We start from the raw sequence: 56453 nt of genomic DNA, 5'->3' as shown, positions 1-56453 counted from the left end.
TCGTCCAGCAGGCTGTCCAGGCCAACGTGACCCTCCATGACCTTGGGTGGCTGGAGGAAAAACTGCTCGGCGATTTTCAGCACCGGTTTGATCTGCGATTCGATGCCGGCTTCGCGGGCCACCTCGTTGGCTGCGTCCAGCAGGTCGGGCACTTGCTCGATATACGCGGTGACAAAGCGGGTCATCACGCCCTTGGCGTCGATGTCCGGCAGTTGGATCGCGGCGTGCAGGTTCGGCAGCTGGGCTTCCAGCTGACGCGTCAGTTGGCCGGTCTCGGCCTCATGTTGTTGGGCTTTTTGGATCTGCTCGCGCAATGCGGCGGTGTTCATGACAACTCCAGGGAACAAGGCAATGAAATAAGGAAGACATAACTTAGCTGGCGCAAAAACACTCCTAAGACCTATTTTTCATAAACCTACTCATCCTTGATACGTCGCAGTTATATCGGTTTGCCATCACTCAGGTTCGCATCCTTCTCCATTCGTGGGCTCTAGCGCAAGCCCTGCCTGTTTCAAACGATTTACGCCATCGCGTTGCGAGGTTGCAGTCGCTGTCTATACTCGGTTTGGAATGGAGTTAGCTGATGACACCCGATTGCATGTGCAGCAAGGCGCGGCGAGTCAAGTTGGTAGTCTGAAGTAGCCGATCCCTTGCCGCTGGCGTTACGCCGACGGGATAACAAGAACGATAAGGGGAACCCGCAATGACGCGACATCCACACGTATGGATGGGCCTCCTGTTGTGGTCGATTTTCAGCCAGGCGCAAGCGGCCTGGACTGTGAATATGGCGCCTGGAGCGACACAGATCAGCAATGCAGTGTTCGACCTGCACATGACCATCTTCTGGATCTGTGTAGTGATCGGCATCATCGTCTTCGGCGCCATGTTCTGGTCGATGATGATGCACCGCCGCTCAACCGGCCAGAACGCGGCCAATTTCCACGAAAACACCCGCGTCGAAATCCTCTGGACCATCGTGCCTTTCCTGATCCTGGTTGCCATGGCGGTTCCCGCCACCGCGACCCTGATCAAGATGTACGACTCCAGCGAGTCGGACATCGATATCCAGGTCACCGGCTATCAGTGGAAGTGGCACTACAAGTACCTGGGGCAGGACGTCGAGTTCTTCAGCAACCTGGCCACCCCCGCCGAACAAATCAATAACCAGAGCGCCAAGGGCGAACATTACCTGCTGGAAGTCGACAAGCCGCTGGTGCTGCCGGTCGATGCCAAGGTGCGCTTTCTGGTCACCTCCGCCGACGTGATCCACTCCTGGTGGGTGCCAGCGTTCGCGGTCAAACGCGATGCGATTCCCGGCTTCGTCAACGAAGCCTGGACCCGCGTCGACAAGCCCGGCCTGTATCGCGGCCAATGCGCCGAACTGTGCGGCAAGGACCACGGGTTCATGCCCATCGTTGTCGAGGTCAAGAGCAAGCCCGACTACGAAGCATGGCTGGCCGAGCGCAAGGCCGAAGCGGCGCAACTCAAAGAGCTGACCAGCAAGGAATGGACCCTGCAAGAGCTCATCGAACGTGGCGACAAGGTCTATCACACCACCTGCGTGGCCTGTCACCAGGCCGAAGGCCAGGGCCTGCCGCCGATGTTCCCGGCGCTCAAGGGCTCGAAAATCGCCACTGGCCCTGTGGCTGATCACCTGAACATTGTCTTCCACGGCAAACCGGGCACCTCCATGGCGGCGTTCGGCAAACAGTTGTCGGAAGTCGATATCGCGGCGGTCGTGACCTATGAACGTAACGCCTGGGGCAACAACAAGGGCGACATGGTTACGCCTAAACAAGTGCTGGAACTCAAACAGGCAGAAAGCCAATGAGCCGGCCTGACGTTTGTTCCCGCAACCGGTCGCAGCTCATCGCCGCGCGCCGCCCAGCCCACTCGTTCGAAGGAGACAGGACATGAGTGCTGTGATCGATGACCACGGTCATGCCGACCACGCCCACGGCCCCGCCAAAGGGCTGATGCGCTGGGTACTGACCACCAACCACAAGGATATCGGCACGCTGTACCTGTGGTTCGCCTTCTCCATGTTCCTGCTGGGCGGCTCGTTCGCCATGGTGATCCGTGCCGAGCTGTTCCAGCCCGGCCTGCAGATCGTGCAGCCGGAGTTCTTCAACCAGATGACCACCATGCATGGCCTGGTGATGGTCTTCGGCGCGGTGATGCCGGCCTTCGTCGGCCTGGCCAACTGGATGATCCCACTGATGATCGGGGCGCCGGACATGGCCCTGCCACGGATGAACAACTTCAGTTTCTGGTTGTTGCCGGCGGCGTTCCTGATGCTGGTGTCGACCCTGTTCACCCCCGGCGGCGGGCCGAACTTCGGCTGGACTTTCTACGCACCGCTGTCCACCACCTATGCGCCGGAAAGCGTGACGTTCTTTATCTTTGCCATCCACCTGATGGGCATCAGCTCGATCATGGGCGCGATCAACGTGGTCGCCACCATCCTCAACCTGCGCGCCCCCGGCATGACGTTGATGAAAATGCCGCTGTTCGTCTGGACCTGGCTGATCACCGCGTTCCTGCTGATCGCGGTGATGCCGGTGCTGGCCGGCTGCGTGACGATGATGCTGATGGACATCCACTTCGGCACCAGCTTCTTCAGTGCTGCCGGCGGCGGTGACCCGGTACTGTTCCAGCACGTGTTCTGGTTCTTCGGCCATCCCGAGGTGTACATCATGATCCTGCCGGCCTTCGGTGCCGTCAGCTCGATCATCCCGGCCTTCTCCCGCAAACCGTTGTTTGGCTACACCTCCATGGTTTATGCCACAGCGGCCATTGCGTTCCTGTCGTTCATCGTCTGGGCGCACCACATGTTCGTGGTGGGCATTCCGCTGGTGGGCGAGCTGTTCTTCATGTACGCCACCCTGCTGATCGCCGTGCCCACCGGGGTAAAGGTGTTCAACTGGGCCAGCACTATGTGGCAAGGCTCGCTGACCTTCGAGACGCCGATGCTGTTTGCCGTGGCGTTCGTGATCCTGTTTTCCATCGGCGGCTTCTCCGGGCTGATGCTGGCCATCGCCCCGGCGGACTTCCAGTACCAGGACACCTACTTCGTGGTCGCGCACTTCCACTATGTGCTGGTGCCCGGCGCGATCTTCGGGATCTTCGCCTCGGCCTACTACTGGCTGCCGAAATGGACCGGCCACATGTACGACGAAACCCTCGGCAAGCTGCACTTCTGGCTGTCGTTCGTCGGCATGAACCTGGCGTTCTTCCCGATGCACTTCGTAGGCCTGGCGGGCATGCCCCGGCGGATCCCGGACTACAACCTGCAGTTCGCCGACTTCAACATGGTCTCGTCCATCGGCGCGTTCATGTTCGGCACCACGCAGTTGTTCTTCCTGTTCATCGTGATCAAGACCATCCGTGGCGGCGAACCGGCTCCGGCCAAACCGTGGGATGGGGCTGAGGGGTTGGAGTGGAGCGTGCCTTCACCGGCGCCGTATCACACCTTCACTACGCCGCCGGAAGTGAAATAGATGACACCGGGGCCCTATGTGGGAGCGAGCTTGCTCGCGATAGCGGTGTGTCTGACACACCGCGTCGCCGCCATCGCGAGCAAGCTCGCTCCCACAGGGTTCTCGGTAGGGACTGGAAATCATGGCTGATTCGATTTCGCTGAAGAAACTGGTCACGCGCCTGCTAGTGGTAGTGGTGGCCATGTTTGCCTTCGGGTTTGCCCTGGTGCCGATCTACGACGTGATGTGCCGGGTATTCGGCATCAACGGCAAAACCGCAGGGCAGTACGAAGGTGAACAAATCGTCGATCAATCGCGCCAGGTTCGCGTGCAGTTCCTGTCGACCAACTCCGTGGACATGGTCTGGGATTTCTATCCTAAAGCCGACCAATTGGTGGTTCAGCCCGGGGCCGTGAACGAGATGGTGTTCATTGCCCACAACCCCACCGATCGGCCGATGAGCGCCCAGGCAGTCCCCAGCATCGCGCCGAGCAACGCGGCGGCCTATTTCCACAAGACCGAATGCTTTTGTTTTACCCAGCAAGTGCTGCAACCCGGCGAACGTATCGAAATGCCCATGCGCTTCATCGTTGACCGGGACATGCCCAAGGAAGTGAAGCACCTGACGCTGTCCTACACGCTGTTCGATATCACCGCTCGTCATCCACCGGTGGCTGTAAACACTGACCGATAGCGTGCCCGATAAGGAGAACAATAAATGGCAACTCACGAACACTATTACGTTCCGGCCCAGAGTAAATGGCCGATCATCGCCACCGTCGGGATGTTCGTCACGGTGTACGGCCTGGCGACCTGGTTCAACGACCTGAAGGCTGACCGGCCCGACTCCAACGGCCCGCTGATCTTTTTTGTCGGCGGCCTGTTGCTGGCCTACATGCTGTTCGGCTGGTTCGGCGCGGTCATCAAGGAAAGTCGCGCCGGGCTCTACAGTGCGCAGCTCGACCGCTCGTTTCGCTGGGGCATGAGCTGGTTCATCTTCTCTGAAGTGATGTTTTTCATCGCCTTCTTCGGCGCGCTGTTCTATGTGCGCATGATCTCGGCGCCTGGCTTAGCCGGTGAAGGCAGCAAGGGCCTGTCGGAGATGCTTTGGCCGAACTTCGAATACGTCTGGCCGTTGCTGAACAACCCCGACCCTAAGCTTTTCCCTCCGCCCAAGGATGTGATCAGCCCTTGGGGCTTGCCGCTGCTCAACACCATCCTGCTGGTCAGTTCCAGCGTCACCGTGACCATCGCCCACCATGCCCTGAAAAAAGGCCATCGCGGTGCGCTGAAAATCTGGCTGGCTATCACCGTGCTGCTGGGTTGCGCCTTCCTGGGCTTCCAGGCCGAGGAATACATCCACGCCTATAAAGAGCTGGGCCTGACGCTGGGCTCGGGCATCTATGGCGCAACGTTCTTCATGCTCACCGGTTTCCACGGCGCTCACGTCACCATCGGCACGATCATTTTGTTCGTAATGCTGATGCGCATCATGCGCGGGCATTTCGACAACGAGCATCAGTTCGGCTTCGAGGCCGCGAGCTGGTACTGGCACTTCGTCGATGTGGTGTGGATCGGCTTGTTCTTCTTCGTCTACATCCTCTGAGGCAGCCGTTACCAAGGCGGCTCTTTACCAAGGAGCATGCGACACCAACTGGCCGCTGAAAAAACCCCAGGCAATCAAGCCGACGGTGGCGGCGGCCAGACTGACCCGAATCGCCAGGGCGATGACCAGGCGATTGGAACTGCTGTCGTCCTTGACCAGAAAAAACAGGCCGCTGAACAGGCTCGCAATCGTGGCAATCAGCATCAGGACGATGGCTGCTTTTAGCATTAGGGACACTCCGGGGGGACGCGATGCACGTGAGTATAGCTATCTCGTTCGACAGCTTTGGAACGGCGCCATGAAAGGCTTCCGGCCAGGCATCGTGCCGTCACTGGTGGTAGCCGTGCTGTTGCCGGTGATGGTGTGCCTGGGGTTCTGGCAATTGAGCCGGGGCGAACAAAAGCGCGTGCTCATGGACAGTTACGCCGAACGCCGCGTGGCGCAGCCGATGGCAAGCGTGGAGCTGCAACACACGGCGGACCCGGCCTTTCGACCGGTCAGCCTGCGGGGCCAGTTCGACGCCGAACACAGCATCCTGCTGGATAACCGCCAGCACGACGGCAAGGTCGGCGTGGAGTTGCTACAACCCTTTCTAGACCAGGCGACCGGGCTCTGGCTGCTGGTCAATCGTGGCTGGTTGCCCTGGCCTGACCGGCGCACTCCGCCGGCCTTCAGCACCCCCGAACAAGCGGTGAACCTTCAAGCCTGGGTCTACGTTGCTCCGGGCACCACGTTCCAGCTCCACGCCGACCCAGCCGACGCCCCGTGGCCGCGACTGGTGACCGCGGTCGAGCCGGACAAGCTCTGGGCCGAACTGGGCCGCAACGGTTTCGCCTACCAATTACGCCAACAAAGCGGCCCCGGCGCCTATCGGACCGATTGGCCGGTAGTGGCCATGGGGCCGGAAAAACACCTCGGCTATGCCGTGCAGTGGTTCGCCATGGCGGCGGCGCTGTTCGGCCTCTTTCTTTATCTCGGATGGCACAACGCAGGGAGACAGCATGGGAACCACCATGAATCCAACCAACACGTCTGAGGCACCTACGGCGCGCAACCGTCGCAAGGGGCGCCTGCAACTGCTGCTGATCGTGCTCGGGGTGATCGGCCCGATGATCCTGGCCACCGGCATGTACAAATTCCAGTTCTGGGTCCCGGAAAGCCGCAGCTACCACGGCGAACTGATCGGCAACGGCCAGACCCGCGCCGAGATCGGCGTACAAGCCGATGAGCGGCGCTGGCAGATCCTGGTCACGGCGCCGCAGGAATGTTCGGCTGATTGCCGGCAACTGGTCTACCTGGCCCGTCAGGTGCAGATCGGCCTGGGTCGCGACGCCTCCCGCGCCAGCCATGCCCTGGCCATCGCCCAGCCGCTGGACGCGCAATACGACGCCCAACTGCAACGCGAATACCCCCAACTGCAACGCTACCCGCTGGACCTGCCGGCCTATCAGAAAGGCGCCCAAGGCAGCGGCGAAGCGCAGCTGTGGATCATCGATCCCCATAGCAACCTGGTGCTGCGCTATGACGCCCGGGTCAAGGGCAAGGCACTGCTCAACGACCTGCGACATCTGTTGAAACTGTCGAACATCGGATGAGGGCAACGACATGGCCAAACCTGGATTTCGCCTCGCGCTGTTTGCCACGTTGCTGGCACTGATCGTCGTACTGCTGGGCGCCTACACCCGGCTCACCCACGCCGGCCTCGGCTGCCCGGACTGGCCCGGTTGCTACGGCTTCATCAGCGTACCCAAGAGCGAAGCCCAGCTGGCACATGCCGAACTGCACTTTCCCGACGCCCCGGTGGAAGCCCACAAGGGCTGGAACGAGATGGTCCATCGCTACTTCGCCGGCCTGCTGGGGCTGATGATTACCGTGCTGGCTGCCCGGGCCTGGATGAACCGGCGTCACCCAGGCCTGCCCTTGAAGCTGCCCCTGTTTCTGCTGGCGGTGGTCTTTGCCCAGGCGGCGTTCGGCATGTGGACCGTGACCCTCAAGCTGTGGCCGCAAGTGGTGACCGGGCATTTGCTGGGCGGGTTCGCGACCCTCAGCCTGCTGTTTCTGCTTACGTTGAGATTGTCTGGTGTGTTGCCGGCGCTGACCGTGCCCAAGCGTCTGCAACATTGGGCCACCGCCGGGTTACTGCTGGTGATCGGCCAGATCGCCCTCGGCGGTTGGGTCAGCTCCAATTACGCCGCCGTAGCCTGCATCGATTTCCCGACCTGCCACGGCCAATGGCTACCACCGGCGGATTTTGCCAACGGCTTTCATCTGACCCAGCACATCGGCCCCAACTACCTGGGTGGCCAACTCGACAGCGATGCGCGCACCGCCATTCACTTGACCCACCGTATCGGCGCGTTGCTGGTGACGGTGGTGCTGTTGGGGCTGGCTTGGCAGTTGAAGACCGTCGGCATGACACGCCTGGCCGGGCTGGTGTTGATAGCCCTGGCGGCCCAGATCAGCCTGGGCATCAGCAACGTGCTGTTCCACCTGCCGCTGCCGGTCGCCGTGGCCCACAACGCCGGAGGCGCCGCGCTGTTGTTGAGCCTGGTGTTGGTCAATTATCACGCCCGTACCAGCCTGGTCCGGGTCAAGCATCAAGTCCCGCTGCGCTGGCGCTTCAACCCGCATAAACACGGCCCCAGCCCCATAACAATAAAAGGAGAGATGCCATGGCAACCTTGACCGGTGAACGCCACAGCCAAGCGATCTGGCGCGATTATCTGGAGCTGACCAAGCCCAAAGTGGTGGTGCTGATGCTGATCACCTCGCTGGTGGGCATGTTCCTCGCCACCCGCGCCGGGGTGCCGTGGACGGTGCTGGTGTTCGGCAACCTGGGCATCGCCCTGTGTGCCGGCGGCGCGGCGGCGGTCAACCATGTGGTGGACCGGCGCATCGATGCGGTGATGGCCCGTACCCATAAACGCCCGCTGGCCGAAGGCCGAGTCTCACCGGCCGCCGCACTGACCTTCGCCCTCGCACTGGCTGTGGCCGGCCAAGCGCTGTTGCTGGCGTTCACCAACCCGCTGACCGCCTGGCTGACCCTGGCCTCCTTGCTCGGTTATGCGGTGATCTACACCGGTTTCCTCAAACGGGCGACGCCGCAGAACATCGTCATCGGCGGCCTGGCCGGCGCGGCACCACCGTTGCTGGGCTGGGTGGCCGCCACCGGTCATGTCAGCGCCGAACCGCTGCTGCTGGTGCTGATCATCTTCGCCTGGACCCCGCCGCATTTCTGGGCCCTGGCGATTCATCGCAAGGAGGAATACGCCAAGGCCGATATCCCGATGCTGCCGGTGACCCATGGCGAGCACTACACCAAAATCCATATCCTGCTGTACACCCTGGCGCTGCTGGCGGTGAGCCTGATGCCCTTTGTGATCCAGATGAGCGGCTTGCTGTATCTGGTTTGCGCCCTCGTGCTGGGCGCCCGGTTTCTGCAATGGGCCGTGGTGTTGTACCGTGGCAGTCGGCCGCACGCGGCGATCAACACGTTCAAGTACTCTATCTGGTACTTGTTCCTGCTGTTCATCGCCCTGCTTGTAGATCACTACTTACTGTTGAGCCTATGACTCGAACCCAGAAAACCGTCTTCATTCTCGTGGCCGTGATCGCGCTGATCCTCGGCCTTACCATCAATAAAGTGCTGACCGGCAAAGGCGAAGGCGACCCCACGGCGCTGATCGACGCCGGCATCATCCTGCTGCCTCAAAGCCGCAACCTGCCGGACGTGAAAATGACCGACCAGGACGGTCAGCCAGTGACGATGGACGGGTTGAAAGACAAATGGAGCCTGCTGTTCTTCGGCTACACCTTCTGCCCGGACATATGCCCGACCACCCTCGCCCAACTGCGCCAGATCAAAAGCGAACTGCCGCCCGAGGCTGTGGATAAATTGCAGATCGTGCTGGTAAGCGTCGACCCGAACCGCGACACGCCCAAGCAACTCAAGCAGTACCTGGGCTACTTCGACCCGCAGTTCATCGGCCTGACCCCGTCATCGATCGAAGACCTGCAGAAACTCGCCAACGCGGTGAGCATTCCGTTCATCCCGGCGGACACCAGCAAACCCAACTACACGGTTGATCACAGCGGTAACCTCGCAGTCATCGGACCGGACGGTACTCAACGCGGGTTTATTCGTGCGCCGTTGAACAACCAGAAGCTAGTGGCGCAGTTGCCAGAGATGCTGAAACGCAAATAAGGCCATCACAGAACGCTCGCTCCCACCGCCATTCACCTGTGGGAGCGAGCCTGCTCGCGATGAAATCGACTCGGTTCCAGACCAAAACAAGTCACCCGCATCGCCGGCAAACCCCGCTCCTACAGAACCTGCCTACACACCTCATCAAGCCACGCATCCTTGCGCCTTTGCCTACAACTACGCCAGAATCCGCCCGCTTGTGCGCCTTTTCCCTGGGCTCTATTGTCTTTCCTGCCACTGCCCATCAGTGGTCGGGTTTAGTAGCCCGGGTCCCACTTCGGTTGTACAAGTCTCATCAGTCAGGCATTTGCCTGTTCTCGATGGTGGCTGTGCGCATGGCGCCCTTGGGCGCGCCGGGTTTGGTGTGGGTTACCGGTCTACTAACTTGCGCACAGCCGCCACCCTTTCGTTTAGTAGCGAGATGGTGCGGCCTAATATGAGGCCCACACCTATGTTCAAAATAACCCCGAATCCGCCAGAGGCAGATTCCACTTCTACATCCGCAAAATCGAAAGCCAAGCAGCAAGACGAAACCACCAAACGCGTGCTGGATCACTACTTGCTGCCGAAATCTGAAAAGTCTCAAGACGACCCCAAACCGGGGCAGCTATACACCGTCGTGAAAGGTCTCGATAACGAATGCTTGCTTGCCAACCTCGGCGAAACCCTGGCTTCGGCTGATGCCATGGTGAGTGATCTGGCGTTTGATCTGGATGGATCGAGGCGCCATGTGGCGCAGGGGATTCAGCAGTTGATTGAGCTGAGTTCGTTGTTGGCGAATCGGGTGTTGGATAACGTGGAGCCACGTTAACCGCAACACCATCAAGCTGTGTGGCGAGGAGATATTCCCCTCGCCACACATTGCAGGCCCTCATTCCTGGCGACGCATGAACTCTGCGAAAAGAGGAACTGTAAAATTCAGATATCCGTGATCTGTGCTGTAGATCATTCCCTTGGAAATGATGTTGGCCCGAGTCGGACCAAGCGATGATTGAGGACGCCCCATAACCTTCGCAACATCAGCGATGGCATAGGGGCCATCGCCAAGGGTGGACATGGCTTTTACAAACTGAACCTCCGAAGGTGTAAGCCGATCGATACGGACCCTGAAGAAGCCCGCATCGAGAGAGGCCAATGTCTCCGAATAAGAATGCTCGACATCGTCAGCGGTAATTTCAGGTCCCTCGGCGTTGTTCCATGCCGTGGATGCCCACTCTTGAAGAAAGAAAGGATAGCCCTGCGTCCGATCAACAATGCTGTCCAGAGCTGCAGTGTCGATAGAGGCTTGCTCCTCTAGGATCGGCTTTTGAACGGCTTGAGCCGCAGACGGTTGATCAAGCGCCCCCACCTCCGGGTAAAGGAAAAGCCGCTCGGCATATGACTTCGCCTCACCCGCCAACCGAGCAACTTGCGGAAGACCTGCACCGACCAGCAGCACCGGAAGCCCTTCTTGCGACATGCGATGGATAGAGACAATCAGTGCCGATAGATCTGCTTCGGTGAGGTATTGGACTTCATCAATGAGAAGAATCCAGCCTTTACCGGCGGCCTGTGCGGCTTCACCTATTACAGTAAAAAGATCGGGAAGGTCGTATTGAAGATTTCCGCTATCCGCGAGTCCAGGCTCAGGCTCAACACCAATCTCAATACCGCCAATATCAATCTTGAAGATTGATGCAAAGCTGCGAAGTCCTTTTAGCCCACGATTAGCAATTTGCTTGGCGACCTCAACGCTGGAAAGCGCGCGCATGACCTTTCGCATTTCAGGATAAAGAAGACGTGCAAGGCTTTCACGTTCTGGCGCCTCCACTTTGGAGACGAAAAGACCTTCCTCCTTTGCAATCTTTCCTATCTCATTCAACAGGACCGTCTTACCCGTGCCTCTTAAGCCAAGGAGCATGATGGAACGAGCACTTCGCCCATTGACGGCTCGCCCACAGGCAATTCTTGCCGCCTCAAGAATCAGGTCGCGCCCCGCCAGTTCAGGGGGCCTGCTGCCCGCCCCGGGCGCAAACGGATTACGGTAGGGATCCATGTCGACCTCACGAAATAGCAAAATCTATAGAAAGATAGCTTAAGCTAGCTGAAATACCTAGTTTTTGCTATGCATTGCTATCATTCAATAGAAGCGGATTTATTTCTGATGTTTTCTATGAGTGCTGCGCACTCAAGCGGGGGCAAGCGCCCTCGTCACGGTAGATCGAGTCGCCGGGGGGTATCAGGGGTGGCGGTCCAGTTTCTTGAGAAACTCGGTCATTTCCTTTTCCGCCTGCGGAAACGGGGACATGGGCAAACGCGCGGAAACGGGGAAGGAAACAGGACAGACCACGATTATGAGACGGTCCGATTACAGGTGAGCGCAAAATCGTGATCTGTCCCCAGTTCCCGCAACAACTCAGATTTTCAGCTCGATCACACGCCCCTAAAAATCGCCGTGATCCATGAAATCATTGGTGTTACGGACGGTGCCGCGTTGTTGAGCAGATTTGAAAACGAGGCCAAATTCATTCTTCAGTATCCGTCCGAAAAGATTCAACCGACGCGCAACGGATGCCGTGCAGTGCCTTTATTTAACGAACCTCAGGCATGCGAACCCAGTCTTGATTTGCAGCTGTTGAATGGGTTCGACGCTCTCCTGATCGCCGACTTTCTTGATCACGCCTACCCCGCAGAAGTATTCGTCGCGGTTGAAGATTGGGAGAATGCCCACCTTGGGCTTGCTCCAGGAGCCTTGGATCAAGGTGTAGGTGGCGCCGTTCTGTGGCGTGAAGGAGAACGGTATTTGACACACGCTGCTTCCTGCGACCTGCCCATAGGTCAGGATCAGCTCCTTGTTCACGGCAACCCGGGATTCGATGTAGTCGCCGTTAGAGGGCAGGATTGTGTAACCCGCATAGCATCCATTATCGCTGAAGGTCATGGCATCCAGTCTCGCACCATTTCCAGCCTTGAGGCGAACCGTTGCGGAGGGTTCATTGGGGCCGGGAACGACATACTGCTTGCCCTGCAAAAAAGAAGTGCAACCGCTAATTACCAGCGCACCGGCCAACAAGATACAGCGGCCGGACTTTTGATTGAGGTACATCCATCTCTCCCTGATTTCCATTGGGTGCCCTGACCTTTCCGGGGCTTGGGGCTGCCGAATCGCGGGCTGATGATAATGGATTCGGTGGTGTATCAACCAGATTCGGGACAACAGCTCCCTAGCCACTCACTGAAACGGCGACAGCCCACGATGATGAGACGGTCCGGTTACAGGTGAACGCAAAATCATGGTCTCTTTCCGAAGTAGCGCCAAGGACGTAAACCCACCTTGCAGTTGACGGAGACGCGCATCGACGTAAAATCGCGCCCCCAAAATCAGCATGCATAGCGAAAAGGAGCTTCGATGCAACGGGTGATGATTGTTGGTCAGCCTGGGTCTGGAAAGAGCACCTTGGCACGTAAGCTTGGCGAGCATACGGGCTTGCCTGTCGTTCATATCGACACTATTCACTGGCTGCCAGGATGGGTCGAACGAACCTGTGACGAAAAAACGCGCCTCTGTCGCGAGGTCGAGGCCCGTGATCGCTGGATATTCGAAGGAGGCCATTCAGCCACTTGGGACAACCGATTGAGCCGCGCAGATCTTTTGATATGGATTGATCGATCGGCGACGCTTAGATTCTGGCGCGTACTGCTCAGAACGCTGCTTAAGCACGGTCGATCTCGGCCTGACTTGCCGGAGAACTGCCCCGAGCGACTGGCTAATCTGCCGGAGTTTTTCAGGTTCATGTGGCGGACGAAAAAATCAGCACGAGCGAAGATGGAACAACTTGTGGCGACTGCGCCATCGGCATGCCGCGTAGTCTGTCTGCGGTCTAATCGGGACACCAGGATTTTTCTCGCGAACATTGGAAATGTCGACTGACTAGGCCACATCACGGTTCTCCTTGGACAAAGGGATTCATTTTCAGAAGATCTCTCTTTCCCCTTGTCAGTCTCCCTTTTTCAGTCGTCCCCTTTTCAGTCAAGGCAGGACGCACCGACCGCTGTCGCCCGGCGTAACTGCGACATGACGTTCCCCGCCGTAATCGCCGTCGTAGGCGACATTGGGCAACCGCTCGCGGTCAGCGCCTCTGCGACCCAGGTATTGCAGGTATAAAACAGCGAATAGCGACCCTCGGCCTGGTAGAACCGGCTCTCTCCATACAAGCCAGGCCCGAGCACCACCAAGGTGCCCGTCGCTGAGTGAGTGAAGGTCCCGGCCACGAACGCGAGCAGTCGTCGGTAACCGTCCTCCGTCACCCGCACCTCGATGACCTCGCTTGTGGCGAAACGCCGCCTGGGATCCCCGTCAATCTTGACCGCATGCAGCACGGTTGCCTTCGACCCGAACAAGGCTCGCAGGGCGAGGCTCAAGGTGGCCTGTGGGGCTCGGTAAAAATCCTCGTCACCCCAACCGAACTCCACGAAGTCGCCGTCGCTGAACGCTTCGGCCAGTGTGGGAAGCACCTGAAGCAGATCGGGGCGCGCAATGACCAACCCGGTATGCAGGCCATGATTCACTACATAGAAGGACCGCCAATCGCCACCCGCACTCCTCGGCGGGTCCGACGCGGTAGCGCAGCCGAACAGCGTGAGGACCAGGGCCAGCACTACAACGCTGCTGTTCGAATGCAGGTCTATGCCACAGAATTTCATCACAGCCTCCTCAGCAGAAGTCTAAGTTCGCACCTTGAATTTTGCGCCACCTCTGTGAGGGGGAAGGCCGGCCAGATGATTCTCAGATTTATTTTGTCTAGTCCTGAATAAGGTTTACACCTGTTTCAGGACTAGACACTTCCGTGTCGAGAGTTGGATTCATCTACTGCCGTCTAAGGTTTGACGCGAAGGGAATGCACAAACGCGGCTGCGGGGGACGTTGTTTAGGTGCCTGATCAATCTTGAGACCGTTTTATTGCGTAGGCGAGCTGCTCGGCGTTGTTGCGCAATTCAATGAATTTTTCGTTTAGCTCGACATGACCTGGATTCCAGGAAAGGACGCCACCGACATAGCTTTGACCAAGAATGAGATCATTTAATGAGCCCATTCCGCCATAGGCTGACAGTAGATACTCAATCCCAGAGTAATCAGAATCCAGCAATAGTGCCCTTGCCTTACGCATCCAGAAACTCCAGTGGGTGTCTCCGCCGCTTTCAAGCACTATTGCAAGCTGATCAAGAATGCAGATCAGCTCTTCAGTTTTCGGTCCCATTTCTCGACATAGTCCAAGTGAAGTGCGGCATGAGGAGGATGATTCGCTATTGAGTATTTCTCGCCTACTAGCTAAAAAAGCTACTGTTTCGCCATCAGGATGTCCAGGGGCCGCTCTCTGCCGGTGACGACAGTCGAGAATCGGCCACAGCGGGCGCCTAGACATCAATCTCACATATTGCTTCCTCCGCCTGTATCCGTAACGTCAGCCCTGACGCAAAGCACACAACTAAGTGCTGGTCTGCCGGAATGTTATCCGCCAGGTAAAAATTTTTCGTCTCAGCACCAGACTCCACAGTTCCAATCGCATGAAGTACACAATCATCCTCGGCCAAATCCGGATCGCGCCCCTCGGCACGAAAGTAGCTCACCTCACGGAATTTCACGGTGATCTGTCTCGCTTCCTCTGGTGGCACCCAGTCTTCGGTGCGCCGAGTAAACCTGAGAATGAGTGTGCGCTCTAGCGCTGCATAGTGAATGGCGCTGGCCGCATAGAAGTTATGTAGGTCGTGGGCTCGTCCTTCGGCCTCGACCTCAATGTGGCCAAACGTAAAACCTCGAAATTGCATCAACGGCTCCTCATCGCGACGGGTGCATAAAAAGAGCGAAAGGCGAAGAATACATTTTCAGAAGAACTCTCCCCTTTACCATTCAGCCAACCTCCTCAAACCGCCGCCGCTTCATGAACAACCCCATCCCTATCGCCACGGCAAAAACCGACAGCAACCCCAGATCAAACCCCAACAAGCGGGTCTGACCGGCCAAAACGCAGCCAACCGCACCCGCCACCACCAACACCACGCCTAGCCACTTGCGTAGCAGATAGGGTTTGAGGAATCGATCGAGCAGAAAGGACAACACCAAGGCAATGACCAATTGAGTAATTACGGACATGTACGTCTCCAGTCAGGCCTTGATGATCAATGTCGAGAGGGTGCGTTGCGGGCCGATGCCGCCGTTGACCTGCGCTTCTATGCTGACCAGTACGTCGCCCGCATGGTAGGTGGGCAGGATTTCATTGGCATACGTGCGCACACCGGCCCCTACAGATGCCGCCACGTAAGAGGGGGCCACAGCCTTGGCGGCGGCAGTGAAGGCCGCGGCTGCAAGGGTGGCGATCGTGGTGCGCTGGGTATTGAGGGCATCGCCCTGTTGCCGGGTCAGCGGCTTGGAGATGCCGATCATCATCACGCACGGCAGGTTTTTGGCCAGCATCTTGTCGTACACCTCGACGACCTTGCTGTTGACCTCATAGTGGGCACTTTTCGCTTCGCCAAAATGCAGCTCGCGCAAGCGCCCACGTTCGCTGTCGGTGAGGGTGATCTGCGAGACGTTGAAGACGATCCCGTGATTGCCCATGTATTGGAAAGTCCCTTCGAACTTCATCGCCCATATCCTTTTGGGGTAAAGGTGGCGATTCTCTACAAGGAGCGGATTGGATTCAAATCATTTCGCCTTGCCGGCAGGGTGTGTTGGTCATGCGCAGGAGTCGCAGTGTGTCAGGCTGATTCCGTTGGCTTTTTTGGGTCTGCTTCGCAGCCCAGCGGGGATAAATCCCCTCGCCACAGGGTTTTGTGTGTTGGCTGTTTGGCGGGCTGTTATTGAAGACGTGGTCGGCTTTTTTATGAGTGCTGCGCACTCAAGCGGGAGCAAGCTCCCTCGCCACAGAAGCGGTCCTATGCGAAGTCAGGAGTGGCGATCTGAACTGGTCAAGTTTGTGTTTTACACCCAGAAGTCGTTAGCCACTCCAATCAATTGAATAGCCTCCTCATCCAAGGGCTCGGCGAAGATGATGTTCAAGTCGCGGTAACCGGAATGGTCCCCCACCAAGCTCAACTCGAATCGAGCCCCGGACGCGTCGGCTTCGTAGCTCTTCAAGTAAGTCAGGTTCTTGGCTTCATTGAAAATTACGTCCAACGTGCCGTCGTAACCATTCCCCAGTCGGGTAAAGCCCAAAGCGGACAAGTCGATCGTGTCTTCACCCACGGTATAGTCCATCAGGCGATCCGTATGGTTTTCGGTGGCGGTACGGTAGCTGTCGTTCAGTCCGTCGAAGCGGAACACATCGTTGTTACCGCCACCCACCAATAGGTCCCGGCCCTCTCCGCCAACCAACACATCATTCCCTAGCGCTCCATAAAGACGATCATCGCCCGCGGCCCCTTCGATGACTTCGCTTCGAGCGTTGCCTTGTAAACGATCGTCCCCTTCGATGCCCATCAACCTGGCTTGCTGAAACAGGAGATTGGTTTCATTCAGCGTTTGGCCCAAGTTACCGTCGAAGACCACTTCGAAGCGTTCCCCATCGGCGTTGGCCTCGAAACTCTTGAGGTAGGTCCGCGTCCCGCTTTCATTGACGCGTATCGCCAGCGTTCCGTCATGGCCATTGCCAAGCCCGAGGAAGCCCAGGGAGGAGAGGTCGAGGGTATCGCTGCTGGGGTCGAAGTCGGTGATGCGGTCGCTATGGGCCGCGGTTGCGGTGCGGTAGCTGTCTGTGACTGACTGGTAACGGAACGTGTCGGCCCCGGCACCGCCCGTGAGCAGGTCACGACCTTGCTGGCCATCGAGCAGATCGTTACCGGCTCCGCCAAAGATTGCATCGTCGAACGAGGCGGTACCGAGCAAGAAGTCATCGTCGCGGCCACCGTCAAGGTGGTAATAGCCGTCGTCTGGATTGCCAAAGCTGTGGTCCAAGCGACCGTCGGGGTTCAGCTGGACCAAGGCGGCCAGATAGCCGTCCGCGCTCGTCCCTTGGCTTCCGCCAATCAATAGCTTGCCGTCGGCCAGCACGATCATGTCGGCGACTGCGAAAGGAGCGCTTTCCGAGCCCCAACTTACCCGACCTTGTTCACCGAAACCGGTGTCGAGTGAGCCGTCGGCATTGAGTCGGATGACGGTCGCCACGCCGCCCGAGGCGCCCGCCAGCAGGATTTTGCCGTCATCCTGGATGACCAGGGCGTCTGCGTGGACATCCAGGGCCAGGCTGCCGCCGTTCGCAAAGCTGCTATCCAGCGTACCGTCCGGGTTGAGGCGGGTCAGGGTGTCTTGCCCCGTGACCAATACCTTCCCGTCTCCCTGCAATGAAACGTCGAACGTGCCGCTGGGGTGAATGCCGACGGACGCGGGTAGGTGCAGGATCCCAGCCTCTCCAAAGGAGGAGACCAAGGCCCCCGTCGCGTCGAAGCGGGCGATATAGATCTCTCCAGAGGGATACCCAGCGCTTGCGAAGAAGCTGCCGTCGCGTTGCACGGAGAACGACGCTTGCTGGCCTAGATCTTCATTCCAATAGAAAGGCACTGTCACGGTGCCGCCGTTCCCGAAACTCGTATCGAGGCTGCCGTCCGCCAAGTTACGACTGATGCCCGACACCCAGGCGTCGCCTACTTTCACGTAGCGCGCCACCAGGTAGCCTCCGCCCGGCTGCACGGCGGCATTACCGCCGTCCTCGATGTCGAGCGACACCGGGAGAAGGGATTTACCGTCGCCGCTGAAGTCGCGGTCCAGGCTACCGTTAGCATTGAACCGGACCAGGCTGCCGGTGAAGCCTGAATCCTCTTCACCTCCCAGCCCCAGGCGGCTATAAGCGCCAAGCCAGATCGCACCGTCCGGATCGACCGTGATACCTGCGATTTTGTCCGAGCCCCATAAGGTCGTGGCGACCATGCCTGTTTTTTGCACAGTTGAAGCGGCGGGCGAAATGCTCTGGCTCATGTCCATGCCTCCGGTAGCTATCTAGCGCCAAAGACTATAGGCAGGGGTCAGTCAGGTTGCCACTTTACGAGACGAAGGGAGATTCTTGGGCGACCTTCTGCTATCGATGCAACCGGTCTCCGGCAACTGCCCAAGATAACGCTAGGCTGGTTGAAGTTGCGGGCCAATACCACTGTTGACCTACGCCGCGATGCTGACCAGTACATCGCCAGCATGGTAGGTCGGTGGGATTTCATTAACGAGCGTATTGGATTCAAATGATTCGCCTTGCCGGCAGTAACCTGAAACGCTAGTGATGAGGGACGGAACTTTTAATACCATAAAACTGTAGCTGATAATAAATATAAAAATAGGAAGCCGTTAAAAATACCAAGAAGGTTGGCAGATGGTTGGGGTGTAACCAGTAGATTAGGTTATCCAGCAATAGGACTGCCGTTACGATTGTGGCGAGGATGCTTGCGGATTTTGCAAGAAGGGAGCGGGGCATGTTGCTTGATTTTCTTAATCGATAAGGTCGCTGCAGCATTAGAACTAGCAGTGATAGGAGCAACGTGCCAATAATTGCTGCGAATGGGATAGCTATAGTCTCATGTTCGGCCGAATACAAGTTATTCTCGAAATTAGAGTACAAATTGTAGCCACCGATTATTGGAGTAGCCGAGAGACTTGCCAAATAAAAAAACAAAGAATGCCTTATTTTCATATTTTTTGTCCTTGTGCCATGACAACAGTGTTACCCCTTGCCATGGCACTACTGTTTAAAAGTTAGGAGTCTGAAAGCCTTTTCCTATCAAGTGAATTTTATGCTCGCCCGAGATGTTTATTTTGTACCCTTTTCCTGGTAGGGCTCTGCCAGCTGTAGTTAGTTGCTCAAGCGCGAGCGGTCTATCGCTTTTATTGAAGTCATAGAAGTCATGGTAGGCTTTGACCGTTCCCAGAAACTGCCAAGATGTATCTTGGTTGCGAGTGAAATCACCCTCAACGTGATTCGCCCAAGGTAAGCACCACTGATAAGACTGTCTTTGCCGGTGTCATATGCCACCTTTGGGTCTACCAGATGATATGTGCCCGGTGATTTAGTGCTCTCGATAGTCTGCTTCAATAATGAGAGCTTGTGCTCTCTTATTTGTAAACCAATAGTATTGATATCGACCTCAAGCTTCTCTCCCTTTCCCCATAAATAATGCGCCAATGCTTTAACCGGGCTGAATGTGCCTCCCGATAATTTTGGTGTTTCTAATTTGAATGTTGTACTGCGGGCGTATTTTGAGTGGGCGATGGCTATAATAGCTTCCCTCGACGTAAAACCGCTTCTCTCAAGCGCATCAGCCAAGCTAAAGCAGATAGCTTTATTTTTGAAGAATACGTCATTTATACGCCAGTAAGGCGCTACCCAGCCGCGTTCCCGCTCGACAATTTGCCATATATCTTTTATTGCACCATAAGCGTTTTTATGATTTATAGCCTTGTCGAGAATTTTAAGGTTGAAAGTGAAGTCGTCCAGCCCGGTTTGAGTTTTTATAAGATCAGTTATGTAAAAATCATCATCTTCTGTTAGTACGTCTGGCTGAGGCGGTGGAAATATATAAGTACCATCAATTATGATACCGTCCGTGGACCAATATCCTCCTGCAGAGCCACGCCACGTACCATTTACCTGAGTCGGGGGTAAATCAATTCCGTTCTGCTTCATGAGCTCAAGTCCTTTTGATCGTAAAGTTAAATGTGCTGTGGCCAGAACCGCTTGTCTGGATTTCTAATTAAGCACGGAGATGTAGGGGTCTCAATACCTCAATGACAGCTTAGGAGATGGACTACAGGGCTTTCGGAATAAGGGGACGAATTTATCTATGATATTAAATACGTTCCGTTTCCCGTTCAGCTAATTTGCTCAAACCGCCACCGTTTCAGGAACAATCCCAAGGGCAATGATCACTTGGGTAATTCGGACATGCGCGTCTCCAGTCAAGTCTTGATGACTAGGGTCGAGAGGGTGCGTTGGGGACCAATGCTGGAGCGGTGAATATTTGTCAGTTAAGCCGCCAGATAAACCGCGCTGGCTGTTTGGGGCTGCTGCGCAGCCCAGCGGGGATAAATCCCCTCGCCACAGGGTTCGGGGTGTGCTGGCTGCTTGGTTGATTGGCATTGGGGTACTGTGGGCTTTTTTATGAGTGCTGCGCACTCACGCGGGAGCAAGCTCCCTCGCCACAAAAGCGGTTTTGTGTGAATTCAGGAGTGGCGATCCAGTTTTTTCAGGAACACGGTCATTTCTTTTTCGGCTTGTTTGTCGCCGTGGGCGCGGGCGGCTTCAAGGCCTTGTTCCCAGGCTTGGCGGGCTGCCGGTAGGTCGCCTTGGCCTTGGTGTGCTTTGCCTAAGAGTTTCCATGCTGCTGAGTATTTTGGGTCGAGTTCGACGCAGCGTTGGAAGTGTTCGGCGGCCCGGGCGAATTCGCCGAGGTCCAGATAGCCCTTGCCCAGGCCGAAGCGCAGCAATGAGTTATCCACACCCTTGGCGAGCATTTTTTCCAGGGAGTCGAGCATGGCGGCGTCCTTATCGGTTGTGTCAGGGGTTGATCCGCTGGCTGCTAGATAGCTATCGCGAGCAGGCTCGCTCCCACAGGGGTTGGGGTTGCCCACGATATTTGTGAGCAATGGAGATCCTCTGTGGGAGCGAGCCTGCTCGCGATGAGGCCCGGTCCATCACCGCAAATTCTGGATCAGAAGAAACTCAACCCCACATGGAACAGCTTCTCCACATCACGAATATGCTTTTTATCCACCAGGAACAGGATCACATGGTCGCCGGTCTGGATCATGGTGTCGTCATGGGCGATGAGCACTTGTTCGTCGCGGATGATCGCGCCGATGGTGGTGCCTGGCGGCAGGCCGAGGTCGCGGATGGCCTTGCCGATGACTTTGCTGGACTTGGCATCGCCATGGGCAATCGCCTCGATGGCTTCGGCCGCGCCACGGCGCAGGGAGTGCACGCTGACGATGTCGCCGCGCCGCACGTGGGCCAGCAAGGTGCCGATGGTTGCCAGTTGCGGGCTGATGGCGATGTCGATCTCGCCACCCTGGATCAGGTCGACGTAGGCCGGGTTGTTGATGATGGTCATCACCTTCTTCGCCCCCAGGCGCTTGGCCAGCAGCGACGACATGATGTTGGCTTCGTCGTCGTTGGTCAGGGCCAGGAAGATGTCGGCGTCGGCGATGTTTTCTTCCAGGAGCAAGTCACGGTCCGAGGCGCTGCCCTGCAACACCACGGTGCTGTCGAGGTTATCCGAGAGGTAACGGCAGCGCGCCGGGTTCATCTCGATGATCTTGACCTGATAGCGGCTTTCGATGGCTTCGGCCAGACGCTCGCCGATCTGCCCGCCGCCGGCAATCACGATGCGCTTGTTGTTTTCGTCGAGACGGCGCATTTCGCTCATTACCGCGCGAATATTGGCCTTGGCGGCGATGAAAAATACCTCATCGTCCGCTTCGATCACGGTATCGCCCTGGGGCAGGATCGGCCGATCACGTCGGAAAATCGCCGCGACCCGCGTCTCCACATTCGGCATGTGCTCGCGCAGCTGGCGCAGTTGCTGGCCCACCAGCGGTCCGCCGTAGTAGGCCTTGACCGCGACCAATTGCGCCTTGCCTTCGGCAAAGTCGATCACCTGCAAAGCGCCCGGGTGTTCGATCAGGCGCTTGATGTAGTTGGTCACTACTTGCTCGGGGCTGATCAGTACATCCACCGGGATCGCTTCGTTGTCGAACAGGTCGGCGCGGGTCAGGTAGGCCGCCTCGCGCACCCGGGCGATCTTGGTCGGGGTGTGGAACAGCGTGTGAGCGACCTGGCAGGCCACCATGTTGGTTTCATCGCTGTTGGTGACAGCCACCAGCATGTCGGCATCGTCGGCACCGGCCTGACGCAGCACCGTAGGCAATGAGCCACGGCCCTGTACGGTACGGATGTCGAGGCGGTCACCGAGATCGCGCAGGCGGTCACCGTCGGTGTCGACCACGGTGATGTCGTTGGCTTCACTGGCCAGATGTTCAGCCAGCGAACCGCCGACCTGCCCTGCGCCGAGGATGATGATTTTCATCCGGTCACTCCTATCGAATCGGTTTTAACCGCGTGCGGCGGCGATCTTGATCAGTTTGGCGTAGTAGAACCCGTCGTGGCCGCCCTCTTGGGCCAGCAACTGCCGACCATGGGGCTGCTTCACCCCGGCCTGGCTGGCAATGTCCAGCTCCCGGGCACCGGGGGTACGGGCGAGGAATGCTTCGATCACTTCGGTGTTCTCGGTCGGCAACGTCGAACACGTGGCATACAGCAGCATGCCGCCCACTTCCAGGGTTATCCACAACGCGTCGAGCAATTGCCCCTGCAACACCGCCAGTGCGGCGATATCATCCGGCTGGCGGGTGAGCTTGATGTCGGGATGACGGCGGATCACGCCGGTGGCCGAACACGGTGCGTCCAGCAGGATGCGTTGAAATGGCTTGCCATCCCACCAACTGGCGGTGTCGCGGCCATCGGCGGCAATCAGTTCGGCGTCCAGGCCAAGGCGTTCGAGGTTTTCCTTCACGCGCACCAGGCGCTTGGCTTCCAGGTCCACCGCCACCACGCCGGCCAGTTTCGGCTCGGCCTCGAGGATGTGGCAGGTCTTGCCACCCGGTGCGCAGCAGGCATCCAGCACGCGTTGGCCGGGCGCCAGCTCCAGCAGGTCGGCAGCCAGTTGCGCGGCTTCGTCCTGGACGCTGATCCAACCGTCGGCAAAGCCCGGCAGCGTGCGTACATCGCCGGGGGTTTCCAGCACGATACCGTCGCGGCTGTACTGGCACGGGATGGCCGGGATACCAGCCTCGCCCAGTAACGCCAGGTAGGCATCGCGCGTATGGTGGCGACGGTTGACCCGCAGGATCATCGGCGGATGGGCATTGTTGGCCGCGCAGATGGCCTCCCACTGCTCGGGCCAGAAGGCTTTCAGGGATTTTTGCAGCCAGCGCGGGTGGGCAGTGCGCACCACCGGGTCGTGTTCCAGCTCGGCCAGCAGGGCTTCGCTTTCCCGTTGGGCGCGGCGCAGCACGGCATTGAGCAGGGCCTTGGCCCACGGCTTTTTCAGTTTGTCGGCGCAGCCCACGGTTTCACCGATGGCGGCGTGGGCAGGCACGCGGGTGTAGAGCAATTGATAGAGCCCCACCAGCAGCAGCGCTTCGACGTCGGCATCGGCGGCCTTGAACGGTTTCTGCAGCAGCTTCGCCGCCAGGGCCGACAGCCGTGGCTGCCAACGGGCGGTGCCGAACGCCAGGTCCTGGGTGAAGCCGCGATCACGGTCTTCAACCTTGTCCAGTTGGGTCGGCAGGGAACTGTTGAGTGAGGCTTTTCCGCTCAGGACCGCAGCAAGCGCCTTGGCGGCGGCCAGACGCGGGTTCATGAAGCGTCCGCCGCTTGGCCCAGCACCGTGCCGACGGCAAATTTCTCACGACGGCTGTTGTACAAATCGCTGAAGTTCAGCGCCTTGCCACCGGGTAATTGCAGACGTGTCAGACACAGGGCCTGCTCGCCACAGGCGACAACGAGGCCGTCCTTGCTGGCACCAAGGATTTCACCCGGCGCGCCCTGCCCCTCGGCGTGGCTTGCCGCCAGCACTTTCAGGGCCTCGCCGTTCAAGGTGCTGTGGCAGATCGGCCACGGGTTGAAGGCACGCACCAGACGCTCCAGCTCGATGGCCGGGCGGCTCCAGTCGATGCGTGCTTCGTCCTTGTTCAGTTTGTGGGCGTAGGTGGCGAGGCTGTCATCCTGCACTTCGCCTTCCAGCGTGCCGGCGGCGAGGCCGGCGATGGCCTGGACCACGGCCGGCGGGCCGATCAGTGCGAGGCGGTCATGCAGGCTGCCGCCGGTGTCTTCGGCGCTGATGGGCGTGCTGACCTTGAGCAGCATCGGCCCGGTGTCCAGGCCGGCTTCCATGCGCATCACGGTGACGCCGCTCTCGGCATCGCCGGCTTGCACGGCGCGCTGGATCGGCGCCGCACCGCGCCAGCGTGGCAGCAGCGAGGCGTGGCTGTTGATGCAACCCAGGCGCGGAATATCCAGCACCACTTGGGGCAGGATCAGGCCGTAGGCGACCACCACCATCAAGTCGGGTTTGAGTGCGGCCAAGTCGGCCTGGGCCTGAGCGTCGCGCAAGGTCGGCGGCTGCAAGACCTGCAAACCGCTCTCCAGGGCCAGTTGCTTGACTGGGCTGGGCATCAGTTTTTGCCCGCGACCGGCCGGCCGATCCGGCTGGGTGTAGACCGCGATGATTTCATGGGGGCTGGCCAGCAGGGCCTTGAGGTGGTCGGCGGCGAACTCGGGAGTGCCGGCAAAGACGATGCGCAGTGGCTCAGTCATGGGAAGCTCTCATTTACAAAGCAGTCGCAAAAGAAAAAGGCTTGCCGCGGCAAGCCTTTGAAGGGGGCGTCAAGCATTCTGGCGATGAAGTTTTTCCAGTTTTTTCTTGATCCGGTCACGCTTGAGGGTAGACAGGTAGTCCACGAACAGCTTGCCGTTGAGGTGATCGCACTCATGCTGGATGCACACCGCCAGCAACCCTTCGGCGATCAGCTCGTAAGGCTGGCCGTCACGGTCCAGGGCTTTGATCTTGACCTTCTGCGGGCGGTCGACGTTTTCGTAGAAGCCGGGCACCGAGAGACAGCCTTCCTGGTATTGGTCCATCTCGTCGGTCAGGGTTTCGAACTCGGGATTGATGAACACCCGGGGCTCGCTGCGGTCTTCGGAAAGGTCCATCACGACGATACGCTTGTGCACGTTGACCTGGGTCGCGGCGAGGCCGATGCCTGGCGCCTCATACATTGTTTCAAACATGTCATCGACCAACTGACGCACTTCGTCGTCCACTACGGCCACCGGTTTGGCGATAGTGCGCAGGCGCGGGTCCGGAAATTCGAGAATGTTCAAAATGGCCATAAGCTTGATAAATGCACGTGTGAAGTAAAGTCGGGTGGCTGGCCTGGCGTGTCTTGGGATGCAGGCTACCGTTGTAAAACGTTGCTCCTCAATCACGGAGCGAGCCACGGGGGCTCTGGCGTTTTACGCGAACGCACATAATAAAGGGATTCACCGCATGAGGAAATCACTACTCGCCCTGCTGCTTCTGGCCTCGGCCGGTATCGCGCACGGGCAAGTGCAACTTCGGGAAGGTTTTCCCCAGCAATACACAGTGGTGACGGGGGACACGCTGTGGGACATCTCCGGCAAATACTTGCGTGAACCGTGGAAATGGCCCGAACTCTGGCAAGCCAACCCACAGATCGAGAACCCCAACCTGATTTATCCCGGCGACACCCTGTCGCTGGTCTACGTCAACGGTCAACCGCGCCTGACCCTCAATCGCGGCGCTTCGCGGGGCACCATCAAGCTGTCACCGCGCATTCGCAGCTCGCCGGTGGCCGACGCGATCCCGAGCATCCCGCTGCAGGCCATCAACAGCTTTTTGCTGAGCAACCGCATCGTCGACACGGCCGAGGATTTCGACAAGGCGCCCTACATCGTTGCCGGCGATGCCGAACGGGTCCTCAGCGGCACGGGAGACCGGATCTTTGCCCGCGGCCCCTTCGACGCAAACCAGTCGGCGTATGGCATCTTCCGGCAGGGCAAGGTCTACACCGATCCCGAAACCAAGGAGTTCCTGGGCATCAACGCCGATGACATCGGCAGCGGTGAAGTCGTGGCGAGCGAAGGCGACATCACAACCCTGGCCCTGCAACGCACGACCCAGGAGGTGCGCCTCGGCGATCGCCTGTTCAGTGGCGAAGAACGCTCGATCAACTCGACGTTCATGCCCAGCGCACCGAAATCGGAGATCAACGGGCTGATCCTCGATGTACCCCGCGGCGTCACCCAGATCGGCGCCCTGGATGTGGTAACCCTGAACAAGGGCCGTCGCGACGGGCTGGCCGAAGGCAATGTGCTGGCGGTGATGAAGACCGGCGAGACCGTGCGTGACCGCATCACCGGCGAGCAGGTGAAAATTCCCGATGAACGTGCTGGCCTGCTGATGGTTTTTCGCACCTACGACAAGCTCAGCTATGGCTTGGTGCTATACGCCTCGCGCTCGCTGGCGGTACTCGACAAAGTGCGCAATCCATAACGGGTCTCACAAGTTACCAACAGAGTTATCCACAGCTTGTTCCCGTTTCGACGGGGCTTATAACGATCAAGGATGATCCATGTCATTGCCTGAATCTGCTTCGGTTTCCCCTGCGGAACTGGAGGCCCGTCTGCGCCTGCACCGCTTGCCGGAACTGGGCCCCAAACGTTTCATGACCCTGATGGAGGCCTTTGGCTCGGCCTCCAAAGCCATCAGCGCACCGGCCAGCGCCTGGCGAGCGCTGAGGTTGCCCGCGGCGTGTGCCGAGGCTCGGCGCAACCCGGATGTGCGTGACGGCGCCGCCCATGCATTGGCCTGGCTGGAGGGTTCGGCCCAGCGTTTACTGATGTGGGACCAGCCTGACTACCCCGCGCTGCTGGCGCAGATCAGCGATGCGCCACCGCTGTTGTTCGTCGCCGGGGACGCGACCATTCTGGAAAAACCACAGCTGGCGATGGTCGGCAGCCGCCGGGCATCGCGACCGGGCATGGACACCGCCGCGGCGTTTTCCCGAAGCCTGGCCGGTGCCGGTTTTGTCATCACCAGCGGCCTGGCCCTGGGCATCGACGCGGCGGCCCATCAAGCAGCGCTGGATGTGGGTGGGCAAACAATTGGCGTGCTGGGCACAGGGCTGGAAAATTTTTATCCACAGCGCAATCGTCGGCTGGCGGACGCGATGATCGCCCAAGGCAGCGCGGTGCTGTCGGAGTTCCCGCTGGACGCGCCGCCCCACGCCAGCAACTTTCCTCGTCGCAACCGGATCATCAGCGGTCTGTCCCTCGGTGTACTGGTGGTGGAGGCCAGTGTCGCCAGCGGTTCGCTGATCACCGCACGCTTGGCGGCCGAACAAGGGCGCGAGGTGTACGCCATTCCGGGGTCGATCCACCACCCCGGCGCGAAGGGCTGCCATCAGTTGATCCGCGACGGCGCGGCGCTGGTGGAAACCGTCGAGCACATCCTTGAAGCATTGCGGGGCTGGCAGCAGTTGCCGCTGTCCATGGAACCGGCGCCCGTCACCCATCCGCTGTTGCGCTTGCTCCATGCCGCGCCGCTTGGCAGCGAAGCGCTGGCCGCCGCCAGCGGCTGGAGCTTGCCCAAAGTACTGGCGGCGCTGACTGAGCTGGAAATGGAGGGACGGGCGGTCTGTGACAACGGGCGCTGGTTTGCGCGCTAGGTTTTATGGGGAAGATCGGTAAACTGCGCACAGCCTTATTTGCGTTGTGGAGAGTCTTTCATGGTCAACAGTTGGCGTGTGCAACAAGCCGCGCGAGAAATTCGCGCCGGGGCGGTGATTGCCTATCCAACCGAAGCGGTCTGGGGCCTGGGCTGCGACCCGTGGAACGAAGACGCGGTGGAGCGCCTGCTGGCGATCAAGTCGCGGCTGCCCGATAAGGGTTTGATCCTGGTGGCTGACAACATCCACCAGTTCGACTTTCTGTTCGAAGATTTCCCTGAAACCTGGATGGATCGAATGGCCAGCACCTGGCCTGGGCCTAATACCTGGCTGGTGCCGCACCAGAATCTGCTGCCGCAATGGATTACCGGTGTGCACGACACGGTTGCGCTGCGGGTCAGCGATCACCCCACCGTGCGCGACTTGTGCTCACTGGTGGGGCCGCTGGTGTCCACCTCGGCCAACCCTCAGGGCCGCCCGGCGGCGCGCACGCGAATTCGCGTCGAGCAATATTTCCGTGGGCAGATCGACCTTGTGCTGGGCGGTAACCTGGGTGGGCGCAAGAACCCCAGCGTGATTCGCGACCTGGCGACCGGCAACGTGGTGCGGCCGGACTGAGCCCGAACACACCTTCTGCATCTTGCACAAAACCAGTGTGGGAGCGAGCTTGCTCGCGATAGCATCAGGTCAGTTAGCATTGATGTTGGCTGACATACCGCTATCGCGAGCAAGCTCGCTCCCACAGGTTCTTTAGCAACCTTTAAATCAGGGCAGGAGAATCGTCGAGCCAGTTGTGCGCCGCGCCGACAACTCCGCCTGGGCCTTGGCCGCTTCGGCCAGTGGATAACGCTGGTTGATATCCACTTTGATCTTGCCACTGCTGATCATGCCGAACAGCTCATCGGCCATGCGCTGCAGGTTCTCGGCGTTATTGGCGTAAGTGGCCAGGGTCGGACGGGTGACGTACAGCGAGCCTTTGGCCGCGAGTATCCCCAGGTTCACGCCGTCCACCGCACCGGAAGCATTGCCGAAACTCACCAGCAGGCCACGGGGCGCTACGCAGTCCAGGGAGGTCAGCCAGGTGTCCTTGCCGACACCGTCATAGACCACCGGGACTTTCTTGCCGTCGGTCAGCTCCAGCACCCGCTGTACGACGTTTTCCTTGCTGTAGTCGATGGTTTCCCAAGCGCCGTGGGATTTAGCGATTGCGGCTTTTTCCGCTGAGCTGACGGTGCCGATCAATCGCACGCCCAGGGCCTTGGCCCACTGGCAGGCCAAAGAGCCCACGCCACCAGCAGCGGCATGGAACAGGATGGTTTCCCCCCCTTTGAGCTCGTAGGTCTGACGCAGCAGGTATTGCACGGTCAGGCCCTTGAGCATCACGCCGGCCGCCTGTTCGAAACTGATGGACTCGGGCAAATGCACCAGATTGGCCTCGGGCAACACATGCACGTCGCTGTAGGCCCCCAGCGGACCGCTGCCATAAGCTACCCGGTCACCGACCTTGAACCGCGTGACGTCTGAACCGACGGCCTCGACCACACCTGCCCCCTCGGCCCCCAAGCCCGATGGCAAGGCCGGTGGCGGGTAAAGACCGCTGCGGTAATAGGTATCGATGAAGTTCAGGCCGATCGCCTTGTTGCTGACCCGCACCTGCTGCGGGCCCGGCTCGGCAGGCTGGTAGCCCACGTACTCGAGCACTTCGGGGCCGCCGTGGGAACTGAACTGAATACGTTTGGCCATCTTCACTTTCTCCTTGTCGTGGACTTTTTACCAAGCCTGCTATCGGACTCCTAAGCTTGACCTTCGTCAACTGTGGCGTAGGCAAGTGCGGTGGTATCCTGTGCGCCCATTTGCCACCGGCCCGCTGCAAGCCGCGTAGCGTAGCCCTGATCAAGGTGATGTCATGACCACTCGCACCGAGGCCGTGAAAGCCTACCTGCTCGACCTGCAAGACCGCATCTGTGCGGCCCTGGAAACCGAAGACGGCGGCACTCGTTTCGTCGAAGATGCCTGGACCCGCCCCGCCGGTGGTGGCGGTCGCACGCGAGTGATTGAAAACGGTACGCTGATCGAAAAGGGCGGCGTCAACTTTTCCCACGTCTTCGGCAGCGGTCTCCCCCCCTCGGCCAGCGCCCATCGGCCGGAACTGGCCGGGCGCGGCTTCGAAGCGCTGGGCGTGTCATTGGTCATCCATCCCCACAACCCTCATGTGCCTACGTCCCACGCCAATGTGCGTTTTTTCATCGCTGAAAAGGAAGGCGAAGAGCCGGTCTGGTGGTTCGGCGGCGGCTTCGACCTGACACCGTACTACGGCGTGGCAGAAGACTGCGTGCATTGGCACCGCGTTGCCCAACAGGCCTGTGCCCCGTTCGGCCCCGACGTGTATTCGCGCTACAAAGCCTGGTGCGATAGCTATTTCCATATCAAGCATCGCAACGAGCCCCGTGGCATTGGCGGCCTGTTTTTCGACGACCTGAACGAGTGGGATTTCGACACCAGCTTCGCCTTCATGCGCGCCATCGGCGATGCCTACATCGAGGCTTACCTGCCTATCGTGCGCCGCCGCAAGCAGGACCCGTTTACCGCCAAACAAAGGGAATTCCAGGAGTTTCGCCGCGGACGCTACGTGGAGTTCAACCTGGTCTACGACCGCGGCACCCTGTTCGGGCTGCAATCTGGCGGGCGTACCGAGTCGATCCTGATGTCCCTGCCGCCGCAAGTGCGCTGGAGCTATGACTGGAAAGCCGAACCGGGCAGCGAAGAGGCGCGGCTGACCGAGTATTTCCTGCAGGATCGCGATTGGCTGGCGACGGCCTGAACGAGGATTATCCATGGACCGCTACGTTGTAATGGGTAACCCGATCGGCCACAGCAAATCGCCGCTGATCCACCGTCTCTTCGCCGAGCAGACCGGGCAAACACTGGACTACAGCACGCTGCTCGCGCCCCTGGACGATTTCGCCGGCTGCGTGCGGGAATTCTTCCGCGAGGGGCGTGGGGCGAATGTCACCGTGCCGTTCAAGGAAGACGCCTTCCGCCTGGCCGACAGCCTGACCGAGCGGGCCCAGCGGGCCGGGGCGGTGAACACTTTGAGCAAGCTGGCCGATGGCCGTCTGTTGGGTGACAACACCGATGGTGCCGGACTGGTTCGAGACCTGACCGTCAACGCAGGTTTAAACCTCAAGGGCAAACGCATCCTGCTGCTGGGCGCCGGCGGTGCTGTGCGCGGTGCTCTGGAACCGCTGCTGGCCGAAGCGCCGGCCTCGGTGATCATCGCCAACCGCACGGTGGAAAAAGCCGAATTGCTGGCCGAGTTGTTCGCGGACCTGGGCCCGGTCTCAGCCAGCGGTTTCGACTGGCTGCAAGAGCCGGTGGACCTGATTATCAACGCCACATCGGCGAGCCTGTCCGGTGATGTACCGCCGATTGCCGCAAGTTTGATCGAGCCCGGCAAGACGTTCTGCTACGACATGATGTATGGCAAGGAGCCCACTTCGTTCTGTCGCTGGGCCAGCGAACAAGGCGCGGCGGTGGCGATGGATGGCTTGGGCATGCTCGCCGAGCAGGCGGGCGAAGCGTTCTACCTGTGGCGCGGGGTACGCCCGGACACCGCGCCAGTGCTGGCCGAATTGCGGCGCCAGCTCGCACTGTAGGCTACAGACTGTTGTGGCGAGGGGATTTATCCCCGTTGGACTGCGAAGCCGTCCCAAAAAACCAGGGCCGCTGCGCGCCCCAGCGGGGATAAATCCCCTCGCCACAGGGTGCGTCTACCTTAAGCCCTAGTCTTCGAAATGGATCGGACAGTGCTCCGGCCCTTCCAGCTTCTTCAACTCTTCCACCACATGGGGCCTGGCCCTGCGCAACGTCAGGCTGCGCCCTTGGGTGCGCAAGCGCCGGGCTTCCTGGTGCAGCATTTCCACGCCGGAGTAGTCGATGAAGTTGATCTGCTGGGCATCGATCACCACCCGTCGTGCCTGCAACCGTTGCAGACGCACTTGCAGGTAATGGCTGGCACCAAAAAAGATCGAACCGCCTACACGCAGGATGTCAGCTTCACCCTCACGGGCGTGTTGCACCCGCGGTTGCGAGGTGCGCTTGAGGTAGAAGAACAGCGACGCCAGCACACCGGCATAGATAGCGGTCTGCAGCTCCAGCAGCAGCGTGGCCAGGCAAGTGAGGCTCATCACCACGAATTCGGCGCGGCTCACGCGAAACAACGCCCGGACGCCGCGATAATCCACCAGCCCCCAGGCGATCAGCAGAATGCTGCCGGCCATGGCCGGTATCGGAATGTGCGAAATCAGCTTGGCACCGGTTACCGCAAACAAGGCCACCCACAGTGCCGAGAAAACCCCGGCCAGGGGCGAGCAAGCGCCGGCTTCATAACTGAGGCCGGAACGGGTAAAGGAACCCGCTGACAAGGATCCGGAAAAGAACCCTCCCACAATATTGGAAAGCCCCTGCGCCCTGACCTCCTGATTCGCGTCGAGTAACTGCCCGGAGCGTACTGACAACGAGCGAGCAATGGACAGGCTGGTCACCAACCCGAGCATACCCACCGCAACCGCGCCGGGCAGCAGGCGCAGGATCAGATCCAGGTCCAGCGGCAGCGCAGAGAACGGCGGCAAGCGCCCGGCAAAGGCGCTGACCAGCGCGACATGCCCGAACATCCCTGGCCACAGCCAGACCACCAGGCTGCTGATGACCAAAGTTATCAACAGGCTCGGCCAGCGCGGCAGCAGCCGTTTGAGCACCACGCCCAGCACCAGCGTGCCCAAACCGAGAAACAGAGAAGGCTTATCCACAGCCTCGATATGACTGACCAACATCAGCAGCCCTTTCAACGCCGTGGCTTCGTTGGGCAGATCGAGACCCAGCAGGTTGGGCAACTGCCCCAGGGCGATCACCACCGCCGCGCCCAGGGTGAAACCCAGCACCACCGAATGTGAGACGAAGTTCACCAGCGCGCCGAAACGCAACAACCCCAGCAGCCACTGGAAAACCCCCGCCAGCACCGTCAGCAACAGGATCAAGGTGACGTAGTCCTGGGTGGCCGGCATGGCCAGGGGGCTGACGCTGGCATACAGGACAATGGAAATCGCCGCCGTAGGACCGCAGATCAGGTGCCACGACGAACCCCACAAGCAGGCGATCAGCACCGGCACAATCGCCGCATACAAGCCGTATTCCGGCGGCAGTCCGGCAATCAGGGCGTAGGCAATCGACTGCGGCAACGCGAGAATCGCACCGCTCAGGCCGACGATCAGGTCACGGCCGACACTGGCGCGGGTCTGCCGGGGCAGCCAGCTCAGGAACGGAAAGAGTGAATGGCGGGTGGGCAATGCCATGGGGCCTCAAGGATCGGGTTTGGCGCAAGAGTATCAGGACAAGGCGCCGTTCTCCCTGTGGCGAGGAGATTTATGTGAGAGCAAAGCTTGCTCGCGAAACAGGCACCTCGGTCTCTGAAAGACCGAGTCGTCTTCATCGCGGGCAAGCCTTGCTCCCGCATAGATTGCCTCGCCACATGATTGTCAGAGCTTGGCCTTCACCGCCGCCAACGCATCCTTGCCATCCAGGGTCTTCACACCATCCAGCCACTTATCCAGCACCGCCGGATTCGCCTTGATCCAGGCCTTGGCCGCATCGGCATTGCTGACTTTCTTGTTCACCACCTCGGCCATGATGCTGTTTTCCATTTCCTGGGTGAAACTCAGGTTGGTCAACAGCTTGCCTACGTTCGGGCAGGCCTGTGCATAACCTTTGCGAGTCAATGTATAGACACTGCCCGTGTCGCCAAAATACTTCTCGCCGCCCTTGAGGTAGTGCATTTTCAGTTGCACGTTCATAGGGTGTGGCGTCCAGCCAAGGAAGGTCACGAACTTCTGTTTCCTCACCGCCCGGGAGACTTCCGCGAGCATGGCCTGCTCGCTCGATTCCACCAGTTTCCACTCGCCCATGCCGAAATCGTTGGTCTTGATGATTTCCTTCAGGGAGAGGTTGGCCGGGGCGCCGGAGCCGATCCCGTATATCTTCTTGTCGAACTTATCGGCAAATTTGTTCAGGTCAGCGAAGTTATGCACACCGGCATCCCACACGTAGTCCGGGACGGCCAGGGTGAATTCGGTGCCGTCCAGGTTCTTGGCCAGTTGCGTGACATCGCCAGTGGCCACGAACTTGTCGTAGAACCCTTGCTGCGCCGGCATCCAGTTACCCAGAAATACATCAACCTGGCCGTCCTTGAGGCCGCCGAAGGTGATCGGCACTGCGAGGGTGTCGACCTTGGCCTTGTAGCCCATGCCATCGAGCAGAAAACCCGTGATCGCGTTGGTCGCAGCGATGTCACTCCAACCGGGGTCGGCCATCTTTACCGTCTCGCAGCTTTGCTCGGCCCACGCCGAACTGCTAAGCGCCAACAGCCCAGCGGTCAGTACTGTGGATAACTTTTGCATGTGCTTCCCCTTACGTTATTGGTTTTGGCAGGGTTGTGGATAACGGGCCTTGCGTTCCAGATCGTCGAGGTCAATGTGGTTACGCATGTACTGCTGGCTGGCGTCCACCAGCGGCTGGTGATCCCAGCTCTTGAGTTTGCCCAGCGTCAACGCGTGGGCGACGAAACGTCGACGTCGCTGACTGGCGAGCACCTGTTGGTGAATGGTTGGGATATCCCATTTAGCTCGCGCCTCGGCGAGAAAATCCGCGCACAGGGACTGATGCTCAGCCGATTGGCTAAGGTCCTCCAGTTCTTTGGGGTCATTGCGCAGATCGAACAGCAGGCACGGATCGTCTTCGCTGTAGATGAATTTCCAGGGTCCACGACGGATCATCATCAACGGGCTGATGGTGCCTTCGGCCATGTATTCACCAAAGACCTCGTCATGACCGCCCTGCCCCTGCAGATGGGGCACCAGCGACCGGCCATCCAGCGGCAGTCCGGGCTCAAGCCGGCCACCGGCCAACTCCACCAGGGTCGGCAGCAAGTCGGCAGTGGACACCGCCGCCCCGACCCGCCCGCTGGCGAACTGGCCCGGTGCGCTGATCAGCAAGGGAACGCGAGCCGCCATCTCGAACCAGTGCATTTTGTACCAGAGGCCTTTTTCACCGAGCATGTCTCCATGATCGCCGGAGAACACGATGATCGTGTCGTCCATCAAGCCGGTGTCTTCCAGGGTTTGCAGTAACTTGCCGACGTTGCTGTCAATGTAGCTGCACGCACCGAAGTACGCGCGGCGCGCATCGCGGATCTTATCCACAGGCAGTGGCTTGTCCCACAGGTCATAGACTTTCAACAGGCGCTGGGAATGCGGGTCCAGCTCTGTTTGCCCCGGGGTTTGCGGCAGCGGGATGTCCTTGTCGTCATACATATCCCAAAAGGTCTTGGGAATGGTGTACGGGTCGTGTGGGTGGGTCATGGACACCGTCAGGCAGAACGGCTGGTCGCCATCCTCGCGGATGTGGTCGAACAGATACTGCTGGGCCTTGAACACCACTTCTTCGTCAAAATCCAACTGATTGGTGCGCACGCACGGACCGGCCTGCAACACCGAAGACATGTTGTGATACCAGCTTGGCCGCACGTCGGGCTCGTCCCAGTTCACGGCCCAGCCGTAATCGGCCGGGTAAATGTCACTGGTCAGGCGTTCTTCGTAGCCATGCAACTGGTCCGGGCCGCAAAAATGCATCTTGCCGGACAGCGCGGTGCGATAACCCAGGCGCCGCAGGTAGTGGGCGTACGTCGGGACGTCCGCAGGAAAATCCGCCGCGTTATCGTAGGCGCCGATCTTGCTGGGCAACTGACCGCTCACCAGGGTAAAGCGCGACGGTGCGCAGAGTGGGCTGTTGCAATACGCGGCGTCGAACACCACGCCCTGCTCGGCCAGGCGCGACAGGTTCGGCAGCTTGATCGGCGAAGGACCGTAGATCGGCAACATTGGCGCGGCCATTTGATCGGCCATGATGAAAAGAATGTTCTTGCGCTTCATGTATTCGCGGCATTCCATAGTAAACAGTTATGCGAAATTGCTGCGATTGAGCATGTAGCCCCCACCTTTATGGGTAAAGCCCACGTAAGGCAATGACTAGGATAAGCACAGCTTATGTATGAAGCCCTGGGTGACCTGTCCCTTGACCTGTTCCGCGCCTTTGAAGCCGCGGCCCGCCACCGCAGCTTTACGGCAGCGGCGATCGAACTGGGCACCACGCAACCGGCCATCAGCCAGCAGATCAAGCGCCTGGAAGAACAACTGGGTACGCGATTGTTCGATCGCATCTATCGCGGCATCGAGCTGACCGAGGCCGGAACAATCCTGTTCGAGCAGGTGCAGGCCGGTTTGCAGAATATCGACGCAGGATTGAGCGCGATCACCGCCCATGACCAGCATGAGGTGCTGCAAGTGGCCACCGATTTTGCGTTTGCCGCCTATTGGCTGATGCCCCGCTTGCATCGGTTTCACGCCGCCAACCCACAGGTGGACGTCAGCCTGGTGACCAGCGAACGCAACCACAACATGCTGCGCACGGATATCGACGTTGCGGTGCTATTTGGAGACGGTCGCTTCAAACAAGGCGAAAGTCGCTGGCTTTTCAGCGAAGAAGTCTTTCCGGTGTGCAGCCCGCTGTTGCTCAAGGAACGCTCCCTGCCCTTGTCGGCTCAAGCCTTGTCGGAGTTCCCGCTCCTGCATTTGCGCGGGGAAAACAGTAGCCATTGGTTCGATTGGAGTGGCGTTTTCCGTGAGCTGGGCATTACCTCGCCCCCGGCGCCCGGGCAGTTGCGGTTCGACAACTACACCTTGCTCATCCAGGCGGCGATTGGCGGTCAGGGCGTCGCCATCGGCTGGCGATACCTTGTGGATAACTTATTGGCCCAAGGGCTGCTGTGCCGTCCGGTCGCTGAAACAGTGTTGTCGCGGTCAGGGTATTACGTGGTCTTGCCCCAGCGTAAACGGCGCGGGGTATTGATCAGGCAGTTTGTGGACTGGTTGATGGAGGAGCAGGCCAACAGCGCCGAATCGCTCACGGGGTTGGCCTTGCCTTCCATTGCGGTGTAACCAGCCCGCCCCTGCGCCAACTCGGGAGACGGCGACCGCACAGGCTAATCGGCGGCGACAAAACTGACATGCTGGCCCACATGCAGGTTCAGGCGCAGCTCATCGGCAATGCCGACGGCCACACGGCCAAGCCGCTCCAGTGATTCGGCCATGCCGGCCTCCAGGCTGGTGCTGACCTGGCTGAAGTGCTCGATGCTCAAACCGGGCGTTGCGTAGGGTGAGTCAATCAGGGTCCATTGCAACGTGCTGTTGTTCAGCGCGTCGAGGACTTCTTCGGCGGCATGACGCTGCAATACATCGTCTGCCGGCTCCTCGTCGAGCACGGCGAAATCGCCCACCAGAAACAGCCGGGAAATACTCGCTGCCTCCATCCCGGCGATCAGCGCATCCACCGCCAACACCTGCTCCACGGGACCGGGAATAAGCGTGCGCTCCACGTGCTCGCTGTTCATCGGCAACCCTGGAGCGTTCAACAGACACACCACGGCATTGGCGCCGGCCACGCTTTGCTTGACCCGCTGGGGATCGTAGAGGTCGCCGGTCTTGGCCCGCAGGCCGGGGCGCGGCGCCAGGGCCGTAAGGTCGTCGAGAACAGCGATGACTTCGTGCTGGCGCCGCAGCATTTCAGCCATCAACGCACTGCCGAGGCTACTCATGGCACCATAGAGCACCACTTTGGTGACCGGGGTTTCGGCATTTTTCATGGCTGTTTTTCCTTTTTTTTTCCCGCATGTAAAGGCTCTGACCCGCGGGAGACAATCTCGGTTCGGCCAGTTTTCGAGGAGAAGCACATGCAGCGGATCAAGGGCTACCACGCCCATGTCTATTTCGACGCCAACACCATCGACCAGGCGCGGGCACTGTGCGAGGAAGCGTCGCGACTGTTTGGGCTGAAAATGGGCCGCATCCACCAACGCCCAGTCGGGCCGCACCCGGACTGGAGCTGCCAATTGGCGTTCGATCCACAGCACATCGGCGTGGTCTTGCCGTGGCTGGCGCTCAATCGCAAAGGCCTGGTGATATTTCTTCACCCGGACACCGGCGACGACCTGACGGACCACACCGAGCATGCGATTTGGATGGGCGCGGTGCGGCCGTTGGATCTTTCGGTGTTTTGATTTATCGGTGGAGCGCAGATTGTCTGTGGGAATAAAGCTTGCTCCTACAGGTAAGACTTGCCCTACAGAAAAACTCCATTACAGCGGCGAAAGGTGGCTGAAAGCTTGCGCGATTAGGATCGCCCCCACTACCGGCAACAGACCGGTGGCCAGAAGCGAGCGGCTAAGGCTCGTTAGGCCCTTTTAACAACAACAATGGTGATTCTGATGTCCGCTGCTACCCGCCCCGCTGAACCCACTCCCTCCGTCCGTCCCGTGCTTTGCATTCTGCGCTGACCTGTTCGGTCTGCCTTTGCCCGTCGCGCCACGCCTGGAGTATTTCCTATGCTGACTTTCCTTGGCTTTGCCATGGTCATCACGTTCATGTTCCTGATCATGACCAAGCGCCTGTCCGCGCTGATTGCCCTGATCATCATCCCGATCCTGTTCGCTCTGTTCGGTGGTTTTGCACCGAAGATCGGTCCGATGATGCTCGAAGGCATCACCAAGCTTGCCCCGACCGGGGTGATGCTGATGTTCGCGATTCTTTATTTTGCCCTGATGATCGACTCCGGCCTGTTCGACCCGGCCGTGCGCAAGATCCTCAAGCTGGTCAAGGGCGACCCGTTGAAAGTTTCGGTCGGCACCGCCGTTCTGGCGCTCGTCGTTTCCCTCGATGGTGACGGCGCGACCACTTATATGATCTGCGTGGCCGCCATGCTGCCGCTCTACAGCCGCATCGGCATGAGCCCACGGATCATGGCCGGCCTGATCATTCTCGCCGGTGGCGTGATGAACATGACCCCCTGGGGCGGCCCGACGGCCCGTGCAGCCAGCGCGCTGCATGTCGATCCGTCCGACATCTTCGTTCCGATGATTCCTGCGATGCTCGCGGGTGTAGCGGCGATCCTGGCGATTTCCTACATGTACGGTAAACGCGAGCGCGCCCGTCTGGGTGAATTGCACCTCGCCGGTGATGACATCGACCACAGCGAAATCAGCGTTTCCCAGTTCCCGGACGCCCGTCGTCCGAAGCTGATCTGGTTCAACGGTGCGTTGACCCTGGGCCTGATGTGCACGCTGATCGCCGGCCTGTTACCGCTGCCGGTGCTGTTCATGGTGGCGTTCAGTATCGCGATGATCGTCAACTACCCTTGCCTGCAACAGCAGAAAGACCGCGTTGCGGCCCATGCCGGCAGCGTATTGGCGGTGGTCGGTTTGATTTTCGCGGCGGGTATCTTCACCGGCATCCTGTCCGGTACCGGCATGGTCGACGCCATGTCCAAGAGCCTGCTGGCGGTGATCCCGGATTTCCTGGGCCCATACCTGGCAGTGATTACCGCGCTGGCGAGCATGCCGTTCACCTTCTTCATGTCGAACGATGCGTTTTATTACGGGGTGTTACCGGTCATGGCCGAAGCGGCCAGCCACTACGGCATCACTGCCGTTGAAATGGCCCGCGCCTCGATCGTTGGCCAGCCCGTTCATTTGCTGAGCCCGCTGGTTCCATCGACTTACCTGCTGGTGGCCCTGGCGGGGATCGAGTTTGGCGATCACCAACGCTTCACCTTGAAGTGGGCAGTATTGGTTTGCCTGTGCATAATGTTTGCCGCCTTGCTGATGGGGATTTTTCCACTGTTCAGCACTCTATAAAAGCAATGCCCGCTGCGTCGCCCCTTTCGATAATCGAAGGCGCGGCGCGGCCCAACACTCGCTAAAGGAACTCACATGGAATGGCTGACCAACCCGGAAATCTGGGTTGCCTTCTTCACCCTGACCGCCCTGGAAATTGTCCTGGGCATCGATAACATCATCATGATCTCGATCCTGGTCAGCCGCATGCCCAAGCACATGCAGGCACGCACCCGGATCTTCGGTCTGGCCCTGGCCATGATCACGCGGATCCTGTTGCTGCTGTCCATCACCTGGGTCATGCGCCTGACCGCCGACCTGTTCGAAGTGTTCGGCCAGGGCATTTCCGGTCGTGACCTGATCCTGTTCTTCGGTGGCCTGTTCCTGCTGTGGAAAAGCTCCCAGGAGATGTACCACGCGCTGGAAGGCGAAGACGAAACCGGCGAGACGCCTGCGGGCACGGGCGGCAGCTTCATCTACACCATCGTCCAGATCGCGATCATCGACATCGTGTTCTCCCTGGATTCGGTGATCACCGCCGTGGGCATGGTCTCCCATGTACCGGTGATGGTCGCGGCAATCGTCGTGGCGGTGCTGGTGATGATGCTGGCGGCGGGCACCATCAGCTCGTTCATCGACAAGCACCCGTCGCTGAAGATGCTGGCGCTGTCGTTCCTGCTGGTGGTCGGTACCGTGCTGATCGCTGAGTCCCTGGACGTGCACGTGCCAAAAGGCTACGTCTACTTCGCCATGGCCTTCTCCCTGGCGGTCGAAGCGTTCAACATCAAGATGCGCACTGCCATGGCGCGTAAGCGCAAGCAGCAGGATCCGGTAAAACTGCGTAAGGATATGCCGGGTCAGTAAGCGGCACAGGGCAATGAACGAAGGGGCTCATCGAGCCCCTTTTTCATGCCTGCCGGAAAGTAACTGGATGCAAAACCTGCTCGCGATGAGGCCGCAACATTCAACATCTTCATTGGCTAACAGACCGCTATCGCGAGCAGGCTCGCTCCCCACAGGGTTTCGTGGTGTCTTTGGTCAATGGTTTTTTATGACAGTTTTGTTTCAAACCCGTCTTTAGCTGTGCAATGCTGGCGCTCGAACCGTTGGCCAACTACAGCTTAAGTACAACGAAGAAAAATGTGGCACCGTCAATTGGTCCCTTTGGGACGCTAACAGGGGGCTTCTCATGCTGACCCTGCTGAACTTGCTCTCCGCCGTGGCCCTGCTGATCTGGGGCACGCACATCGTCCGCACCGGCATTCTGCGGGTCTATGGCACGAACCTGCGCCATGTCATTGGCCAAAACATGTCCAAGCGCTGGCTGGCGTTCGTCGCAGGCATCATGGTCACTGCCATGGTCCAGAGCAGCAACGCCACAGCCATGCTCGTCACCTCATTCGTCGGCCAGGGCCTGATGGCACTGACCCCTGCCCTGGCGACCATGCTCGGCGCCGATGTCGGCACGGCGCTGATGGCGCGGGTACTGACCCTGGATCTGTCCTGGTTATCGCCGCTGCTGATTTTCCTCGGGGTGATTTTTTTCCTGTCGCGCAAACAGACCCGCCTGGGGCAAATGGGCCGGGTCGGCATCGGCTTGGGTTTGATCATCCTGGCGCTGCAATTGATTGTCGAAGCCGCCGCGCCCATCACCCAGGCCCAGGGCGTGAAAGTTATCTTTGCCTCGCTGACCGGCGACATCCTGCTCGATGCGCTGGTGGGTGCGCTGTTCGCGATGATCTCCTATTCCAGCCTCGCCGCCGTGCTGTTGACCGCGACACTGGCCGGCGCAGCGGTGATCAGTCTGCCGGTGGCCATCGGCCTGGTGATCGGCGCCAACATCGGCAGCGGCGTGCTGGCCTTTCTCAGCACCAGCATGCAGAACGCCGCCGGCCGCCAGGTGGCGCTGGGCAGCCTGCTGTACAAGTTGATCGGCCTGTTGTTGATCATTCCAGTGCTCGATCCGTTGGTGGGCTGGTTGGACGGCCTGGATTTCAGCCACCAGGAAACGGTGATCGGTTTTCACCTGCTCTACAACACCGTGCGCTGCCTGGTGCTGCTGCCCAGCGTCGGGCCGATGGCCAGGCTGTGTGCCTGGCTGCTGCCGGAGCGTCCTGACACCAACGGCACGGCCAAGCCCCGCCACCTGGACCTCACCGCCCTCGCCACGCCGAGCCTGGCCCTGGCGAATGCTGCCCGGGAAACCCTGCGCATCGGTGATCTGATCGAAACCATGCTCGAAGCCATGCTCGACGTACTGCGCGGCGGGCAGACCGCAGTCACCCAACAAGTACGGAGCATGGGCGATGACGTCGAGGCGCTGTGCAGCGCCATCAAGCTGTATATGGCCCAAATGCCCCGTGAGGACCTCAGTGAACAGGACAGCCGCCGCTGGGCGGAAATCATTGAGCTGGCGATCAACCTGAAGCTGGCCAGCGACCTCATCGAACGCATGTTGCGCAAGGTCCAGCAACAGAAAACCGCGCAACGTCGGTCCTTTTCCGAGGTTGGCCTGGAAGAGTTGGCGACGCTGCACAGCCAGTTGATCGCCAATCTGCGGCTGGGATTGTCGGTGTTCCTCAGTGCCGACCCGGAGAGCGCCCGTCAGCTGTTGCGTGAGAAACGTCGCTTTCGAGCGCAGGAAAGACGACTGGCCCACGCACACGTCAGCCGCCTACAGCGAAAAATCGTACAAAGCATCGAGACCAGTTCCCTGCACCTAGAACTGATCGCCGACATGAAACGCCTCAACTCGCTGTTCTGCGGCAGCGCCTACGTGGTGCTGGGGACTTCCGAGACCGGTGCGCTCGCGGTTGATGAAATTTCCGACGTCACCCATTCGCCTTGAACGACTGGCGCATTGCTCAGTCAGTAAGATTGGCCTGGGCTTAAACCATTCGCACGCAAGCCGGCCCCACGTCGCCATGGAAATCCATCGGGTTCGAGGTGGGGCGCGAAGTTGCCTGCGATGACGGCCTGCCCGGCACATGGACCTCCAATCAGCCGCCAGGAAGCTCGCTATGCGTTGTCTGTTGCTCGCCGTTCTTTTGCTCGGTTCACTGCCGTCGGTCGCGCTGGATCGATTCCAGGTCGAGGGGTATGTGCTGCCCAACGGTATGCAACTGCTGCTCAAGCCGGGCAGCGAGCGCGGGCATGTGGCGATCCGGCTGGTGGTGGGCGTGGGACTGGACGACTTCAACTGCGCCGACAAGGAACTGCCCCACCTGCTTGAGCATTTGCTGTTCAGCGGTGTCGATGACGGCGGCGAAGGCGGGCTGGAAGAGCGTATGCAGGCGCTGGGCGGCGAGTGGAACGCCTTCACGAGCAACGCCGACACCACGTTCGTCATCGAGGCACCGGCGCGCAATCAACGCAAGGTCCTGGACCTGTTGATCGCCCTGCTGACTCGTACCCGCATCGACGACAACGCCCTGCAAGCGGCCAAACGAGTGGTGGAACGCGAGGATGGCGGCCACTACACCCATCTGCAACGCTGGCTCGATCATCAGGACCTGGGCCACAAGGCGGGCAATCAACTGGCAGTGGAATTGGGTCTGCGCTGTGCCGAACGCGCCGAAGTCGGGCACCTCACCCTTGCCAGGATCGAGCAGGCACGCAAGGCCTGGTATGCACCGAACAACATGACGCTGATCGTGGTCGGCGACCTGGACCGGTTGCTACCGGCCTATCTGGAGCGGACCTTCGGCGAACTGGAGCCGGTCGAGCCCAGCGCTCACGCAGCGTTACCGCAGATCCGCTACAGCGCGGTCACCAAGCGCAACCTGATGCGCGGCCTGGTGGGCAATAGCGCCAAGCTTCATTGGCTGTTTCCGGAGCCGGTGCTGGAACAGCAACACGACGAAACCTTCGACCTGCTCAAGGACTATCTGGACTGGGCGCTCTATCGCCAGCTGCGCCTGGCCCGCAGCCTGTCCTACGGGCCGTGGGTGGAGCGAGAGGTGTTTGGCGGCGTTGGCTTCTTCAGCCTGAACGCGGACCTGGCCCGCGATGACCTGCCCCAGGCCGAGCAGGCGCTGGAGCAAATGCGCACCACGTTGCTCAAGGATGGCCTCGACCCGGAGAGTTTCGTGCGCATCAAACGCGCCGCCATCGCCCATCAATCGTGGGCGGTTCAAGGCAACAGCGCACTGGCCGATTACTATTGGGGTGCCCTTGGCGATTACGACGACGGCCGCTTCACCAATCCGGCCGTGCGCCTTCAGGCGGTGAGCCTGGAACAGGCCAACCAGGCCCTGCGTGAACTGCTCAAGGACCCGGGCTACCTGCGCATCGAGAAACCCATGCTCGGCGACGATGAGCTGGTTTGGGGCGTGGCCGGTCTGCTGGGGTTGCTGTTGGTCCTGGTCGGGTGGAGATTGCGTCGCAGGGCTTAGAGCGCTCGTCACATCGATGTCCTGGCGATACTCTGTCAGGGATATTTCCTACGACTCACTGTGAACTGCCGAATGCCGAACCTGACTCACTACATCCAGCGCCTTCTCGAATTGATGAAGCGCTATCCAGGGGTCATCGCACTCGGTGGCTTCATCTCTGGAGTCGGCAGTTTCATGCTGGTGGACCGCCAGCAGGGTCTTGCGACCTGGATCACCATCATCATGCTGGTGAGCTGGCTCTGGCTGATGCTGGAGAACAGCCTGACCCGGCTTTTTACCCGCATATTCAAACGGGAAATCCCCCAGCCGCTGCTGCGTTACGCCACGCAGATGATTCACCAGGAAAGCCTGTTTTTCGTCTTGCCGTTCTTTTTCATCACCACCACCTGGAACAGCAGCCAAGTGATTTTCACCGGCCTGCTGGCGGCCTCGGCACTGGTCTCGATCATTGATCCGCTGTACTACAAATGGCTGGCGCCCCGGCGCTGGGCGTTCCTGGCGCTGCACACCCTGACGCTGTTTGCCGCCCTGCTCACCGCACTGCCGATCATCCTGCACCTGACCACCGACCAGAGCTTCAAGCTGGCGCTGGGCACTGCCATGCTGTTGTCGTTCCCCAGCCTGGCTTCGATCTTTCCGATCCGCACCGTGCGCAACGCCCTGGCGATTCTGTGCATCACGGTGGGGATCGGCGCGGCCGGGTGGGTGCTGCGCTCCTGGGTGCCGCCGGCAACCTTGTGGATGACCGAGGTGGCGATCAGCACCCAACTGGAGGACCGCACGCCGGGCGCCAGCCTGAAGGAAGTCACCGCTGACCAGATCCGCGGCAATGGTCTGTATGCCTACACCGCTATCAATGCGCCCCGGGGCCTTGATGAGCGGATTTATCACGTCTGGCAATTCAACGGCAAAGAAGTGGACCGTATCGCCCTGGACATTCATGGCGGACGCAAGGAAGGCTATCGCGCCTGGACCCACAAGCAGAACTTCCCGGAAGACCCCACCGGTAAATGGCAGGTGCGGGTGCTGACGGAAAATGGCCAGGTGATTGGTGTATTGCGCTTCAAGGTCAGCGCTGCGCTCGAGCCTGGGACAAAATAATGCCGGGCGTGCTATTAGGTAACACTTTTCGAGCCGAACGAGCATGGCGCTTATGACCCCTGGCACTCTGGCTGGCAGTGCCCGACTGGATCGCTCTCACTCCCCGGCGCAGCTATGGATCAGCGGGGACTGGACACTGGCTCACTACACGCAGCTCAAGCGTTTGAGCGACTCGCTGCGCGGCCAGTACGACGACAACACTTTGATCGACCTCAATGGCTTGGGTGCCCTCGACACCGCCGGCGCCTCGTTGCTGGTGGAACTGCTGGGCGCCGAGCGGCTGGGCAAGACCGCGGAGCACCGCGACTGCACGTTGTCGTCCGCCGATCGGGCACTGTTGCAGACGGTGTATTGCTCGCTGACCGACTTCTGCGTGCCGGTCAAAAAGCCGACGGTGAGTGTCGTGACCCAGTTGTTGACACGCATCGGTCGAGCCGTGGACAAGGTCTGGCAAGATACCCTGCAATTGCTGGGCTTTGTCGGCTTGATCCTAGAAACGCTGGCCCGGGGCCTGTTTCGCCCGAAACGCTGGCGCATTACCCCGATGGTTGTTCACATCGAACAGACGGGGCTGGACGCGGCCCCTATCGTCGCCCTGCTGACTTTTCTGGTGGGCGCGGTGGTGGCGTTTCTCGGGGCGACGGTGCTGGCCGATTTCGGCGCCAGTATTTTCACCGTGGACCTGGTGGCGTTCTCGTTTCTGCGCGAATTCGGCGTGTTGCTGACTGCGATTCTTATGGCAGGTCGCACCGCCAGCGCCTTCACCGCCCAGATCGGCTCGATGAAGGCCAACGAAGAAATCGACGCGATTCGTACCCTGGGCCTCGATCCCATCGAGTTGCTGGTGGTGCCGCGAGTGCTGGCCCTGTTGGTGGCGCTGCCGATGCTGACCTTTGTGGCCATGCTCTCGGGCATTGTCGGCGGCGGTGTGGTGTGTGCCCTGTCGCTGGATATTTCTCCGGCGATGTTCCTGACGCTGTTGCAGTCGGACATCGGCGTCCAGCATTTCGTGGTGGGAATGGTCAAGGCGCCGATCTTTGCCTTCCTGATTGCTGCGGTGGGATGCCTGGAAGGCTTCAAAGTCAGCGGCAGCGCCGAGTCTGTCGGGGCTCACACCACCTCGAGCGTGGTGCAGTCGATTTTTGTGGTGATCGTGCTCGATGCGGTAGCCGCGCTGTTTTTCATGGAGATGCAATGGTGAGTCGACCTTCCAGGCCGCCCACCGAGGCGGTGATACAGGTACGTGGCTTGTGCAATCGCTTTGGCCTGCAGAGCGTGCACGAAAACCTCGACCTGGACGTATACAAGGGCGAGATCCTCGCGGTGGTCGGCGGCTCCGGCAGTGGTAAATCGGTGCTGTTGCGCAGCATTGTCGGTTTGAACCGGCCCAGTGAAGGGGCCGTGCGAGTATTCGGCCAGGATCTGCCGAGCCTGCCCCAGCAACAGCGTTCGCAAGTGGAACGACGCTTTGGGGTGCTGTTTCAGAAAGGCGCGCTGTTTTCTTCGCTGACCGTGACAGAGAATGTCGCCCTGCCCCTGATCGAACACGCCGGGCTCAGCAGGGCCGATGCCGAACATCTGGCGGCGGTGAAACTGGCGTTGGCCGGACTGCCGCTATCGGCAGCCGACAAATACCCCGCCTCGCTGTCCGGCGGCATGATCAAGCGTGCAGCCCTGGCCCGGGCGCTAGCCCTGGACCCGGACATTCTGTTTCTCGACGAACCCACCGCCGGCCTCGACCCCATCGGCGCGGCAGCGTTCGACCAATTGATCCTGACGCTTCGCGACGCCTTGGGCTTGAGCGTATTTCTGGTCACCCATGACCTGGACACCCTCTACACCATCACCGACCGGGTGGCGGTGCTGGCCCAGAAAAAAGTGCTGGTTGCCGATGTCATCGACAAAGTGTCGGAAACCGACGATGCCTGGATCCATGAATACTTCCACGGCCCTCGCGGCCGCGCGGCCTTGACGGCTGCTACACAATTGAACGAGGTCTGACATGGAAACCCGAGCCCATCATGTATTGATCGGCCTGTTCACCGTGATCGTGGTGGTCGGCGCCCTGCTGTTTGGGTTGTGGCTGGCCAAGTCCAGCGTGGACAGCGAATTCAAGGATTACGAAGTGGTGTTCAACGAAGCGGTCAGCGGCTTGTCCAGAGGCAGCTCGGTGGAGTACAGCGGCATCAAGGTCGGAGACGTGGTCAATCTGCGCCTGGACCCGAATGACCCGCGCCGGGTACTGGCGCGGGTACGCTTGAGTGCTGAAACACCGGTCAAGCAGGACACCCAGGCCAAACTGGCACTGACCGGCATCACCGGCACCTCGATTATCCAACTCAGTGGCGGCACCCCCAACAGCCCGCCACTGACCGGGCACGATGGCGAGCCGCCAGTGATCATCGCAGCGCCCTCGCCCATCGCCCGCCTGCTGAACAACAGCGATGACCTGATGACCAGCATCAACCTGCTGCTGCATAACGCCAACGCGGTGTTTTCCTCGGACAATGTCCAGCGGTTGGGCAAGACCCTTGAACACTTGGAGCAAACCACCGGGGTCATCGCCGATCAACGCGGCGATATTCGCCAGGCCATGCAGCAACTGGCATCTGTCGGCAAACAGGCCAGCGCCACCCTGGAGCAGACTACGGCATTGATGCGCAGCGCCAATGGTCTGCTCAACGATCAGGGCAAAGAGGTCATGAGCAGCGCAGACCAGGCCATGCAATCGCTGGCCCGCAGCACCGCAACCCTCGACAAACTGCTCAACGACAATCGCGACGCGCTGAACAATGGCATGCAGGGGCTCAATGCCCTGTCGCCGGCGGTGCGGGAACTGCGCGACACCCTGAGCGCGCTGCGGGGTATTTCCCGGCGCCTGGATGCCAACCCCAGCGGCTATTTGCTGGGCAATGACAAGAACAAGGAATTCACGCCATGAAGCCGTTTGCTCGGTTCGTCCGCCCTATCCTCTTGCTGGCAGGATGTGTCCTGGTGGGCGGTTGCTCGATTCTGCCCCAGGCCGAGCCCGCGGACGTCTATCGCTTACCCGCGACTCAGGCGCCCGCAGCCCCAGGCACGCCCGTGAAGTGGTCGTTGCGCCTGGCCAGCCCGCAGGCCAGCGAAGTGCTCAACAGCCCTAAAATCGCGGTCATTCCCCACGGCAATCTGTTGAGCAGCTACGCAGCCTCACGCTGGAGCGACCCGGCACCGGTGTTGCTGCGCAATCGCTTGCTCGATGGCTTCGCACAGGATGGACGTGTCGGGCTATTGAGTGTCGCCGACAGCAACTTGCAAACGGATTTGGAGTTGGGTGGCCAATTGCAGGCTTTCCAGACCGAATATCAAGGCGCGGGGGCCAGCGTGGTGATTCGCCTGGACGCATTGCTGGTGCGGGGATTTGACCAACGCATCCTTGCCAGTCATCGTTTTGAAGTCCGCCAGCCCTTGAGCGACGTGCAAGTGCCAGCAGTGGTGCAAGGTTTCGGCCAGGCCAGCGGTCGACTGACCGCCGAGGTTGTGAACTGGACGGTAGAACAAGGCCAGCGCTTGGCGATACCCGCACGCCCCTAAAGGCCCGTGACTGCAATCCGGGCCTGTGGCAAGGGGATATGGTTCAGCCAAAGAACCAGTAGCAAACCCCGATCGCCGCCACGACGCCGCTGAACTCGGCCAGCAGCGCGCAGCCCACCGCATGCCGCGCCCGCTGGATACCGACGGCGCCGAAGTACACCGCCAGCACATAGAAGGTGGTTTCGGTGCTGCCCTGAATGGTCGCGGCCACCAGCGCGGGGAAGCTGTCCACGCCGGAAGTCTTCATGGTTTCGATCAGCATCGCCCGGGCGGCGCTGCCGGAGAATGGCTTGACCATGGCAGTCGGCAAGGCGTCGACGAAACGGGTGTCCCAGCCGGCCCACTGCACCAGGTGCCGGATGCCGTCCAGGCCGAAGTCCAGCGCGCCCGAGGCCCGCAGCACGCCGACGGCGCATAACATGGCCACCAGGTACGGCAGCAAAGTCTTGGCGACGTCAAAGCCCTCTTTGGCACCTTCAATGAAGGCTTCATAAACCTTGACCTTGCGCAGCGCGCCCACCACCAGAAACATCATGATCAAGCCGAACAGTGTCAGGTTGCCCAGGATCGAGGACAGCCCGGCCAGCGCCGTGGCTGAGAGCGTCGCCAGCAGCGCCATGAAACTGCCCAGTACCAACGCACCCGGAACCAGATAAGCCAGCACTACCGGGTCCCACAGGCGCAGACGCTGCATGAACGCCACTGACAGCAGCCCCACCAGGGTTGAGGCGCTGGTGGCGAGCAGGATCGGCAGGAATACCAGGGTCGGGTCCGGCGCCCCTTGCTGGGCGCGATACATGAAAATGGTCACCGGCAACAGCGTCAGCGATGAGGCGTTGAGCACCAGGAACAGGATTTGTGCATTGCTGGCGATGGTCGGGCTGGGGTTCAAGTCCTGCAGGGCTCGCATGGCCTTCAGGCCGATCGGGGTCGCCGCGTTATCCAGCCCCAGGCCGTTTGCCGCAAAGTTGAGGGTAATCAGGCCAATCGCCGGATGGCCCGCCGGCACCTCCGGCATCAGCCGCAAAAACAATGGCCCGAGCGCCTTGGCCAGCCAGTCGACAATACCGGCCTTTTCGGCGATCCGCAGAAACCCCAGCCACAGGGTCAAGGTGCCGAACAGCAGGACCATCACCTCCACCGACAGCTTGGCCATGGCGAAAATGCTTTCCACCATGGCGGCGAAGATCCCGGCGTTACCGCCGATCAGCCACTGCGCCAGCGCCGATACGGCTGCCACGATAAAGAAGCCAAGCCACAGGCCATTGAGCATCGGTTAAGTCCCCCGGAAGATGCCGCGAATGATAGCGGGGCTGGCAGAAACGACAAACCCCGGATTTCTCCGGGGTTTGTTTGGCGTTGCGCAGGGGCTACAAAAATCCTATGGCAGATCCTGTGGGAGCCGAGCTTGCTCGCGATGGGGCCGGATCAGTCAGCATTGATGTTGGCTGACACACCGCAATCGCGAGCAAGCTCGGCTCCCACAGGGATCATGCGCCTCAACGGCTGGCAGTTTCTCCCGCCGGCATCGGCTCTTTGCTGCGCCAGTGGGGCAGGGAATTCCAGTAGCGCTGGCCCTTGGCATCGTCGTACATGCCTTCCCAGCGGGAAATGACCAGCACGGCCAGGGCATTGCCGATCACGTTCAGCGCGGTGCGGGCCATGTCCATGATGCGGTCGACACCGGCAATGAACGCCAGACCTTCCAGCGGAATACCGACACTGCCGAGGGTCGCCAACAGCACCACGAAAGAGACACCCGGTACGCCGGCGATGCCTTTGGAGGTCACCATCAAGGTCAGCACCAACAGCAATTGCTGGCTGATGGACAGATCGATGCCGTACAACTGAGCGATGAAAATCGCCGCGATGCTCTGGTAAAGGGTCGAACCGTCGAGGTTGAACGAATAACCGGTCGGCACCACGAAGCTGCAAATCGCCTTGGGTGCACCGTAGGCTTCCATCTTCTCGATCACGCGTGGCAACACGGTTTCGGAGCTGGCGGTGGAGTAGGCCAGCACCAGCTCATCCTTGAAGATGCGCATCAGTTTGACCACGGAGAAGCCGAACAGACGTGCAATCAGCCCCAGCACCACGAAGGCGAAGAACGCGATGGCGACGTAAACCAGGATCACCAGCTTCGCCAATGGCAACAGCGAAGCGAAGCCGAAGTTGGCAACCGTCACCGCGATCAGGGCGAACACGCCGATCGGGGCGTATTGCATGATCATGTGGGTGACCTTGAACATGCTTTCCGAGACGCCCTGGAACATTTTCACCAGGGGGTCGCGCAGATCCGATTGCAGGCTGGACAGACCCAGGCCAAACAATACGGAGAAGAAAATGATCGGCAGCATCTCGCCACGCGCCACCGCCGCGAAGATGTTCGACGGGATCAGATTGAGAATGGTCTGGATGAACGCATGTTCATGCTGAACCTCGGCGGCCGTGGCCTGGTACTTGGAAATATCCACCGTACCCAAGGTGCTCATGTCGATGCCGCTGCCCGGCTGGAAGAAATTGGCCAACAGCAAACCGACGACGATGGCGACAGTGGTGACGATTTCGAAGTAGAGGATGGTCTTGAGGCCGATACGCCCGAGTTTCTTGGCGTCACCGACCCCGGCAATACCGACGATCAGCGAAGAAATCACGATCGGGATCACGATCATCTTGATCAGACGGATAAAGATATCGCCTGCCGGTTGCAGCACGTTGCTGATCCACCAGGCCTTCTCGGTACTGAAATGGTTGAGCAGCGCGCCAATTGCAATCCCGAGCACCAGACCGATGAGGATCTGCCAGGCGAGGCTTAGTCTTGCCTTCTTCATATCTTTACCCTTACTTCAGTTGGACTCGGGCAACTGCCACAAACCGAACCACCCGATGGCGATACGAATGCGTGCCGCTGCCCCCATATAAGGTCACCCCGAGTACGCGCCAAAGGCGCACTGGCAGGCGAAAAAAGGCGCAACTATTGCGATGCAAAGGAGGGGCGTCTAATGCCGTAAACGCCTACCCTATGCCGAATCGGCATGATGTCTTTGAAATAAAACGTGCGTACTCATCGGTTCGAATACGCCATTTCGGCAGGCAAAAATGCCGTGAACCGGCCATTTTCCGCGCAACGGGGTTTTTGTCCGGCCTCGTAAAAAGCGCTCAAAGGACGGAAGAATGAAGCACACTTGAAAGAGCGGATCGGGCGGATAAATCTCCGATATACGGTCGGATGCGGGGGAGTGGAGCAGCGTGGAAAAACGATGGTGGTACGCAGGGGTGGCGCAGACGCCAGAATAGCCAACCGCTCTGGCATGAACTTTACAACGCACGAAGCTCCACGCAAGTTCGCCAGTCGTCATGACTGTGCGAGCCTGCGTGGAAGCTTTTTCCTGACCCGGCCCTTTCGCAGGCACCCCTTGTGCCCGTAGGTCACTGCGCCCTTAGACGGGCAGAGCGTCCCGGCCCCTTGGTCATGCATCGGCCCTCTTCGGACTGTGCAGAGGAGAAAAACAACGTGCTTTTCTCGCTTTCAGAATCAGTACCAGTTCGGATCTTTCTTGAGTTGCTCCATTAACAGTTCTTGCATACCTTCATCAGGATTGCCGAGGAACCGGTAATCGGCATGACGTGTCGGCGACTTGTCGGCCGGAAGTCCGGCAGGGACTTCAACCAGCAATGCATAAGCCTCGTCCTTGTCGAAACTGAAAGCGACGAACAAGCGCTTGCTGCGGCATGTCGCCTGGGTTTCGCACAACGGACCGACCAGGTATTTGTCGCCATCTTCCTCGACAGCATTCATCTGCTGCGAATCGCCTGACAGGTTCATCACCCATTCCGGCAGGCGTTCTTCCTTTTTAACCACTTGCTGCCAAGTCTCGACATATTGCGGGTCGGCCTTGAGCAACTGATTGACCCGCATCTGTCCGTCGTTGGCAGCCATGGCCATGGTGCCGCCGCCCAGCAGCAGGGCGGCGACCAATCCTTTGAGTGCGACGCTCATGGTCAGCCTCGGCCGCGGCGGCCAAAGAAGAAGGAAGCGATGAACATCACCAGGAACACGACAAAGAGAATCTTGGCGATGCCCGTGGCGGTGCCTGCGATACCACCGAAGCCCAGTACTGCGGCGATGATGGCAATGATCAGGAAAGTAATTGCCCAGCTCAACATGGTGATTCTCCTTACGCTTTTCTATTTAGTTAGGGTCTTGCAGTGATGGTTCCGGTGCAGTGGACGACCGGTTCATCGAGTTAAAACACCCAGCGCTCCTCGCGGGGCATGCCGCTCTCAGCCTGATCGACTTCCATCATTCGCATCGAGGCGGAAATATCCGAGAGGCTGCTGACAGCGCTGAAATGAGTTTGCGGGGCGCGCTGAATTGACAACAGAGGCGCTTCAGGCTGTTGGCTCTGATGCCAAAGCATCAACTGCTGGCCAGCCACAAGCGTGATCAGCAGGGCCACTGCTGCCCACAAACCCTGCTGAACATGCAGGGCAGAGATTCGAAACTGAGCGGCACGTTGACGATTCATCCTGAAATTCCTCCCCACCCCGAGTGGTGACCTGGTTGAGGCGCCTTGACGCCACGTTGAGCTAACCATTGCACTCGGCATGCCAGAATTTTTGGCGATATAAATATCTTTAAAATCAATTAGTTATGGATGACTTGCGAGCCAGCCGGAGCGCATCCTGCACGATGGCCACGACAAAGGTCGTGCGTAATGCACGAACGGCGGAGATAGACGCGATAGAATCTTTTTGAATTGCCCGTCGGAAATAGATGTCGGAATGGGGCAAGCCATACCGTACGAGGCGGCCGCGGGCGCAAAAAAGGGACCTAAATCAACCTTTTAGGAGTCAGACACTCGCAAGTACGCTGTCGGTGGGTAATATCCCCTCAGAAACGACCATGCAACTTGCCCGATTTTTCTGACACTAACCAACATCATTCATTAAAGGAGCGTAGGAAAAATGGAATCCGCCACTGAGCATCAAGGCCGCATTCTGCTGGTAGACGACGAGTCCGCCATCCTGCGTACATTCCGTTATTGCCTGGAAGACGAAGGCTACAGCGTCGCCACCGCCAACAGCGCCGCCCAGGCGGACACCCTGCTGCAGCGGCAGGTGTTTGACCTGTGCTTTCTGGACTTGCGCCTGGGAGAAGACAACGGCCTTGATGTCCTGGCGCAAATGCGCATCCAGGCACCCTGGATGCGGGTGGTGATTGTCACCGCCCACTCGGCGGTCGACACCGCCGTTGATGCGATCCAGGCCGGCGCCGCCGATTATCTGGTCAAGCCTTGCAGCCCCGATCAACTGCGCCTGGCGACCGCCAAACAGTTAGAGGTGCGCCAGTTGTCGGCGCGACTGGAAGCCCTGGAAGGGGAAGTGCGCAAACCCAATGACGGCCTCGACTCCCACAGCCCGGCGATGAAAGTCGTGCTCGAAACCGCTCGCCAGGTCGCCAGCACTGACGCCAACATTCTGATCCTTGGCGAGTCCGGCACCGGTAAGGGCGAACTGGCCCGAGCCATCCATGGCTGGAGCAAACGCGCGAAGAAGTCCTGCGTCACGATCAACTGCCCGTCGTTGACCGCTGAATTGATGGAAAGCGAACTGTTCGGCCACAGCCGCGGTGCATTTACCGGTGCCAGTGAAAGCACGCTGGGACGGGTCAACCAGGCCGACGGCGGTACGCTTTTTCTCGACGAAATCGGCGATTTTCCCCTGACATTGCAGCCCAAGTTGCTGCGTTTCATTCAGGACAAGGAATACGAACGGGTCGGCGATCCGGTGACCCGTCGTGCCGATGTGCGGATCCTCGCGGCGACCAACCTCAACCTTGAAGACATGGTGCGCGACGGGCGCTTTCGCGAAGACCTGCTGTACCGCCTGAATGTGATTACCCTGCATCTGCCACCACTGCGCGAGCGGGCCGAAGACATTCTGACGTTGGCCGACCGCTTCCTGGCGCGCTTCGTCAAGGAATACGCCCGCCCGGCGCGCGGCTTCAGCGACGAGGCTCGTGAAGCGCTGCTAGGCTATCGCTGGCCTGGCAACATCCGGGAGCTGCGCAACGTGGTCGAGCGCGCCAGCATCATCTGCGCGCAGGAAAAAGTCGAAATCAGCCACTTGGGCATGGCCGAGCAACCCGTCAACAATGCACCGCGAATCGGGGCTGCGCTAAGCCTCGACGAATTGGAAAAGGCGCATATTGGCGCAGTGCTGGCCACGGCCGACACGCTGGATCAGGCCGCCAAGACTCTGGGAATCGATGCCTCCACGCTGTATCGCAAACGCAAGCAGTACAATCTGTGAGCGTCATCTTATGAAACTGGCGATGAAGCTGCGCACACGGCTGTTTCTGAGTATCTCGGCGCTGATTACCGTGGCACTGCTGGGGCTGTTGCTTGGCCTGGTCAGCGTGGTGCAGATGGCCAATACCCAAGAACAATCGGTGCGCGACAACTTCATCCTGCTCGACCTGGGCCTCAAGCTGCGTCAGACCCTGGGCGACCAGTTGATGATCATGCTCGATGAGAAGCCCGACCTGGTGGCTCTGGAAGCATCCAAACGGCAATACTTCGAGTTGCTCGACGAGGGCATCGCCCACGAACAGGTGCTGGACGATTCAGCCGACAGCTTCAGCAAGGCCAAAGCCGATTACATCAGTTTTCTGGAGGCTTTTTCAGCCTCTCGCCAGCTACCGGCCCAACTGTCCGGTATCCAGAACCTCACCGAAAAATTCAACGTGCTGCGCACGGGCTTGATCGACGCGTATCGGCAGGCGCTGAACAACATCAGCGACACCCAGAACAAAGCTCGCGAGCGCGCGTTGCTGATTTCCGGATTACTGGGGCTGGTAGGGTTGGCGGTGCTGATCATCGGCTTCATCACAGCCCACGGTATCGCCCGACGTTTCGGGGCGCCGATCGAGGCGCTGGCGGCGGCGGCGGATAATATCGGCCAGGGCAACTTCGAAGTGACGCTGCCGATCTCCTCGGCCTCGGAACTGAACTTGCTGACCCGTCGTTTCGGCATCATGGCCCAGGCTCTGCGCGAGCATCAGGCCACCAACGTCGATGAGCTGCTCGCCGGCCAGCAACGCTTGCAAGCGGTACTCGACAGCATCGACGACGGCTTGCTGATGATCGATCGCCAGGGTCGCCTGGAGCACCTCAATCCGGTGGCCCAGCGTCAATTGGGCTGGGACGAGGAGCGCCTGGGCCAGGGATTGGGCGAGGCGCTGGAACGCAAGGATCTGGATGAGGAACTGCAACTGGTGCTGCGCGGGGGAACGCTGGAGCGGGCGCCGGACGACTTGAGCATCGAAGTGGATGGCGAGTCGCGGTTGCTGACGTATAGCCTCACCCCCGTAAGCCATACCCAGGGGCACATCCTCGGGGCGGTGATGGTGTTGCACGATGTCACCGAACAACGCGCTTTCGAAAGGGTGCGCAGTGAATTCGTGTTGCGCGCGTCCCACGAGCTGCGTACCCCAGTGACCGGCATGCACATGGCGTTCGGCCTGTTGCAGGAGCGCGTGCATTTTCCTGAGGAATCGCGCGAAGCCGATCTGCTCAACACCGTCAACGAAGAAATGCAGCGCCTGATGCAGCTCATCAATGACCTGCTGAACTTCTCCCGCTACCAGAACGGTCTGCAAAAACTGACGCTGGCACCTTGTTCCATCGAAGAACTGCTGGAGTCGGCCCGGCTGCGGTTTGCCGCGCAGGCCCAGGCCAAGGGCATCCAATTGCTCGTGGCGATCCAGGGACCCTTACCGCGCCTGCATGCCGACGCTGCGCAACTGGACCGGGTGCTGGATAACCTGATCGACAATGCCATGCGTCACACGGGCGACCACGGTCAGATCCGCCTGCAGGCCCGTCGCCACGGCGAGCGGGTGATCATCAGCGTCGAGGACAATGGTGAGGGCATTCCCTACGGCCAGCAGGGACGGATCTTCGAACCTTTCGTCCAGGTCGGTCGCAAGAAGGGCGGCGCAGGGCTGGGGCTGGCGCTGTGCAAGGAAATCGTCCAGCTCCACGGTGGGCGCAT

At 59.7% G+C, this 56453-nt stretch carries 54 protein-coding genes and 1 pseudogene (2 of these 55 only partly in view); 29 read left to right on the top strand and 26 right to left on the bottom strand.

Annotated features, from left to right (window positions below):
- Positions 1-329, bottom strand: the 5' portion of a protein-coding gene (locus GKKCFE_RS26445) for a hypothetical protein (protein WP_047230055.1). It extends 322 nt beyond the left edge of the window; 329 of the gene's 651 nt are visible here — the first part of the coding sequence; it begins with the start codon at positions 327-329; the stop codon falls past the left edge of the window.
- 374 nt (positions 330-703) lie between these two features.
- On the opposite strand from GKKCFE_RS26445, the gene coxB reads away from it, so the two are divergent.
- The 4 genes from coxB to GKKCFE_RS26425 all read left to right on the top strand — a co-directional run bounded on the left by coxB (position 704) and on the right by GKKCFE_RS26425 (position 5085).
- A complete protein-coding gene (gene coxB / locus GKKCFE_RS26440; protein ID WP_047230054.1) occupies positions 704-1831 on the top strand; it encodes a cytochrome c oxidase subunit II in 1128 nt (375 codons plus the stop codon).
- Positions 1832-1913: 82 nt separating this feature from the next.
- A complete protein-coding gene (gene ctaD / locus GKKCFE_RS26435) occupies positions 1914-3500 on the top strand; it encodes a cytochrome c oxidase subunit I (RefSeq protein ID WP_047230053.1) in 1587 nt (528 codons plus the stop codon).
- Positions 3501-3621: 121 nt separating this feature from the next.
- Positions 3622-4173: a cytochrome c oxidase assembly protein gene (locus GKKCFE_RS26430; protein ID WP_047230052.1), complete on the top strand. Its 552-nt coding sequence runs from the start codon at positions 3622-3624 to the stop codon at positions 4171-4173.
- Positions 4174-4197: 24 nt separating this feature from the next.
- Complete coding sequence (locus GKKCFE_RS26425; protein WP_047230051.1) at positions 4198-5085, top strand: cytochrome c oxidase subunit 3; 888 nt, start codon at positions 4198-4200, stop codon at positions 5083-5085.
- Between the two features lie 24 nt (positions 5086-5109).
- On the opposite strand, the gene GKKCFE_RS26420 is transcribed toward GKKCFE_RS26425, so the two are convergent.
- Complete coding sequence (locus GKKCFE_RS26420; protein WP_014335867.1) at positions 5110-5313, bottom strand: twin transmembrane helix small protein; 204 nt, start codon at positions 5311-5313, stop codon at positions 5110-5112.
- 70 nt (positions 5314-5383) lie between these two features.
- Between GKKCFE_RS26420 and GKKCFE_RS26415 the strand changes: the two genes are divergently transcribed.
- The 6 genes from GKKCFE_RS26415 (at position 5384) to GKKCFE_RS26390 (ending at position 10100) form a co-directional block, all read left to right on the top strand.
- Positions 5384-6121 carry an SURF1 family protein gene (locus tag GKKCFE_RS26415; RefSeq protein ID WP_047230050.1) on the top strand — a complete coding sequence of 246 codons (738 nt, stop codon included), beginning with the start codon at positions 5384-5386 and terminating at the stop codon, positions 6119-6121.
- Complete coding sequence (locus GKKCFE_RS26410) at positions 6087-6680, top strand: hypothetical protein (RefSeq protein ID WP_316912419.1); 594 nt, start codon at positions 6087-6089, stop codon at positions 6678-6680. Before GKKCFE_RS26415 ends, GKKCFE_RS26410 begins: the two co-directional genes overlap by 35 nt.
- Before the next feature lie 10 nt (positions 6681-6690).
- Entirely contained in the window at positions 6691-7770 is a 1080-nt protein-coding gene (locus GKKCFE_RS26405; RefSeq protein ID WP_316912418.1) for a COX15/CtaA family protein, read from the top strand.
- The gene (gene cyoE, locus GKKCFE_RS26400) at positions 7758-8657 is read left to right on the top strand and encodes a heme o synthase (protein ID WP_107323205.1); all 900 of its coding nucleotides are present in this window, start codon (positions 7758-7760) and stop codon (positions 8655-8657) included. The genes GKKCFE_RS26405 and cyoE overlap by 13 nt, the downstream gene beginning before the upstream one ends.
- Positions 8654-9289 (top strand): SCO family protein, encoded by a 636-nt coding sequence (locus GKKCFE_RS26395; RefSeq protein WP_076383131.1) that lies wholly within the window; start codon positions 8654-8656, stop codon positions 9287-9289. The genes cyoE and GKKCFE_RS26395 overlap by 4 nt, the downstream gene beginning before the upstream one ends.
- A 451-nt stretch (positions 9290-9740) precedes the next feature.
- Positions 9741-10100 (top strand): DUF6124 family protein, encoded by a 360-nt coding sequence (locus tag GKKCFE_RS26390; protein WP_445577297.1) that lies wholly within the window; start codon positions 9741-9743, stop codon positions 10098-10100.
- A gap of 60 nt (positions 10101-10160) precedes the next feature.
- On the opposite strand, the gene GKKCFE_RS26385 is transcribed toward GKKCFE_RS26390, so the two are convergent.
- Positions 10161-11324 (bottom strand): ATP-binding protein, encoded by a 1164-nt coding sequence (locus tag GKKCFE_RS26385; RefSeq protein WP_107323203.1) that lies wholly within the window; start codon positions 11322-11324, stop codon positions 10161-10163.
- Positions 11325-11855: 531 nt separating this feature from the next.
- Positions 11856-12374, bottom strand: coding sequence for a hypothetical protein (locus GKKCFE_RS26380; protein WP_107323202.1), 519 nt, complete (start codon positions 12372-12374; stop codon positions 11856-11858).
- Positions 12375-12677: 303 nt separating this feature from the next.
- On the opposite strand from GKKCFE_RS26380, the gene GKKCFE_RS26375 reads away from it, so the two are divergent.
- Positions 12678-13199 (top strand): AAA family ATPase, encoded by a 522-nt coding sequence (locus GKKCFE_RS26375; RefSeq protein WP_139048736.1) that lies wholly within the window; start codon positions 12678-12680, stop codon positions 13197-13199.
- A gap of 95 nt (positions 13200-13294) precedes the next feature.
- On the opposite strand, the gene GKKCFE_RS26370 is transcribed toward GKKCFE_RS26375, so the two are convergent.
- The 12 genes and pseudogenes from GKKCFE_RS26370 to def all read right to left on the bottom strand — a co-directional run bounded on the left by GKKCFE_RS26370 (position 13295) and on the right by def (position 25194).
- Positions 13295-13972, bottom strand: coding sequence for a DUF2459 domain-containing protein (locus GKKCFE_RS26370; RefSeq protein WP_139048735.1), 678 nt, complete (start codon positions 13970-13972; stop codon positions 13295-13297).
- A gap of 236 nt (positions 13973-14208) precedes the next feature.
- Positions 14209-14526 (bottom strand): DUF6966 domain-containing protein, encoded by a 318-nt coding sequence (locus GKKCFE_RS26365; protein WP_139048734.1) that lies wholly within the window; start codon positions 14524-14526, stop codon positions 14209-14211.
- A gap of 157 nt (positions 14527-14683) precedes the next feature.
- Entirely contained in the window at positions 14684-15094 is a 411-nt protein-coding gene (locus tag GKKCFE_RS26360) for a hypothetical protein (RefSeq protein ID WP_139048733.1), read from the bottom strand.
- A gap of 82 nt (positions 15095-15176) precedes the next feature.
- A complete protein-coding gene (locus GKKCFE_RS26355) occupies positions 15177-15419 on the bottom strand; it encodes a hypothetical protein (RefSeq protein WP_139048732.1) in 243 nt (80 codons plus the stop codon).
- 12 nt (positions 15420-15431) lie between these two features.
- Positions 15432-15911, bottom strand: coding sequence for a hypothetical protein (locus GKKCFE_RS26350; protein ID WP_139048731.1), 480 nt, complete (start codon positions 15909-15911; stop codon positions 15432-15434).
- A gap of 336 nt (positions 15912-16247) precedes the next feature.
- A complete protein-coding gene (locus GKKCFE_RS26345) occupies positions 16248-18236 on the bottom strand; it encodes a M10 family metallopeptidase C-terminal domain-containing protein (protein WP_445577296.1) in 1989 nt (662 codons plus the stop codon).
- 758 nt (positions 18237-18994) lie between these two features.
- Positions 18995-19929 (bottom strand): annotated as a pseudogene (locus tag GKKCFE_RS26340) (lipid II-degrading bacteriocin).
- A gap of 536 nt (positions 19930-20465) precedes the next feature.
- Positions 20466-20777 (bottom strand): tetratricopeptide repeat protein, encoded by a 312-nt coding sequence (locus GKKCFE_RS26335; protein ID WP_316912414.1) that lies wholly within the window; start codon positions 20775-20777, stop codon positions 20466-20468.
- Between the two features lie 176 nt (positions 20778-20953).
- Complete coding sequence (gene trkA, locus GKKCFE_RS26330) at positions 20954-22327, bottom strand: Trk system potassium transporter TrkA (RefSeq protein WP_047229820.1); 1374 nt, start codon at positions 22325-22327, stop codon at positions 20954-20956.
- 24 nt (positions 22328-22351) lie between these two features.
- Positions 22352-23662, bottom strand: a complete 1311-nt coding sequence (rsmB, locus tag GKKCFE_RS26325; protein WP_316912413.1) for a 16S rRNA (cytosine(967)-C(5))-methyltransferase RsmB — start codon at positions 23660-23662, stop codon at positions 22352-22354.
- Positions 23659-24618: a methionyl-tRNA formyltransferase gene (gene fmt, locus GKKCFE_RS26320; protein ID WP_316912412.1), complete on the bottom strand. Its 960-nt coding sequence runs from the start codon at positions 24616-24618 to the stop codon at positions 23659-23661. Before fmt ends, rsmB begins: the two co-directional genes overlap by 4 nt.
- 69 nt (positions 24619-24687) lie before the next feature.
- Complete coding sequence (gene def, locus GKKCFE_RS26315) at positions 24688-25194, bottom strand: peptide deformylase (RefSeq protein WP_003196300.1); 507 nt, start codon at positions 25192-25194, stop codon at positions 24688-24690.
- Between the two features lie 157 nt (positions 25195-25351).
- On the opposite strand from def, the gene GKKCFE_RS26310 reads away from it, so the two are divergent.
- From GKKCFE_RS26310 to GKKCFE_RS26300, 3 genes are all read left to right on the top strand, one after another.
- A complete protein-coding gene (locus GKKCFE_RS26310; protein WP_107323189.1) occupies positions 25352-26377 on the top strand; it encodes a LysM peptidoglycan-binding domain-containing protein in 1026 nt (341 codons plus the stop codon).
- A 79-nt stretch (positions 26378-26456) separates the two neighbouring features.
- A complete protein-coding gene (dprA, locus tag GKKCFE_RS26305; protein ID WP_339491070.1) occupies positions 26457-27551 on the top strand; it encodes a DNA-processing protein DprA in 1095 nt (364 codons plus the stop codon).
- 60 nt (positions 27552-27611) lie between these two features.
- Positions 27612-28169 (top strand): L-threonylcarbamoyladenylate synthase, encoded by a 558-nt coding sequence (locus tag GKKCFE_RS26300; RefSeq protein WP_047229815.1) that lies wholly within the window; start codon positions 27612-27614, stop codon positions 28167-28169.
- Positions 28170-28316: 147 nt separating this feature from the next.
- Here GKKCFE_RS26300 and GKKCFE_RS26295 read toward each other — a convergent pair whose 3' ends face one another.
- Positions 28317-29294 carry an NADPH:quinone reductase gene (locus GKKCFE_RS26295; protein WP_047229814.1) on the bottom strand — a complete coding sequence of 326 codons (978 nt, stop codon included), beginning with the start codon at positions 29292-29294 and terminating at the stop codon, positions 28317-28319.
- A gap of 163 nt (positions 29295-29457) precedes the next feature.
- Between GKKCFE_RS26295 and hemF the strand changes: the two genes are divergently transcribed.
- On the top strand, positions 29458-30372 hold the full coding sequence (gene hemF / locus GKKCFE_RS26290; protein ID WP_445577295.1) for an oxygen-dependent coproporphyrinogen oxidase: 915 nt from the start codon (positions 29458-29460) through the stop codon (positions 30370-30372).
- A 13-nt stretch (positions 30373-30385) separates the two neighbouring features.
- The gene (gene aroE / locus GKKCFE_RS26285; RefSeq protein WP_445577294.1) at positions 30386-31207 is read left to right on the top strand and encodes a shikimate dehydrogenase; all 822 of its coding nucleotides are present in this window, start codon (positions 30386-30388) and stop codon (positions 31205-31207) included.
- A 126-nt stretch (positions 31208-31333) separates the two neighbouring features.
- Here aroE and GKKCFE_RS26280 read toward each other — a convergent pair whose 3' ends face one another.
- The 3 genes from GKKCFE_RS26280 to betC all read right to left on the bottom strand — a co-directional run bounded on the left by GKKCFE_RS26280 (position 31334) and on the right by betC (position 35533).
- The gene (locus tag GKKCFE_RS26280) at positions 31334-32902 is read right to left on the bottom strand and encodes a SulP family inorganic anion transporter (protein WP_445577293.1); all 1569 of its coding nucleotides are present in this window, start codon (positions 32900-32902) and stop codon (positions 31334-31336) included.
- Positions 32903-33085: 183 nt separating this feature from the next.
- On the bottom strand, positions 33086-34003 hold the full coding sequence (choX, locus tag GKKCFE_RS26275) for a choline ABC transporter substrate-binding protein (protein ID WP_417695605.1): 918 nt from the start codon (positions 34001-34003) through the stop codon (positions 33086-33088).
- Positions 34004-34018: 15 nt separating this feature from the next.
- A complete protein-coding gene (betC, locus tag GKKCFE_RS26270) occupies positions 34019-35533 on the bottom strand; it encodes a choline-sulfatase (RefSeq protein WP_047229809.1) in 1515 nt (504 codons plus the stop codon).
- Positions 35534-35647: 114 nt separating this feature from the next.
- Between betC and GKKCFE_RS26265 the strand changes: the two genes are divergently transcribed.
- Positions 35648-36598 carry a choline sulfate utilization transcriptional regulator gene (locus GKKCFE_RS26265; RefSeq protein WP_076383140.1) on the top strand — a complete coding sequence of 317 codons (951 nt, stop codon included), beginning with the start codon at positions 35648-35650 and terminating at the stop codon, positions 36596-36598.
- A gap of 44 nt (positions 36599-36642) precedes the next feature.
- Here the strand turns inward: GKKCFE_RS26265 and GKKCFE_RS26260 are convergent, their stop codons facing one another.
- On the bottom strand, positions 36643-37302 hold the full coding sequence (locus tag GKKCFE_RS26260) for an NAD(P)-dependent oxidoreductase (protein ID WP_047229807.1): 660 nt from the start codon (positions 37300-37302) through the stop codon (positions 36643-36645).
- Positions 37303-37389: 87 nt separating this feature from the next.
- On the opposite strand from GKKCFE_RS26260, the gene GKKCFE_RS26255 reads away from it, so the two are divergent.
- The 10 genes from GKKCFE_RS26255 to GKKCFE_RS26210 all read left to right on the top strand — a co-directional run bounded on the left by GKKCFE_RS26255 (position 37390) and on the right by GKKCFE_RS26210 (position 48395).
- Positions 37390-37716, top strand: a complete 327-nt coding sequence (locus GKKCFE_RS26255) for a DOPA 4,5-dioxygenase family protein (RefSeq protein WP_047229806.1) — start codon at positions 37390-37392, stop codon at positions 37714-37716.
- A gap of 324 nt (positions 37717-38040) precedes the next feature.
- Positions 38041-39348, top strand: coding sequence for a CitMHS family transporter (locus GKKCFE_RS26250; RefSeq protein ID WP_047229805.1), 1308 nt, complete (start codon positions 38041-38043; stop codon positions 39346-39348).
- Positions 39349-39423: 75 nt separating this feature from the next.
- A complete protein-coding gene (locus GKKCFE_RS26245; RefSeq protein ID WP_076383142.1) occupies positions 39424-40191 on the top strand; it encodes a TerC family protein in 768 nt (255 codons plus the stop codon).
- A 325-nt stretch (positions 40192-40516) separates the two neighbouring features.
- Complete coding sequence (locus GKKCFE_RS26240) at positions 40517-42175, top strand: Na/Pi cotransporter family protein (RefSeq protein WP_047229803.1); 1659 nt, start codon at positions 40517-40519, stop codon at positions 42173-42175.
- Positions 42176-42347: 172 nt separating this feature from the next.
- Positions 42348-43721: a M16 family metallopeptidase gene (locus GKKCFE_RS26235; protein WP_047229802.1), complete on the top strand. Its 1374-nt coding sequence runs from the start codon at positions 42348-42350 to the stop codon at positions 43719-43721.
- 72 nt (positions 43722-43793) lie between these two features.
- Positions 43794-44822, top strand: a complete 1029-nt coding sequence (locus tag GKKCFE_RS26230) for a DUF5924 family protein (RefSeq protein WP_047229801.1) — start codon at positions 43794-43796, stop codon at positions 44820-44822.
- A 52-nt stretch (positions 44823-44874) separates the two neighbouring features.
- Positions 44875-46023: an MlaE family lipid ABC transporter permease subunit gene (locus GKKCFE_RS26225; protein WP_445577292.1), complete on the top strand. Its 1149-nt coding sequence runs from the start codon at positions 44875-44877 to the stop codon at positions 46021-46023.
- Positions 46017-46823, top strand: coding sequence for an ABC transporter ATP-binding protein (locus GKKCFE_RS26220; RefSeq protein WP_171061294.1), 807 nt, complete (start codon positions 46017-46019; stop codon positions 46821-46823). Before GKKCFE_RS26225 ends, GKKCFE_RS26220 begins: the two co-directional genes overlap by 7 nt.
- A 1-nt stretch (position 46824) precedes the next feature.
- Complete coding sequence (locus GKKCFE_RS26215) at positions 46825-47763, top strand: MlaD family protein (RefSeq protein WP_047229799.1); 939 nt, start codon at positions 46825-46827, stop codon at positions 47761-47763.
- Positions 47760-48395: an ABC-type transport auxiliary lipoprotein family protein gene (locus tag GKKCFE_RS26210; protein WP_445577291.1), complete on the top strand. Its 636-nt coding sequence runs from the start codon at positions 47760-47762 to the stop codon at positions 48393-48395. The genes GKKCFE_RS26215 and GKKCFE_RS26210 overlap by 4 nt, the downstream gene beginning before the upstream one ends.
- 43 nt (positions 48396-48438) lie before the next feature.
- Here GKKCFE_RS26210 and GKKCFE_RS26205 read toward each other — a convergent pair whose 3' ends face one another.
- The 5 genes from GKKCFE_RS26205 to GKKCFE_RS26185 form a co-directional block, all read right to left on the bottom strand.
- Positions 48439-49668 (bottom strand): nucleoside recognition domain-containing protein, encoded by a 1230-nt coding sequence (locus GKKCFE_RS26205; protein WP_076383145.1) that lies wholly within the window; start codon positions 49666-49668, stop codon positions 48439-48441.
- A 226-nt stretch (positions 49669-49894) separates the two neighbouring features.
- Positions 49895-51226, bottom strand: coding sequence for a glutamate/aspartate:proton symporter GltP (gene gltP, locus GKKCFE_RS26200; RefSeq protein ID WP_047229796.1), 1332 nt, complete (start codon positions 51224-51226; stop codon positions 49895-49897).
- Positions 51227-51930: 704 nt separating this feature from the next.
- Positions 51931-52395 (bottom strand): inhibitor of vertebrate lysozyme family protein, encoded by a 465-nt coding sequence (locus tag GKKCFE_RS26195; protein WP_047229795.1) that lies wholly within the window; start codon positions 52393-52395, stop codon positions 51931-51933.
- Between the two features lie 2 nt (positions 52396-52397).
- Positions 52398-52562 (bottom strand): DUF1328 domain-containing protein, encoded by a 165-nt coding sequence (locus tag GKKCFE_RS26190; protein WP_003177151.1) that lies wholly within the window; start codon positions 52560-52562, stop codon positions 52398-52400.
- A gap of 80 nt (positions 52563-52642) precedes the next feature.
- Entirely contained in the window at positions 52643-52924 is a 282-nt protein-coding gene (locus GKKCFE_RS26185) for a hypothetical protein (protein ID WP_139048722.1), read from the bottom strand.
- Positions 52925-53363: 439 nt separating this feature from the next.
- On the opposite strand from GKKCFE_RS26185, the gene algB reads away from it, so the two are divergent.
- Together algB and GKKCFE_RS26175 are read left to right on the top strand one after the other, a co-directional pair.
- On the top strand, positions 53364-54710 hold the full coding sequence (gene algB, locus GKKCFE_RS26180; RefSeq protein WP_047229793.1) for a sigma-54-dependent response regulator transcription factor AlgB: 1347 nt from the start codon (positions 53364-53366) through the stop codon (positions 54708-54710).
- Positions 54711-54720: 10 nt separating this feature from the next.
- Positions 54721-56453 carry the 5' portion of an ATP-binding protein gene (locus GKKCFE_RS26175; RefSeq protein ID WP_047229792.1) on the top strand. It continues 58 nt past the right edge of the window, so only the first 1733 of its 1791 coding nucleotides appear in the window; its start codon is at positions 54721-54723; its stop codon lies beyond the right edge, outside the window.

This window comes from Pseudomonas sp. E141, from assembly GCF_052659885.1.
This window is presented reverse-complemented; position numbering and strand designations above follow the sequence as displayed.

Bases quoted from the DNA above. Each gene is read 5' to 3' on its own strand.
- GKKCFE_RS26350 (WP_139048731.1), bottom strand. From the start codon at position 15,911: ATGAAGTTCGAAGGGACTTTCCAATACATGGGCAATCACGGGATCGTC.
- hemF (WP_445577295.1), top strand. From the start codon at position 29,458: ATGACCACTCGCACCGAGGCCGTGAAAGCCTACCTGCTCGACCTGCAA.
- GKKCFE_RS26250 (WP_047229805.1), top strand. From the start codon at position 38,041: ATGCTGACTTTCCTTGGCTTTGCCATGGTCATCACGTTCATGTTCCTG.
- GKKCFE_RS26195 (WP_047229795.1), bottom strand. From the start codon at position 52,395: ATGAGCGTCGCACTCAAAGGATTGGTCGCCGCCCTGCTGCTGGGCGGC.
- GKKCFE_RS26245 (WP_076383142.1), top strand. From the start codon at position 39,424: ATGGAATGGCTGACCAACCCGGAAATCTGGGTTGCCTTCTTCACCCTG.
- GKKCFE_RS26215 (WP_047229799.1), top strand. From the start codon at position 46,825: ATGGAAACCCGAGCCCATCATGTATTGATCGGCCTGTTCACCGTGATC.
- dprA (WP_339491070.1), top strand. From the start codon at position 26,457: ATGTCATTGCCTGAATCTGCTTCGGTTTCCCCTGCGGAACTGGAGGCC.
- rsmB (WP_316912413.1), bottom strand. From the start codon at position 23,662: ATGAACCCGCGTCTGGCCGCCGCCAAGGCGCTTGCTGCGGTCCTGAGC.
- trkA (WP_047229820.1), bottom strand. From the start codon at position 22,327: ATGAAAATCATCATCCTCGGCGCAGGGCAGGTCGGCGGTTCGCTGGCT.
- GKKCFE_RS26280 (WP_445577293.1), bottom strand. From the start codon at position 32,902: ATGGCATTGCCCACCCGCCATTCACTCTTTCCGTTCCTGAGCTGGCTG.
- aroE (WP_445577294.1), top strand. From the start codon at position 30,386: ATGGACCGCTACGTTGTAATGGGTAACCCGATCGGCCACAGCAAATCG.
- algB (WP_047229793.1), top strand. From the start codon at position 53,364: ATGGAATCCGCCACTGAGCATCAAGGCCGCATTCTGCTGGTAGACGAC.
- GKKCFE_RS26395 (WP_076383131.1), top strand. From the start codon at position 8,654: ATGACTCGAACCCAGAAAACCGTCTTCATTCTCGTGGCCGTGATCGCG.
- coxB (WP_047230054.1), top strand. From the start codon at position 704: ATGACGCGACATCCACACGTATGGATGGGCCTCCTGTTGTGGTCGATT.
- GKKCFE_RS26185 (WP_139048722.1), bottom strand. From the start codon at position 52,924: ATGAATCGTCAACGTGCCGCTCAGTTTCGAATCTCTGCCCTGCATGTT.
- choX (WP_417695605.1), bottom strand. From the start codon at position 34,003: ATGCAAAAGTTATCCACAGTACTGACCGCTGGGCTGTTGGCGCTTAGC.
- GKKCFE_RS26380 (WP_107323202.1), bottom strand. From the start codon at position 12,374: ATGTACCTCAATCAAAAGTCCGGCCGCTGTATCTTGTTGGCCGGTGCG.
- GKKCFE_RS26375 (WP_139048736.1), top strand. From the start codon at position 12,678: ATGCAACGGGTGATGATTGTTGGTCAGCCTGGGTCTGGAAAGAGCACC.
- GKKCFE_RS26355 (WP_139048732.1), bottom strand. From the start codon at position 15,419: ATGTCCGTAATTACTCAATTGGTCATTGCCTTGGTGTTGTCCTTTCTG.
- GKKCFE_RS26205 (WP_076383145.1), bottom strand. From the start codon at position 49,668: ATGCTCAATGGCCTGTGGCTTGGCTTCTTTATCGTGGCAGCCGTATCG.
- GKKCFE_RS26360 (WP_139048733.1), bottom strand. From the start codon at position 15,094: ATGCAATTTCGAGGTTTTACGTTTGGCCACATTGAGGTCGAGGCCGAA.
- GKKCFE_RS26425 (WP_047230051.1), top strand. From the start codon at position 4,198: ATGGCAACTCACGAACACTATTACGTTCCGGCCCAGAGTAAATGGCCG.
- GKKCFE_RS26265 (WP_076383140.1), top strand. From the start codon at position 35,648: ATGTATGAAGCCCTGGGTGACCTGTCCCTTGACCTGTTCCGCGCCTTT.
- def (WP_003196300.1), bottom strand. From the start codon at position 25,194: ATGGCCATTTTGAACATTCTCGAATTTCCGGACCCGCGCCTGCGCACT.
- GKKCFE_RS26295 (WP_047229814.1), bottom strand. From the start codon at position 29,294: ATGGCCAAACGTATTCAGTTCAGTTCCCACGGCGGCCCCGAAGTGCTC.
- betC (WP_047229809.1), bottom strand. From the start codon at position 35,533: ATGAAGCGCAAGAACATTCTTTTCATCATGGCCGATCAAATGGCCGCG.
- GKKCFE_RS26390 (WP_445577297.1), top strand. From the start codon at position 9,741: ATGTTCAAAATAACCCCGAATCCGCCAGAGGCAGATTCCACTTCTACA.
- GKKCFE_RS26385 (WP_107323203.1), bottom strand. From the start codon at position 11,324: ATGGATCCCTACCGTAATCCGTTTGCGCCCGGGGCGGGCAGCAGGCCC.
- gltP (WP_047229796.1), bottom strand. From the start codon at position 51,226: ATGAAGAAGGCAAGACTAAGCCTCGCCTGGCAGATCCTCATCGGTCTG.
- GKKCFE_RS26310 (WP_107323189.1), top strand. From the start codon at position 25,352: ATGAGGAAATCACTACTCGCCCTGCTGCTTCTGGCCTCGGCCGGTATC.
- GKKCFE_RS26255 (WP_047229806.1), top strand. From the start codon at position 37,390: ATGCAGCGGATCAAGGGCTACCACGCCCATGTCTATTTCGACGCCAAC.
- GKKCFE_RS26410 (WP_316912419.1), top strand. From the start codon at position 6,087: ATGGGAACCACCATGAATCCAACCAACACGTCTGAGGCACCTACGGCG.
- fmt (WP_316912412.1), bottom strand. From the start codon at position 24,618: ATGACTGAGCCACTGCGCATCGTCTTTGCCGGCACTCCCGAGTTCGCC.
- GKKCFE_RS26415 (WP_047230050.1), top strand. From the start codon at position 5,384: ATGAAAGGCTTCCGGCCAGGCATCGTGCCGTCACTGGTGGTAGCCGTG.
- GKKCFE_RS26405 (WP_316912418.1), top strand. From the start codon at position 6,691: ATGGCCAAACCTGGATTTCGCCTCGCGCTGTTTGCCACGTTGCTGGCA.
- GKKCFE_RS26345 (WP_445577296.1), bottom strand. From the start codon at position 18,236: ATGAGCCAGAGCATTTCGCCCGCCGCTTCAACTGTGCAAAAAACAGGC.
- GKKCFE_RS26225 (WP_445577292.1), top strand. From the start codon at position 44,875: ATGACCCCTGGCACTCTGGCTGGCAGTGCCCGACTGGATCGCTCTCAC.
- GKKCFE_RS26430 (WP_047230052.1), top strand. From the start codon at position 3,622: ATGGCTGATTCGATTTCGCTGAAGAAACTGGTCACGCGCCTGCTAGTG.
- GKKCFE_RS26240 (WP_047229803.1), top strand. From the start codon at position 40,517: ATGCTGACCCTGCTGAACTTGCTCTCCGCCGTGGCCCTGCTGATCTGG.
- GKKCFE_RS26420 (WP_014335867.1), bottom strand. From the start codon at position 5,313: ATGCTAAAAGCAGCCATCGTCCTGATGCTGATTGCCACGATTGCGAGC.
- GKKCFE_RS26210 (WP_445577291.1), top strand. From the start codon at position 47,760: ATGAAGCCGTTTGCTCGGTTCGTCCGCCCTATCCTCTTGCTGGCAGGA.
- GKKCFE_RS26365 (WP_139048734.1), bottom strand. From the start codon at position 14,526: ATGGGACCGAAAACTGAAGAGCTGATCTGCATTCTTGATCAGCTTGCA.
- GKKCFE_RS26300 (WP_047229815.1), top strand. From the start codon at position 27,612: ATGGTCAACAGTTGGCGTGTGCAACAAGCCGCGCGAGAAATTCGCGCC.
- GKKCFE_RS26235 (WP_047229802.1), top strand. From the start codon at position 42,348: ATGCGTTGTCTGTTGCTCGCCGTTCTTTTGCTCGGTTCACTGCCGTCG.
- GKKCFE_RS26335 (WP_316912414.1), bottom strand. From the start codon at position 20,777: ATGCTCGACTCCCTGGAAAAAATGCTCGCCAAGGGTGTGGATAACTCA.
- GKKCFE_RS26220 (WP_171061294.1), top strand. From the start codon at position 46,017: ATGGTGAGTCGACCTTCCAGGCCGCCCACCGAGGCGGTGATACAGGTA.
- GKKCFE_RS26260 (WP_047229807.1), bottom strand. From the start codon at position 37,302: ATGAAAAATGCCGAAACCCCGGTCACCAAAGTGGTGCTCTATGGTGCC.
- GKKCFE_RS26370 (WP_139048735.1), bottom strand. From the start codon at position 13,972: ATGAAATTCTGTGGCATAGACCTGCATTCGAACAGCAGCGTTGTAGTG.
- GKKCFE_RS26190 (WP_003177151.1), bottom strand. From the start codon at position 52,562: ATGTTGAGCTGGGCAATTACTTTCCTGATCATTGCCATCATCGCCGCA.
- GKKCFE_RS26230 (WP_047229801.1), top strand. From the start codon at position 43,794: ATGCCGAACCTGACTCACTACATCCAGCGCCTTCTCGAATTGATGAAG.
- cyoE (WP_107323205.1), top strand. From the start codon at position 7,758: ATGGCAACCTTGACCGGTGAACGCCACAGCCAAGCGATCTGGCGCGAT.
- ctaD (WP_047230053.1), top strand. From the start codon at position 1,914: ATGAGTGCTGTGATCGATGACCACGGTCATGCCGACCACGCCCACGGC.